This is a genomic window from Serratia microhaemolytica (assembly GCF_004011885.1).
GTDB classification, from domain to species: domain Bacteria; phylum Pseudomonadota; class Gammaproteobacteria; order Enterobacterales; family Enterobacteriaceae; genus Serratia_G; species Serratia_G microhaemolytica.
The window spans coordinates 1-57,671 of sequence record NZ_SBEF01000002.1; the positions used below are offsets into that span (position 1 = coordinate 1).

Sequence of the window (57,671 nt, forward strand, 5' to 3'; positions counted from 1 at the left end):
CGCTACGAAGCTCATACCACCGAGATGACAGAAGTTCCGCCATTCACATGGTCAGTGCTTACGCTGCCGCCAACAAAATGGTGATAGGGCAAGTAAAAACGGCTGATAAGTCTAATGAAATCACAGCCATCCCTGAATTAATTAAGTTGCTTGACCTAAAAGGCGCGCTTGTCTCGATTGATGCGATGGGATGCCAGACAGAGATTGCCTCATTAATTCTGAAACAAGGTGGCGACTATCTTCTCAGCGTTAAAGGAAATCAAGGCAATTTATATAAAGCGGTTAAAAAGGCACTTGCAGAGAAAATTAGCGCCCCTGCTTTGCGGGAAGAAACACAGATAGAACAAGGGCATGGGCGAGTAGAGGCTCGACAACACTTTATCATGAATGCCGATGAACTCAGCCAACAGTTTCCTGGCTGGGAAAATCTTAGAACGGTAGGAGTTGCAATGGGTTATCGTCAGGAAAAGGATAAGCCTGCCACACTGGAATACCGTTACTACATCAGTTCTGCGGTGCTGACGGAAGCGAGTTTAGCCGAAGCAGTCCGCAGTCACTGGTCAGGGCAAGATCACGAATGTTTATTGACCAATAATTGCATGGAAAAAAGACTAATGTAGAGCATTAAACGCACAAATCTGGTTCTAGACAGGTCACCTATGACTACACACCGACTGCATTGGTTAAAGTTCATGCATTCATGCGGTTGCCCTGGGATGCAGTGGCCAGCATTAACATGGCGAGTATTAACCATGTGTCATTGATATTGGCGTAATCTATTATTGATGTTGACACCAGTCCCAACCACTTAGTCTGACAAGGGGGAGCCAACGTAATGGAACGTTCCGTGTTAATCCAGCATCTGAAAACATCATGTTATGCACTCTCAGTGTTCGTATTGACTGGATGGTTTGCCGATGCACTAAATGAAAACCTGATTTTCAGAACCATCCTGCGCTTCTTTCGTCCGCAAGACGTCGCTCGTTATGCTCATCCTTTTGCCGATTGGCCCAGTTTTTTCATCTGGTTTATTCCATTACTCTTTACTGGCTTGCTGCTGATGTTTACCTCCGTTATGGCACTGCATCACGTCAAGAAACCGCACCTCTACCAAATCATCAAGAAAAAAGCGCTACCACACTATCCACATGTCGTCGGCCTGCCCACGCTTGGCAATCTGGCCAAATTTCTAACCAGCTATGCTAAAGCAGAAAAAATCTCACTGCTGCTGCCTAAAGCGCAGCAGTCGCGCTATCAGGCCGAGTTGGCTCTCAACCAACAGTACTGTAACCTGGAGGTGCATTGGCTGAAAGAGCAGGATGACCTGCAAAAAGTCACGCTGGAACTGGAGCAGTGGGTAAAAAAAGAGTTGAAACATGCACCTGCTGGTCATGGTGATATCCTGTTTTTAGATATCACCTATGCCGCGCCACTGTACAGTAGCGCAGCGCTATTTTGCAGCCTAGAGCAAGACGTACAATTACTACAGCACAGCAGCGAGGGAAGCGTATTGCGCTATGACCTGATCTGTCAGGCGAAAACGTGAAGTCGATTTTGCTCTCCGAACTCCTGAAAACAGCACTGTGAAACCAGCAGTTATACTGCGGAGACACGATAGATCAGCTCTCAACCCATAGTGACCATTGAACCGGACAATGGCAAAATAGCATCGCTGCCCGTAGGATGGTGCATAACTGCTATTTACAACCTTTAAAGCTGGGTCGTTAACATGTGCCATCAGCGCTGCATTACCGGTCATAACTTCAACAATAAACTCGAATTATTATGCTAAGACTCTGTATCTGGCTGGTGCTTTGTTTACTCTCAGGCGGTGCGCTGATTTTCCATGCGTTGCAACAACAGCATGAACAGTTGTCGATCGATTTTCGTATCTTACATCGTGAGATAACAGTAAAACTCTCGCAGCATGAAACCATACTTGCTCTGCTTTCTATCAATAGTGATCCTGCGGCAATCCAACAGCAGTTTCCCCAGATCCTCACCTGGAAACCACTCACTCGCACTGAGGCTGAGCATGCGCTGTTGCCTGCGGGCCAAGCAACTTATTGGCTCCGTTCACAACACGTTGGATTGCTGATCGATCTCAACAAATTGTTGCTTGAGCTACCACAAATACAAAATTTTCATCACGTTAGCTTAAATTGGCAAAATACCCCACTGATTGAACTGGGCGGGGCTTGGCAGACGGACTATTGGCAATGGCATAAAAAACTAACCAATACGCTACAGCCTTTCGAGCTTGTAGCCAGTGGTATTCCTAACTGGACACGGCTCCCTTGGCTATTGCTGTTGTTATCAGCACTAACCTGGGCGGTGATCGTTTATTTTGTCAGTCAGTATCACCTGCATAAACGGCAGCGTAATATCGCGGTATTACGTGAACATTTTGCCGAACTGACTAGGCTGAATGCGATGGGCGAGATCACCACCGGTATCGTGCATGAACTGAACCAACCGTTGACGGCAATTTTGAGCTACAACCAAGCTGCACTGCGTTTGCTTGACCAGCAACAATTAGATCAGATCCCTGCGCTGCTTGATGCTGCCGTAATACAAATAAAGCGTATCAGTAGCTTATTGCTGCAATTCCGCCAAAAATTGGCACATCAACCGATTGAATGGCAAACCGTCAATCTGACCAAGATCTGGCAACGTGTCACGCTATTATTGGAAAATGAGATCCACAATGGCAAAGTTAAAATTATCAATCGGCTACCAGAAACATTACCCAATTTGCTGACAGAACCGGTGTGGATTGAGCAAATCCTGCACAACATTGTCATTAATGCGATCCAGGCTCAACAGCACCATCTGGCTGGTTATTCCTGGGTAGCGATCGATGCAACAGCCTCTGAGCAAGGCATTACCTTACGCATTACTGACGGTGGCCCCGGCCTTTCCGAGCAGGCGTTACAACAGGTGTTCATGCCGTTTTTCACCACCCGATCAGAAGGTTTAGGGCTAGGAATGGCATTGACCGAAACACTGGTTCAGCGCCTGTATGGCAGCATTAAAGTAGAGAATATTGCCGGACAAGGTGCCTGTTTCACGCTCTTTTTTCCCTTTAACGCTCAGAGGGCATGATGGAACAATTTATCTATCTGATTGATGATGATCAGGCTATCCGCTGTTCGCTCAGTTCACTGTTAGCCACCATGGGTTGGCAGGTATATAGCCATGAAAGTATTAGCGATTTTCAGCAAAAACAACCGCAGCCACAGCAGCTATCAGGCTGTTTGTTACTCGACATCCGGATGCCCGGAAAAAGTGGCCTGATGCTGCTGGAAGAGTGGCAACGGCAACAACTGAAGCTACCGATTATCATCATGACCGGCCACGGTAATATCGATTTGTGTCGCCGTGCGTTTAAAAATGGAGCGTTTGAGTTTCTGACCAAACCGATTGATGCCGATTTACTGATCGAAACGGTGGGTGCCGCGTTAGAACATCAGCGTTTATTACAACAGCAACATAGCAGGGATCGCGAATTAACACACAAGGTCAGTACACTCTCTGCGCGTGAACATGAGATAGCACGGTTAATTATTGCTGGCAAATCGACCAAAGAGATCGCCAATCATCTCGTGCTGTCACCACGTACTGTTGAGGCCCATCGTGCTAACCTGTTTGCCAAATTAGAAGTTAACTCGTTGGTTAAACTGATCACCATCTACGCCACTCTACTCACTTAACACCAACACCTGTGACTGTAATCGGTTGCGCGCTCTTGCACGCCACGCCGACCACATGCAAAACCTCAGCGGCAACAACCTGAATGCACCGTGAGTACCTCGGCGAAAAACTGGCATATCGCATCGCGCTAATCGAATCGGTGCTAAGTAAAAACACCTAGCAAGTTAGGTAGTTGACCGACTTGTTTCCTCACGTCTGGCTAGTTATTTTGCTTGCATCGATGGCGATGTCGCGCATCATTATTAACTTCCAGTAAAGAGAAAAATTATGAATATCAAACCGCTTATGCTTGTTATTTCTTTAGCCACTATTTCTGGTCACGTTTTCGGCGCTGATGATTTACAGGGTTATTACGGTTCAATCAAGTTATTGCAAGCAGAGCAATCGGCAAAAAATATGGATCTCAGCAGCCGGCCAAGTGTTGGCAGCTTTGTGCGTGGTGATGAAAACGCCAATTTTCTCAATGGTGCGATTGCGGCTGGTTATCAGTTTGCGAACGGTTGGCGCAGCGAAGGGGAATATGTCTTCAACAAGAAAAATGAATACACCAGCGGATCAACCAATTTCTCTAGCAGCTTCAATCATCATCAAATCGACGTGCAGCGTTTGATGCTGAATGTCTACCGCGACTATGCGCTGGCTCATAACTTTTCGATTTATGGCACACTGGGCTTCGGTGTAGCGAAAATAGAATCTAGCGGCTGGCAGGGTAATGTCACACGTCAATATGGTGCAAATACGCAAAATAATCTGGTTTACTCTGTCGGTGCTGGCGTCAGTTATACACCATTGCCACGTCTGAGCTTTGATCTGGGCTACCGTTACGTTGATCTGGGCAATGTTGACAGTGGTTACAACCAATTCAGCAATGTCAGAGGGCTAAAAGATGAACAAATGAGTGCGCGCATTACTGCCAGCGAAGTGGTATTTGCTACTCGCTATCTGTTCTAATTCTCGCCTCAACCGCACTTGGAGCCTAACCTGATAACTTCAAGTGCGGGTCCCACTTGAACACTCATCCCCTTACTCTGCTGCCATCAAACGGCGATACTCATCATAAGCGTAGAGATCGGTCATTCCACTAATGTAATCCTGCAACAGTCGGGCGCGGAAATAATACTCACGGATCACCACTTGCTGTTCGGAAAGATGCTTGAGTGCTTCGATCGCTTCAATGTAGGCCAAACGATGCTTGGTAGGGAGTTTATGATACAGACGCGTCTCAATCGGGAAAGCGTGGTGGCTATCGTTCTGGACTAACTGATGAAAATCTGCCAGCGGCATCGCCAGCAATGGGCTGTAGATATCGAGTAATCCACTGATCACCCGGTAGCCCTGTAACTCTAACTGCTCCACTTCTGGATGGTTGAAAACGTACTTTACTGCCACGTTTTTAAAGACTTTTAACAACCGATAAGCAGAACTACTGCCCTCTAACAGTGCCCCATTAAAATTGCCGTGATATATCGCGGGTAAGTTGTCGATAAAACGCTGGGCGGTATCGGGCACCAAACGCGCTACCGTGAACACCCGCAGATACATAAAGAACTGATCTTCACAACTGCGGCGGTTACCACTGCGATCAATCTGGGCAAATGCTTTATCCACCGTTTTGGCAAACAGATCCTCTGAGTTGCCCTCACCCCATTCTTCAGACAAATATTGATATAACTGTTCAAAACTGAAGATTTTTTTCTCTACCGCATCCTCAAGATCGGCAATACAGTAAGAGATATCGTCAGCAGCCTCCATGATGTAGGTAAGCGGGAAACGCGCAAACTCGCCCATCTTCAACTCTCGCCGCAAACGATCAACAAATGCCTCTTCCGCCAGATAGAAACCCGGTTTTTTCATCAAATAGTTATGACTAGCAGGGATCTCATCCACCCAGTAGGCAGGTCGGGTATATTTCAGGATACAGGCGACTTGGGCGAAGGTTAAGTTGAGTTTCTGTAGCGTGTAGACCAGGCGGATCGCCTGTGCGTTGCCCTCAAACTGGCAGAGATCTTGCCGAATACGACTACGCAGTGCGTTAAGTTCTGGCTGATCGGGTTGCAAACATAATAGCGCCACCCGACAGCGATCGCTGCCAATTTCCCGACACTCTGGCGTCAACTGTTTGCGAAACCAGTTGTTAATCGCCGATTCGCCAAAATGACCAAACGGCGGATTGCCGATATCGTGCATCAGGCACGCCATTTCAACAATGCTCTCAAACGGTACCAGCAAATTATTCAGGCCTAATGCCTCAATCTCTGCTTTTTGTTTCAAGCGATTGAGGATCTCCTTAGCAATATGTCGTCCAACCTGCTGTACTTCCATCGAATGGGTCAAACGGCTACGCACCGCAGCATTACGCTCCAACGGAAACACCTGTGTTTTCTGCTGCAAACGGCGGATCGCCGCTGAATTGATGATACGCCCGCGATCGCTTTCAAATTGGCGCACAATCTCATACTCATCTTCGGCCTCTAAACGTTTGCTGAATGGCCGCTGAAAACTGATTTTTTGCTTAAAGTCGATCCCGGACATCGCTGTACCTCTTATGGCTAAGGCAAGATCATGAATGCTTTTCAACCCGTTGATTAGCTGGTCAATAGATTTAACATATTCACCGAGAGAGTTCGATATCCGTTAACATTTTTCTGCATATCAGCATCAACAATGCCAATCACTACTGTGGTGCTATTGCGGATCCGCTCTGGGAACGCCATCATAGCGCCAAATATCATTTTCTGATCTGTAAGTGAGCGAATTATGAAAGTAGGCATTATTGGTGCAATGGAAGAAGAAGTCACCTTGTTACGTGAACAAATGGTCAACCGCCAAACCTATCAGCAGGCTGGCTGTGCCATTTATAGTGGACAAATCAATGGAGTAGAGGTTGCGCTATTGCGTTCAGGCATTGGTAAAGTCGCAGCAGCCTTGGGCGCTACCTTGCTGTTACAGCAGTGTCAGCCTGATTGGGTGATCAATACCGGTTCTGCCGGTGGGTTAGATGCCAGCCTGAAGGTGGGCGATATCGTTCTGTCACAAGAGGTGCGTTACCATGATGTCGATGTGACCGCATTTGGTTATCAACCAGGGCAAATGGCCGGTTGCCCTGCTGCATTCGCCGCTGATAATAGCCTGATTAGCCTCGCTGAACAGGCGGTTACACAGCACCACCTGCACGCAGTACGTGGGCTGATTTGTAGCGGTGATGCGTTCATCAATGGTGCTGAGCCACTGGCACGTATCCGTGCCACCTTTCCAAAGGTGGCGGCGGTTGAGATGGAAGCAGCAGCGATTGCCCATGTTTGCCATCAGTTCAATACGCCCTTTGTCGTGGTGCGTGCTATTTCCGATGTGGCTGATCAGCAATCACATATCAGTTTCGATGAATTCTTAACTATTGCTGCTAAGCAATCTTCACTGATCGTCACTACGATGCTGCAAACGCTAGCTACTCGCGCGTAATGTGTAATATGCGCGTTACTGCGCTACTGCTTGCCCTATTGTACCCGGTGCTGGTTATCCCGCTGTCAGCCTGCCATGCCGCTCAGCGGGTGATTAGCCTAGCGCCACACATTACCGAGCTGGCTTATGCCGCTGGTCTCGGTGAGCGTCTGATTGCGGTGAGCGCTCACTCAGATTATCCGCCAGCGGCGCAACAACTGGAGGTTGTCGCCTCTTGGCAAGGGATAAAACTGGAACGCATCGTTGCACTTAAACCAGATTTAATCCTGGCATGGCGCGGTGGAAACCCTCAGAAAACATTAGATCAACTAGCCTCTCTCGGAATAACCATTTTTTATCTTGATATAAAAAATATTGACGATATTGCGCAATCCCTCGACAGGCTGGCACAATACAGCCCGCATCCTGAGCAGGCTCAGCAAGCCGCCCAGCAGTTTCGCCAGCAAATTGATGAGTTAACCCGTCGTTATGCCAATAGTGCTCTACGCCGTGTGTTTCTACAATTTGGCACCCAGCCGCTGTTGACCAGTTCAGCAGGCAGTGTGCAAAACCAGGTGCTTGCGCTATGCGGTGCTGCAAATATTTTTGCCGATAGCCGTGTGCCGTGGCCACAGGTGAGCCGTGAGCAGGTGCTACTGCGTCACCCGGAAGCGATTGTGATCGCTGGCGGAGAACAACAAATTGCCAATGTGCGCGCTTTTTGGGCACCACAGTTGACGGTGCCGGTGATCGCGCTGCATGAAGATTGGTTTAACCGCGCAGGGCCGCGCATCATATTGGCGGCACAATCACTGTGCCGTCAATTGGCGGAGATTGATTGATGTTATTGTTTTTATTAGATGTGCTTGGTACAGCGGTATTTGCCATCTCCGGGGTGTTGTTGGCGGGGAAGTTGCGTATGGATCCATTTGGTGTGCTGGTACTCGGGGTGGTGACGGCGGTTGGTGGCGGTACCATGCGTGATATGGCGCTAGACAATGGCCCGGTGTTCTGGGTGCAAGATCCCACTGCGTTGATAGTGGCCATGATCACTTGTCTGTTAACGCTGCTGTTGGTACGTAAACCGCGTCGGTTACCAAAATGGATCTTACCGGTGCTTGATGCGATCGGGCTGGCGGTATTTGTCGGTATTGGTGTCAATAAAGCCTTTGCTGCCGGTAGCGGGGTGTTAGTCGCGGTCTGTATGGGAGTGATCACCGGGGTAGGTGGCGGTATTATCCGTGATGTATTAGCACGAGAGATCCCGATGATCCTGCGTACCGAGGTTTATGCCACTGCTTGTATTGTTGGTGCTACCGTCCATGCGGTTGCCTTTTCGCTATTCAAGCTGCCATTACCGCAGGCGATGATTCTGGGTATGGTGATCACCTTGGCGATCCGTCTGGCTGCAATACGCTGGCGTCTTAAACTGCCCGCTTTTATTCTTGAGTAAGCGCTGGTTAACCGGCGGGTATCGCACCCGCCAGTCACTAGATGCTGAATGAGGAACCACAACCACAGGTGGTTTTCGCATTCGGGTTAGTGACAACAAAACGTGAACCTTCTAACCCTTCGGTGTAATCGACCGTGCCGCCCAGCAGATATTGCAGACTCATGGGATCGACCACCAAGGCCACGCCCTGTTTTTCAATCGTCATGTCCCCTTCATTCACCTGCTCGTCAAAAGTGAAACCATACTGAAATCCACTGCAACCGCCGCCGGTAATGTAAACCCTTAATTTAAGGTTTGGATTTTCTTCATCAGCAATCAACAGTTTTACTTTGTTGGCTGCGGCCTCGGTAAATTGCAAAGGCAGTGCTACTTCATCGCTCATCCTATTGACTCCCAATTATCTTCTGGCACAGTTGATGCTCATCACCAACTGAATGCGCCCGATTATCTAATACCTGACTAGCGCGTTCAAGTATTCAACGCACTTGACGCTAAATCAGCCAGCATAGCCCACGCCAAGCTACTGATTAGCGCGATTATCATCCATCGACAAATTCAGGCCAGCAACTGTTGTTGCCGGCATTGGCTCCAGCACACCATGCAACAGCATGCTGACAAAGCAGCGATTTGCTAAGTTGACACACTGCTTTAGAATAGCAGTGTCCGATTAGTTAACAGCCAAGCCAATCTATCTATAACCCAGGAGCCGGTTAATGAGCCTACACAGTAAGTCCGAAAGTCTGTACGCCCAAGCACAACAGTTTATCCCAGGTGGCGTGAACTCTCCCGTGCGCGCATTTACCGGTGTCGGTGGCACACCGCTGTTTATTGAACGCGCCAATGGGGCCTATCTGTTCGATGCCGATGGTAAGCGTTATATCGATTATGTCGGTTCTTGGGGGCCTATGGTGCTTGGCCATAATCACCCAGCAATCCGCAATGCGGTGATTGAGGCTGTGCAGCGTGGGCTAAGTTTCGGTGCACCAACCGAAATGGAAGTAAAAATGGCCGAATTGGTGACTACGCTGGTGCCATCAATGGATATGGTCCGTATGGTTAATTCCGGTACCGAAGCCACCATGAGCGCGATTCGTCTAGCGCGCGGTTATACGCAGCGCGACAAAATTATCAAATTTGAAGGCTGCTATCATGGTCATGCCGATTGTCTGCTGGTGAAGGCGGGTTCAGGAGCACTGACCCTGGGTCAACCAAACTCGCCCGGTGTACCGGCTGATTTTGCCAAACATACATTAACCTGCAGTTATAACGACCTCGACTCAGTACGCAGTGCATTTGAGCAATACCCTGGCGAAATCGCCTGTATTATTGTCGAGCCTGTGGCCGGCAATATGAACTGTATTCCACCACAACCTGAGTTTTTACCCGGTTTGCGCGCATTGTGTGATCAGTATGGTGCATTGCTGATTATCGATGAGGTGATGACCGGTTTTCGCGTCGCACTTGGCGGTGCTCAAGCCCACTATGATGTGCAGCCAGATCTCACCTGCTTGGGGAAAATCATTGGCGGTGGGATGCCTGTTGGCGCTTTTGGTGGCCGGCGCGATGTGATGGCGGCGTTGGCGCCGACTGGGCCAGTCTATCAGGCTGGTACGTTATCCGGTAATCCGATAGCGATGGCGGCAGGCTTTGCCTGCCTGAACGAAATTTCACAACCCGGTGTACATCAGACACTCAGTGCCCTGACGGCAACGCTTTCCGAAGGGTTACTACAAGCAGCAAAACAGCAGAACATTCCACTGGTGGTCAACTATGTCGGTGGTATGTTTGGCCTGTTCTTTACCGATGCCCGTTCAGTGACCAGCTATCAAGAGGTGATGAAGTGTGATGTCGAGCGCTTCAAACGCTTCTTCCATCTCATGCTGGCCGAGGGTGTCTATCTGGCACCTTCGGCGTTTGAGGCGGGGTTTATGTCGGTCGCGCACAGCGATGAGGATATACAGCGCACCATTCAGGCAGCCAGTAAATGCTTCGCCAAGTTGTAGCTGGATAACTCGGTGTAACTGGCTGACAGCTTGCAGATGGATCACAGAGAGTCACCGCATACACGGGTTTAACCACCTTAATCACATCGGCACCCGAGCTGGGTGCCGATAACCACTGATGTACGTCACGGTAGCCAAACGGTGTGCGTCACGCAGCCGCTGTGGTTGTTAGCTGATTTTTCAAACGGTTATTCATGCTGCTCCCAATGCTGTGCACGTGCCACCGCTTTTTTCCAGCCCTGATAACGTCTGTCACGCTCAGTTTGGTCAATCGAGGGCTGAAATTGGCGCTCAATGGTTGCCGTGCGCTGCACTTCATCCAGGTTGCTCCAATAACCGACAGCTAATCCAGCCAGATACGCCGCGCCGAGTGCGGTGACTTCACGTACCTCGGGCCGTTCCACACAGGCACCGAGAATGTCCGCTTGTGCCTGCATCAGAAAATTGTTCGCCACCGCACCACCATCAACCCGTAGTGATTGCAGGCGGGTGTTGGCATCTGCCTGCATGGCATCCAGCACATCGCGCGTTTGATAGGTGATCGACTCCAATGTTGCGCGGATAATATGATTGCTGTTTACCCCTCGGGTGAGACCAAAAATCGCTCCGCGTGCATAAGGGTCCCAATAAGGTGCTCCTAAACCAGTAAAGGCAGGCACCACATAAACACCGTTACTGTCCGGTACTTTACTGGCGAAATATTCAGAATCGGCAGCATCGCTGATCAGCTTCAACTCATCACGTAGCCACTGAACCGACGCCCCTCCCATAAATATCGCCCCTTCCAAGGCATAATTCACCTCGCCACCCGGGCCACAAGCAATGGTGGTCAGCAAGCCATGTTCAGAACGCACTGCTTTCTTGCCAGTATTCATTAACAGGAAGCAACCTGTACCGTAGGTATTTTTTGCCATTCCCGGCTGAACACAGAGCTGCCCATAGAGTGCTGCTTGCTGATCACCAGCAATACCGGCAATCGGGATCAGTGTGCCATCTTTACCGCCGATGTTGACCTGACCATAAACTTGTGATGATGAGCAAACCGAGGGAAGCATCGCACGCGGGATATTGAGCAGATCCAGCATCTTCTGATCCCACTGCAATTGATGAATATTGAACAGCATAGTACGCGAAGCATTGGTGTAATCGGTGACGTGTACTTGTCCTTGCGTCATTTTCCAAACTAGCCAGGTATCTACCGTACCAAACAGCAGTTCACCCCGCTCTGCCCTTTCACGTGCGCCTTCAACATTATCAAGGATCCATTTTACCTTAGTACCAGAAAAGTAGGGATCAACCACCAGCCCAGTGGTTTGACGAATGTATTCTGCCTGACCATCTCGCTTAAGCTGCTCGCAGATCTCGGCGGTGCGCCGGCATTGCCATACGATGGCGTTATAAATCGGTTTACCGGTTTTTTTCTCCCAGACAATGGTTGTTTCGCGTTGGTTAGTGACACCAATAGCGGCTATCTGGTCGGTGTTAATATCCGCCTTCGCCAGAACTTCTACCAAGGTGGAGCTTTGCGAAGACCAAATTTCCAGCGGATCGTGCTCAACCCATCCAGATTTTTGGTAGATTTGCGTGAATTCTCGCTGTGAAACTGCAACAATATCGGCGTTGTGATCGAAGACAATTGCGCGCGAGCTGGTGGTTCCTTGATCGAGAGCAACGATATATTTTTTTTCGGTCGTCATAAGTCTAATTCCGTCGTGATTCACTGCTGTGTTCATCGCACTTAACATTGTTGACTATTGATTGCCTCTTGCTACAGGCACCATTCAGCCATTAACAGCTTTTGAATGGCGCTTGCCAACAGCACTGTAGCCAAGTAAGGTGGGCAGCACTCCTGCAACGTTAAGTAATGAGCGGATAAAACTGTGCCCGTAGTGCGTTATGCAGAGGTTATACCTCATCAAGTCTCGCGGCTTGGTGCATTTCGTGTTTTTGTTGTCAGTTGAGTGGTTAAAATACGATAGAGTCTGTCTTAAGGCGGTAAGTTGCTAGACAGTGACAGGTCGGCTACTTACAATCATTTTATCGAAAAAAGTTTTTATCACGGCAAACGCACTGTTATCACTGCGCCTGCCATTTGGCGAGATTCGCCGCTGCTATAACCAAGATCGTGGCTTCACTCACGCTCCGGGTGCTTGGCGTTGCAGCGTGGTAATTACGGCGCTCCTTTTAGCTGAAATTATCAGCTAAAAGGGGCACAAATAGCCCAGATTCCTGCAATCTCAGGTAACAGGGGAATAGGCACAGGCCCAACGATCATTAAGGGGAGTAAAGAATGTCATTCGAAATATTTGAGAAATTTGAAGCAAAAGTTCAACAAGCCATCGATACCATCACACTGTTGCAGATGGAAATTGAAGAGCTGAAAGCCCAGAATAGCGCCTTGTCGCAAGAAGTGCAGAGCAACGCCGCACATCGTGAATTGCTGGCACGTGAAAATCAGCAACTGAAAGAAGAGCAGCACGCATGGCAAGATCGTCTGCGCGGTTTACTGGGCAAAATGGACGAAGTCTAATTGCAGCAACCATAAAAGGGTACCATCGGTACCCTTTAATCTATTAGGCTATGATTACTCAATATCAAGAGGCATTTCCGACAAGATGATGCCGGTATCATCGGCGTATAAATGGTCACCAGAGAAGAAAGTAACGCCACCGAAGTTAATACGCACATCGCTTTCGCCAATGCCTTCGCTGGTTGCCCCAACGGGAATCGCTGCCATCGCCTGAATGCCGATATCCAACTCCTCTAGCACATCTACCTGACGTACTGCACCATAGACAACAATCCCTTCCCATTCATTTTGAACCGCAAGACGAGCCAGTTCTGCATTGATCAAAGCACGGCGTACCGAACCGCCACCATCGATCAGCAGCACCCGACCACGACCATTTTCTTCTAACAATTCAAACAGCAGGCCGTTATCTTCGAAGCACTTTACTGTAGTAATTTGCCCACCAAATGAAGTACGCCCACCAAAATTAGAGAACAGAGGCTCAACAACGTTAACCTCTTCCTGATAAATGTCACAAAGTTCGGAAGTATCGTATTTCATAGGATCCTAGGTCCTTTTGCCGCGAGAGAAGTCAGTATATCGCTTTATTTAGCCGATAAGCAAAGTGATCAGCGTTGCCAATCGCCCAGACAATGAATATTTTTCAACCAGCCAATCTGAGTAAGCGTTGTGATTATCTCACGGTCACAGACTATCGATTAACCGTTGTAATATCTGTTACCCGCACTCACCGCGCCGCAAAACTAAGCAAGCTTCTTTTAGCTTAGCATCACACCAATAGAGAATAGCAGATTAATCACCAAAGCACTTTTTACCATCTGTTCCAACAGTGGCCGCATACCGATTGCTGTTTGATCACGCAATACACGTCGCCCATGTAACAGCAGCAATGGCGTAGCCAGCAGAAATAACCATCCGGATAAGCTGGCGAGATAATAGAACGCAAATAACGCAAAGCAGAGCAGCGCTCCGAGCAGTAGCAATAGATGATAATAGCGCCCGTTACGTGCTCCCAGTCGAACAGCAAGCGTGTTCTTATGGTTGGCGCGGTCTGTTTCAATATCGCGCAGATTATTAATATTGAGCACCGCAGTGGCCAGTAGACCGCACGCCGTTGCAGGCAGTATCACCGACATTTCGAACCGGTGAGTTTGCAAGTAATAACTCCCCACGACACTGAGCCAACCAAAGAATATTAATACCGAAATATCACCCAATCCCAGATAACCGTAGGGTTTTTTGCCAACGGTATAGGTGATAGCAGCAATAATTGCCACTGCGCCGAGCAGTAAAAAGCCAAGTACATCGCTAGGTTGCTGACAGGAGATGGCAATTAAAGCACTACCGGAGAGCATAATCAGCACCACGGTGATAACCAGTGCCCTCTTCATCTGCGCCTGAGTGATCAGCCCTTTTTGCATCCCGCGCATCGGCCCAATTCGATCGGCCGTATCACTGCCTTTGATCGCATCACCATAATCATTGGCCAAATTGGAGAGGATCTGCAACAGACCGGCAGTTAACAACGCCAACAGCATCACCCCAAGCTGAAAATGCCCCTGCCAAGCAGCAACCGCAGAACCGACGATAATAGAAGAGAAGGCCAACGGTAAGGTGCGCGGCCGCAAACTTTCCAGCCAAGCCTTAGCTGGGGTAATGGCAGTTGATGATTGCATATCCGATGTTAATCTTCCGTTCTCATGCTAGCTAACACATTGTGTTAAAAAATAAATTGATGATGTCAGTTAGCCTGTTGTCACCGCTCTGCCGCACAGCACTAACTGACTGTTATTTTGCCGTCGATTAGAGAATAAAACGGCTCAAATCTTCGTTGCTCACCAACTCATCGAGATGATTACGGACATAATCAGCATCAATGGTGATCGACTGACCGCCACTTTCACTGGCGCTATAGGAGATCTCTTCCATCAAACGTTCCAATACGGTATGCAGACGACGGGCACCGATATTTTCGGTATTCTCGTTCACCTGCCAAGCCGCTTCAGCAATACGCCGGATACCGTCGGCACTGAAGTTAACTTCCACGCCTTCCGTTGCCATCAGCGCTTTGTACTGCTCGGTGAGTGATGCGTTCGGTTCAGTTAAAATACGTTCAAAATCTTCCGTTGTCAGTGCCTGCAGTTCGACACGAATAGGCAAACGCCCTTGCAATTCAGGGATCAAATCTGCCGGGCTGCTAGTCTGGAACGCGCCTGAAGCGATAAACAGGATGTGATCTGTCTTCACCATGCCATGTTTGGTTGAAACGGTGCATCCTTCAACCAGTGGTAGCAGATCGCGCTGCACGCCTTCACGCGAAACATCCGGGCCAGCACTTTGGCCACTGCGCTTACAGATTTTGTCCACTTCATCGATAAATACGATGCCGTGCTGCTCAACCGCTTCTATCGCCTGCTCTTTTAGCTCTTCAAAAGAAACCAGCTTAGCCGCTTCCTCTTCCACCAGTAACTTAAATGCCTCTTTGATCTTGAGTTTGCGCGCCTTCTGTTTCTGATTACCCAAATTCTGGAACATCGATTGCAGTTGGCTGGTCATTTCTTCCATGCCAGGAGGAGCCATAATCTCAACACCCAGAGGAGCACCCGCCAGATCGATTTCGATCTCTTTATCGTCTAACTGCCCTTCACGCAGTTTCTTGCGGAATACCTGGCGCGCGGTTGAAGGCTCCTGCTGTTCTTCTGGCTGCCCCCAATTGTTCTTGGCTGGTGGAATCAACACATCAAGAATGCGCTCTTCCGCCAACTCTTCTGCTCGGGTGCGATTTTTCTCTATCGACTGCAAGCGCACCATTTTTACTGCCACATCAGTCAAATCACGAATAATCGAATCAACTTCTTTGCCAACATAGCCGACTTCAGTAAATTTGGTTGCTTCTACTTTGATGAAAGGCGCGTTAGCCAATTTGGCCAAGCGGCGAGCAATTTCAGTTTTACCAACGCCGGTTGGGCCGATCATCAAAATATTTTTCGGTGTAACTTCATGACGCAACTCTTCGTTAAGTTGCATTCGACGCCAACGGTTACGCAACGCGATAGCCACAGCTCGCTTCGCTTTGTTCTGACCAATAATATGGTTATCGAGCTCACTGACAATCTCGCGCGGGGTCATTTCAGACATGGGATCCGATCCTTACACTTTGGAAGGTAATTCTTCGATAGTATGGAAATTATTGGTGTAAATACAGATATCACCAGCGATAGTGAGAGACTTCTCAACAATTTCTCGCGCATTTAACGAGCTGTTTTCCAATAATGCACGTGCTGCAGCTTGGGCATAAGGGCCGCCAGAACCAATGGCAATCAAGTCATTTTCTGGCTGCACCACATCACCATTACCGGTGATAATCAGTGAGGCATTTTCATCAGCAACTGCCAGCAATGCTTCTAATTTTCGCAACATACGATCAGTCCGCCAATCTTTAGCTAACTCAACCGCTGCTTTAACCAGATGCCCTTGATGCAGTTCAAGTTTACGTTCAAATAATTCAAACAGTGTGAAAGCATCCGCTGTGCCACCGGCAAAGCCGGCTATCACTTTATCGTTATACAGCCGACGCACTTTTTTAACGTTGCCCTTCATCACAGTGTTACCTAGTGTGGCTTGACCATCACCACCAATTACCACCTGACCATTGCGGCGCACACTTACAATTGTTGTCACGAGCAGCCCCTTATCGCAAAAAGAAAAAACCCACACAGCAACCTGTAGCAACAGATGCCATAGAGGCAATAAACGTTATACAACCAAACCGCTGGCAGTGGCCGAGGTGATCGTTAGCCTCGTGACAACAGGCGGTCTGTGGGTGATAACAACCACCCGGTTATAAATGGGGGAGAATTGCTATTTTTCAACCCCTAACCGGTACAGTGATACACTCCGGCATACCTGCGGCCTTCAAACGTGCCAATGATTGATCAACTTGGGTGCGGTTGTGGTACGGGCCAAGCACCACTCGATTCCAGCCACCAGAAACCGTGACTCGGCTTTCAATGCCAGCAAATGCCAATTTAACACGCACTGACTCCGCCTGATCGGCAACACGAAATGATCCACACTGCACGATCCACTGCGACTTCTGCTCAGGCTTGCTATTGGCCTGGGTTTTGCCGCTGACCGAACTGTTGCTATTTGCCGAGGCTGCGCGTGTCGGTGGATTGACCACTGTTGGTTGCGGCGAGGGCGAGCGAGTACGGTTATTGCCGCTCACGCCGGGTAGCGGTGTCGGCGGCTGACGCATATCGGCTTCTATCTGCTCTAGCAACTGCCGCTGCTCGGCGGTGAGCGTGGTATTTGCCCCCACTTCACCACTCGATTTCGGTTCTGTCGGTTGCCGTACACCAATCGGCCGATTTTCCAGCTCTTTGATGTAACGCCAGCGCTCTTGCGGCTTAGGCGGCAATCCGCCTGCTGGCTGACTATGTTGTGGCTGTGTTGATTTTTGTGCGGGTGTGTCTGGTTTATGCTGCTTAACAAAGTAGAGCGCCAGGATGAAAACAGCCACCACAGCAGCCACCAGCAGCAGTGTCATTTTGGATAGCTTATTTGCTTTTTTCGCTTTTGCTGAACGTTTACTGCCGCCAGCCGCCTTACGCCGTGTCGTTTTGTTCTGCCCACGACCAATATAATCTTTTTGTGCCACTCTAATTCCAGTCTGTTTTACTTGGCACCTACCCCAGTAAGCACCATTGGCACCACCAGTTTAGACCCGCAGAACGTGTAGAAACCACAGCGTACGCGCAGTCAGTGAGGATTTCGGCTCTGCCAAGAAACAACATGGCAAACGAGCAATACGACAACGAAAATTCCTCTAATAGGATAGGCGGTTAAACGTTAACGCCAATGCCGATCAGCGCTCAGTCTACTGAAACACCCAATCGTTGACTAGCGTTTAGCTACCGCAGTGCTACCTCTGATAATCAGTTCACTCTCCAACAAACGTGAACCACTATAAACCGGTAACCCATTTAACTGCTCTAGCAGCAATTTCACTGCCTGTTGGCCAATCTGAAAACGCGGCTGTGCCACAGTAGTCAGCGGAGGATCACAATGCCTAGCCTGCTCGATATCATCAAAACCAACAATCGAGAGATCCTGTGGAATGCGCAAACCGAGCTTTTTCGCTTGTGACAGAGCACCAATTGCCATCACGTCGCTATGACAAAATAGCGCAGTTGGTGGTTTAGCTTGTGTCATCAGCGCGCTAATCGCACGCGCACCGGCCTCATAACTAAAATCGCCGCGCAGAATATATCGGCTTTCGACGTGGATGTCATGACGCCGTAATGCCTGCAGATAACCTTGCAAACGGTATTGACTCAATAGTAGCCGTTCATCACCGGTTAGACAGGCAATCTGTCGGTGCCCAAGCGAATGAAGGTAACTCACCGCTTCAAACGCCGCCGTCAGATTATCGATATGCACCGCAGGAAGTTCCAGCTCCGGCAGCAACTGATTGGCTAGCACCATAGGTGGCAGACTACGCCGCTCTTCCTCACTCAAAGCAAACGGCAACCCGCCACTGAGTAGCAGAATGCCATCAATCTGTTTAGTGATAATCAGATTGATAAAACTCTGTTGCCCCAGCCGTTTGCTCAGTTGACTCACCAATAGCAAATAACCGTGCTGGCTAGCAATCTGCTCGACACCCGCTATCAGATCAGCAATGCCTGGATCACAAAGATCCGAGACGATCGCCAGCAAGGTATGTGAGTGATAGCGCCTATTGTTGCCAAGGCTGGCATTGCGCGAGTAACCAACCGCCAACATCGCCCGATCCACCTTTTGGCGTGTCAATCTGGAGACCTTATCAGGTTTCATTAACGCACGTGAGACAGTGGCCGTTGAAACACCCGCCATTTCTGCAACGTCCTTCATCGTGGCGGTCAATGACGCTTTTCTCTGTTCCATCACGCGGCTCCTTCGGTTTCACCTGGGTCAAATAGGGAGACTTTTTCGCCTGCGGCAAGCGCCTGTCATTAGATATGAGATGAATTGAATAACATTGGGTTACGCAGACATTGTGCTGCTATCTAAGCAGACTATTGGCTACTTTTGTTAGGGAATTTTGCTAACAGCGCAGAGTTTATGCATTTTTCTCGTGCCAGATCGCAAATTCGCCAGCCAACCACCGACAGGACAACGATAAACACGCCAACCTCACAAGGCTAATTCTCAAGCGGATCAACATCGATTGCCCACTTCAACTGATGTGTTTTCGGCAATGCTTCGATCGCAGGTAAGCTGGTTTTTAACAATTGCTGTAGTTGTCGGCGCGAGCTGTGCTGCAATACCAACTGCCAGCGAAAACGGCCGCTACGCTTTGACTGTAATGCTGGCACCGGCCCCATCAACCAGAGCGCCTGATCCGATAATGGATTGCTCTCCAATTGCTGGCGACAGTGGCGCAAAAAGTCTGCTGCCTGCTGATTGTCACGATCTTCGGCGCGCAGAATAATGTGGCTGGTATAAGGCGGTAGCAGGGTGCTACGGCGTTCAAGCAGAGCCTGCTGTGCAAAAGCATGATAGCCCTGCTGCAATAGTATCTGTAGCAATGGATGCTCGGGGTGGTGTGTTTGTAGTAACACCTCACCTGGCTTGCCTGCTCGGCCAGCACGACCAGAAACCTGGGTGTACAACTGTGCGAAGCGTTCCGCCGTGCGAAAATCCGCCGAAAACAGCGCAGCATCTACATCCAGCAGAGCTACCAGTGTGACATTCGGGAAATGGTGTCCCTTAGCCAACATCTGGGTACCAATCAGTATTCGGGCGCCATCACGACCGATCTCTGCCAAATGCTGCTCTAGTTGCCCTTTACGGCTGGTGGTATCACGGTCTATACGAGTGATTGCGATCGTTGGAAACTGTTCTGGTAGCACATCTGCCAACTGTTCAGTGCCAACACCCACGGCGACCAGATGTGTGGAACCACACTGCTGGCACTGCTGTGGTACCGGGCGTTGATTGTCACAGTGGTGGCAACGTAGCTGTCGCTGCTGCTGATGTAGGGTAAAGTAGTGATCGCAATGGCGACATTCGGCGATCCAGCCACACTCATGACATAACAGCGCTGGGGCGTAACCACGACGGTTTAAGAACAACAACACCTGATTTCCCTGTTCGAGATGATGTCGCATCCGGCTTAGTAACGCGGCGGATAACCCCGCTTTCAGCGGCTGGCCTTTTAAATCGATCAGTGATTGCTGTGGAGGTTTAGCATTCCCAGCACGTTGGGTTAAGTTGAGTTGACGATATTTTCCCAATGCAACATTGTGTAGCGTCTCCAGCGCTGGTGTTGCTGAACCCAGCACAATTGGAACCGCCTCTTCACGTGCGCGCATCACCGCCAAGTCACGCGCGTGGTAGCGCCAACCTTCTTGCTGTTTATAGGAACTGTCGTGCTCCTCATCAACGATGATCACCCCCAAGCGCGCAAATGGCGTGAACAGCGCCGAGCGGGTACCAATCACAATTGCGGTTTCACCACTACGCGCTCGGCACCAGACTGCCAAGCGCTCGCTATCGTTCAGTGCCGAGTGCAATACATCAACCGGTGCGCTAAAACGTTGCCGGAAGCGGGCGATCGTCTGTGGTGTCAAACCAATTTCCGGCACTAACACCAGCGCCTGCTTGCCGCAGGATAAAATATTTTCTAATACTGTGAGATAGACTTCGGTTTTGCCAGAACCGGTGATGCCTGCTAATACCCAGGCAGCAAAACGATCATCTTCACTGCGGATCGCTCCTACGGCTGTCGCCTGTTCACTGTTGAGGCGCAAACGCTCGCCCTGTACTGCGAAACAGGGTCGCCAATCGACAGCCGTTACTGTCTGTGGCTGTAATTCAACCAGCCCTTTCGCCCGTAATGCCTGTAGCGCTTGGCCGGATATCTGAAGTGAATCCATTTTTTCGCGAGACAGAGTTTGCTGCTGCAGTGCCGCAAGTGCCTGCTGCTGTTTAGGCGCACGCTTAAGCTCGTGCAATTGCGTCGCCTGCCCTTGCTCAGTCGCTACCCACAGCCACTTCTGGCTGATCTCTGGTAATTTGCCCTGCCGCAATACTACCGGCAGAGCATGAAATAGCACTTCGCCCAAGGGATGGTGATAATAGTCGCTCGCCCAGCGCAGAATACGCCACAATGCGTCGGAAAACAGGGAGTTTTGGTCGATAAAATGGTGGATCGGTTTTAACTTTTCAAGCGGTAACTCACTCTGTTGGCTGTGGCCAATCACCATCCCTATCGCCTGCCGTTTGCCCCACGGAACACTGACGCGGGCACCAATAATCGGTGATACCCCCTCAGGCAACAGGTAATCAAAAGTCCGCGCAAGGTGGATCGGTAAAGCGACGTGTACAACAGCCATGTAGCATTCCAAGCAGAAGAGATGTCGCTTAGTTTACACGGCAAATTGGCAAATGTACGGTTCCGATTGCACCGACGATTATATTCGGTATAATTTGCCGCCTTTGGTATGTTCCCATATCAAAATCGATTATTAACTGCGTGTGGTGTCTGGCGAAACAGGGCTGGATAGCGACACGGCCTTAACTGAGGTTTTCCATGAAAAAAGATATCCACCCGAAATATGAAGAAGTTACCGCTACTTGTTCTTGCGGTAATGTAATGAAAATCCGCTCGACTGTCGGTCACAACTTGAACCTTGACGTTTGCGGTGCCTGCCACCCGTTCTACACTGGCAAACAACGTGATGTGGCAACTGGCGGCCGTGTTGACCGCTTTAACAAGCGTTTCAGTGTACCAGGCATCAAGAAGTAATTTTCTCGCGCAAGATAAAAAAGGCACCTCAGGTGCCTTTTTTGTTGGTGAAGCTTGTGTTTGTTGCTAAACACGCTTTACCTGTAACACGGCTTTCCATCGCACTGCCTCAGTTCAATACTCCCAGGTATCAGGATCCACGCCCAACTCACGCATCAGCGCTTTCGCCACTTCCGGGATTTCATCATGACGCTCTTTGCGCAAATCTTCATCATCCGGTAGCGGCTGCCCAGTAAACGCATGGAGAAATGCTTCACAGAGCAGTTCGCTATTCGTGGCATGACGCAGATTATTGACCTGGCGACGGGTGCGCTCATCTGTCAAAATTTTTAATACCTTCAGCGGGATGGATACCGTGATCTTTTTGACCTGTTCACTTTTTTTACCGTGTTCAGCATAAGGGCTGACATATTCACCGTTCCACTCCGCCATGGGACACCTTAACATTAAATCTTAAACCCGAGAAACCTGCCAATTATGCCTGAATACCACACTAAATGTGCGACAAATATCGTGCCAAACAAGCGCGGGGCATACCGATTATGCCCCAACACTCACCTGCTACGGCAAAAGAATATCGCCCAAACTAGCGCGTTCTGTCACCTCAAAACTGACAAAAATTCGTGCCAAGTGCAAAGCGATTGAGACACAACGTCCAATTTTAGCGGTGATTGCTTTTTTGCTCAATCGTCGCACCAGTTATTTGGATGTCTAGATGTATTGACGTCTATTTATGGCGGGTGTAACCTTATCTCCCTCTTTCCCCCGCTATTTTGAGAGCCAAGCCAGCCATGAGACGTAAACCAGCCACTATCGCCGTGCGCAGCGGCCTGAATAATGATGAGCAATTTGGTTGTGTTGTACCACCGATTCATCTCTCCAGCACCTACAATTTCAAAGGATTTAATCAACCACGTACACACGACTACTCGCGCCGGGGCAATCCGTCGCGCGATGTGGTACAACGCACATTAGCGGAATTGGAAGGTGGTGCAGATGCGATTATGACCAACAGCGGTATGGCGGCGATCCATCTGCTGACCACTGCATTACTCAAACCCGGCGATCTGTTGGTCGCTCCACACGATTGCTACGGTGGTACTTACCGCCTGTTCAACAGCCTGGCTGAGCGTGGAGCCTATCGAGTCCTGTTTGTCGATCAGGGTGACTCACAGGCGGTGCAACAGGCGCTGTCACAACAGCCAAAACTGATGTTGATCGAAAGCCCCAGCAACCCCCTATTGCGAGTCGTTGATATTGCAGCACTCTGTGACGCTGCACATGCGGCAGGCGCCCTGACGGTAGTTGATAACACCTTCCTCAGTCCAGCGCTGCAACAACCTCTCGCATTGGGTGCTGATCTGGTGGTGCATTCTTGCACTAAGTACCTGAATGGCCACTCAGATGTGGTTGCTGGCACAGTGATCGCCAAAGATCAGCCGTTGGCGGAACAACTCGCTTGGTGGGCCAATAATATTGGCGTAACGGGTGCCGCCTTTGACAGCTATCTGCTCTTGCGTGGTATCCGTACCCTGTCACCACGAATCAAAGCAGCACAACAAAATGCCACTGCGATTGTCGATTATTTACAGCACCATCCACTGGTCAATAAACTCTACTATCCCTCACTCCCTACCCACCCAGGGCATCAGATTGCCTGCCGTCAACAATTCGGCTTTGGTGCGATGCTGAGCTTTGAATTAGCAGGTGATGAAGCGCTACTATGTCGTTTTCTGGCCGGATTGCAGCTGTTTACCCTGGCGGAGTCACTGGGCGGGGTTGAGAGCCTGATCTCTCACGCAGCCACCATGACGCACGCTGGAATGTCCGCAGAAGCTCGAGCCGCAGCAGGGATCTCTGACAATCTGTTACGCATTTCAGTCGGCATAGAAGATAGCGAAGATTTAATCGCCGATTTAGAACAGGCGTTCCAGTTAGCTGGCAAAAACTAATTCATTAAGCCAATCAGGGGGAGGAAATTCAGTGAACGGGCGTCAACTGCACAAATTTGGTGGCAGCAGCCTAGCAGATGCTCAGTGCTATCTGCGCGTTGCTGCCATTATGGCCGAATATAGTCAACCCAACGATATCATGGTCGTTTCCGCTGCCGGCAACACCACTAACCAGTTAATTCGCTGGCTGCAACTTAATCAAACTGATCGACTGGCAGCACACCAGGAACAGCAGTCTCTGCGTCGTTACCACAGCGATCTGATTAGCCATTTACTGCCCACAGAGATCGCACAGCCGTTAGTGAGCCGTTTTATTGCTGATCTGGAGCGTTTAGCCCACTTGCTGGATCGTCAACCCACTGAAGCGGTCTATGCCGAGGTCGTCGGTCATGGCGAGATCTGGTCTGCGCGTCTGATGGCAGCATTACTGAACCAACAAGCTATGCCTGCAGTAGCGCTGGATGCGCGTGATTTTCTGTGCGCCGAGCGCGCCGCGCAACCCAAGGTGGATGAACAACGCTCTTTCCCGCTGTTACAACAACTGTTGGTACAACACAGCAACAAGCGACTCGTCGTGACCGGCTTTATTTCACGCAATCAGCAAGGCGAGACGGTACTGCTCGGGCGCAATGGCAGCGACTACTCAGCAACACAGATTGGTGCGCTGGCGGGTGTCGCACAGGTCACTATCTGGAGTGATGTGGCTGGCGTCTACAGTGCCGATCCTCGCAAAGTAAAAGATGCCTGCCTGCTGCCACTGCTACGGCTTGATGAAGCCAGTGAACTGGCACGTCTGGCGGCACCTGTGCTGCATACACGCACGTTACAACCGGTTTCCGCCAGCGATGTTGATCTTCAGCTACGGTGCAGTTACCAACCGGAACAGGGGGCGACACGTATCGAACGCGTGTTGGCCTCCGGTAATGGAGCCAAGATTGTCACCAGCCACGATGATGTCTGTCTAATCGAATGGCAACTGCCCGCCGAGCAAGACATCAAGCAGTGGCAAAAAGAGCTGGATCTGCTGCTCAGCCGGATGCAGGTGCGACCGTTAGCACTGGGTGCCCACCCTGACCGTAACCTGCTGCAACTCTGCTACACCGCCGAGGTGGCCGATTTTGCTTATCAGGCCCTGCAACAAATCAATCTGCCTGGCGAGTTACAGCTACGCAATGGGCTAGCGCTGGTGGCTCTGGTCGGGGCTGGCGTATGTAATAACCCACTGCATAGTCACCGTTTCTACCAGCAGCTTAAAGATCAGCCAGTCGAGTTTATCTGGCAGCCAGAAGAGGGGATCAGTCTGGTGGCGGTATTACGCCAGGGGCCAACCGAATCGTTGATCCAGGGGTTGCACCATTCTCTGTTTCGTGCGGAAAAACGTATTGGCTTAGTGCTGTTTGGCAAAGGAAATATTGGCTCGCGCTGGTTAGAGTTGTTTGCACGTGAACAGAAAAATCTTTCCGCACGTAGCGGTTTTGAATTTATTCTGGCCGGTGTGGTGGGCCAACAGGGCTGTCTGCTCGACTATCACGGTCTTGATGCTAGCCAAGTGGTGAATATTTTTGAAAAACAGTCACAACCTCTGGATCAACTATCACTGCTAAGTTGGATGCGTGCCCATCCATTTGATGATCTTGTGGTGCTCGATATCACCGCCAGCGAGCAGTTAGCACAACGCTATCTTGATTTTGCCAGCTACGGTTTTCATGTCATTACAGCTAATAAGCTAGCCGGTGCGGCAGGCAGCGATCACTACCGTCAAATCCGTGATGCATTCGCTAAAACCGGACGACACTGGCTCTATAACGCCACCGTCGGTGCCGGTTTACCGGTTAACCACACCGTGCGTGATCTGCGAGACAGTGGCGACACTATCTTAGCAATCAGCGGTATCTTTTCCGGTACGCTCTCTTGGCTATTTCTGCAGTTTGATGGTTCGGTGCCGTTTAGTGAGCTGCTTGATCAGGCCTGGCAGCAAGGGCTAACGGAACCAGATCCACGTATCGATCTTTCAGGACAAGATGTGATGCGCAAGCTGGTGATCCTCGCTCGTGAGGCGGGCTATGACATCGAACCTGATCAAGTGCGCGTCGAGTCGCTCGTGCCACCCCTCGCTGAAGCCGGTTCGATCGACCACTTTTTCGAAAATAGCGAACTGCTCGATCAGCAGATGCTGCAACGTTTGAAGGATGCCAAGCGAGAGGATCTATTACTGCGCCACGTCGCCCGTTTTGATGCGAACGGTAAAGCACGCGTTGGCATAGAGGCCGTGCCCGCCAATCATCCACTGGCATCATTGCACCCATGCGATAACGTTTTTGCCATTGAAAGCCGCTGGTATCGTGATACACCGTTGGTGATCCGTGGGCCTGGTGCCGGGCGTGATGTCAGTGCCGGAGCGATCCAGTCTGATCTTAACCGCTTGGCACAACTGCTTTGAGTGTGCAGAACTGCGATTAACACCGCTCCAGTTATTATCTGCAAGGGATTTCCCTTGCAGATATACAGGTTAGCAAAGATTACTTGTGGTAGATGATCTCGACACCCTCGTCATCATCTTCGTCCCAATCATCATCCCAATCATCTTCTGCTTCCTCTTCAACCGCAGCCAGTTGCTCACGGTGATAGTCATCCCACATAAATTCGACTTTTTCTACGCTCTCCTCTGCTGGGAGTGCTTTCGGTTGTGTATTGATGAAATTCATCACTTCCCAACACAACAAATCCACACCGGCGCGGGTCGCGGCAGAGATCAAATAGTAGTTATCATGCCATCCGATCCCTTCGGCGATCACTTTCGCGCGCTCAACCGCTTCTTGCTGATCAAGCGTATCAATTTTATTAAATACCAACCAACGTGGCTTCTGGGCCAGTTTTTCGCTGTACTGATTTAACTCATTGATAATGATCTTGGCATTCTCGGTTGGATCGGAACCATCGATCGGCGCGATATCGACCAGATGCAGCAACACGCGGCAACGCTCCAGATGCTTAAGAAAACGGATCCCCAGCCCCGCACCTTCATGAGCACCTTCAATCAAACCTGGAATATCGGCCACCACAAAGCTCTGCTCGCTATCCATCCGCACAACCCCTAAACTCGGTACCAGTGTGGTGAATGGATAGTCGGCTACTTTGGGTTTGGCTGCTGAAACTGCTCGGATAAAGGTCGATTTACCCGCATTTGGCAACCCCAACATGCCAACATCAGCCAACAGCAGCAACTCTAGCAGCAGCTCGCGTATCTCGCCTTTAGTGCCCATCGTCTTTTGCCGTGGTGCGCGGTTGACTGACGATTTAAACCTGGTGTTGCCCAGACCATGCCAACCGCCTTTAGCCACCATTAAGCGCTGTTGATGCTGCGTCATATCACCGATGATCTCACCCGTACCCTGATCTTTCACCCGGGTACCGACTGGGACTTTAATCACCACATCTTTACCACGCTTACCGGTACAATCGCGCCCCTGGCCATTTTGGCCCCGTTCAGCACGGAAAGATTTTTCAAAACGGTAGTCAATCAGTGTGTTTAAATTTTCATCTGCCTGTAGATAGACATCACCGCCATCACCACCGTCACCGCCATCCGGCCCACCGTTTGGGATGTATTTTTCACGGCGGAAACTGACGCAGCCATTACCACCATCACCTGCCACGACCTGGATCATCGCTTCATCTACAAACTTCATTTTCCATCTCCGTAAATCATTCACCCAGTTGCTTTTAGTTGGCAAACTGGCGGGTCTCTGCCGATAACAGAACGCTGCACCAAGCATAGCAGCAATATCCACCTCAGACAGATGAAAAAAGCCCCGCAACAAGTTGCAGGGCTTATTTATACTGGTCTGGCAACGAACAGTTATTCAGCTTCGATACTGATAAACTTACGACCGTTCGGGCCTTTAACTTCAAACTTGACTTTGCCATCTTTCAGCGCAAACAGAGTGTGATCTTTACCACAACCTACGTTAGTGCCTGCATGGAACTTGGTACCGCGTTGACGAACAATGATGCTACCTGCCAACACTGCTTCGCCACCAAAACGCTTCACGCCGAGACGTTTAGCCTGTGAGTCGCGACCATTACGCGTTGAGCCGCCAGCTTTTTTGTGTGCCATTAATCTGCTCTCCTAACTTAAGCGCTGATGCCGGTGATTTTAACGTCTGTGAACCACTGGCGGTGGCCCTGCTGCTTACGATAGTGCTTACGGCGACGAAACTTAACAATCTTGATTTTTTCGCCACGACCGTGAGCAACTACTTCAGCCTTGATCTTTCCACCAGCAACAAAAGGTGCGCCGATAGAGATCTGTTCGCCATTGGCGATCATCAAAACTTGGTCAAACTCAACTGCTTCACCAGTTGCGATGTCCAGCTTTTCCAAGCGAACGGTCTGCCCTTCGCTTACTCGGTGTTGTTTACCACCACTTTGGAAAACCGCGTACATATAAAACTCCGCTTTCCGCGTGCCTAACCGCTCAATGGCGACGCACGCTATAAATATTCAACAATAGGGCGCGAATTCTACGCAATAATTCTGCTTATGACAAGCGCATAATCTGGCAAAAGAGAGAAAAGCGCGAGCACGTGAACCGTTTTCTTACCTTTATCTATACGATTTTTTTAGTACAATCAGAGCAACCGCTACTGTCGAAAGTTGCATGAAGCGGCCTTTCACCATCGGACGGTGCGCCAAACTCGATAAGCTTTATCGTCGTACTCCAGGAACGGCAACCGGATTGAGCGGTGTGACATCACGCATCGGCGTTATCGAGAATTTGTTTTGTTTAACAAAACATTGGTGTGGAAAAATGCGATATTGGCTTTCAATAGCAAAACGTTAGCTTTCAACGGTACAATGCTGGGTCTAGGCCGTGTCTAAATCCTGCCTTGGCATGGCTTCACTTGAGCAATGCAACCACAGCGGACAAAGTTATCAACAAATCGCATCAAACATAATAAATGTGTTAGAACGACTGCCTAAACAACATCCGTCGTTTGATCCGGATCGCAATCACAAGAGACATAGCTGAAAATACCATGAACCTAGAGCAAATAACTGAGTTAACTTCGCAAGACATGGCGATCGTGAATGCAACGATTCTGCAACAACTCGATTCCGACGTGATGTTGATCAAGCAACTGGGCTATTACATCATCAGTGGCGGTGGTAAACGCATTCGCCCAATGATTGCTGTTCTGGCAGCGCGTGCACTCAATTACCAAGGTGAGCAACACACCACCGTCGCCGCACTGATCGAATTTCTGCACACCGCGACCCTACTACACGACGATGTGGTTGATGAATCATCGATGCGGCGTGGTAAAGCAACCGCTAACGCCGAATTCGGCAATGCAGCCAGCGTACTGGTAGGTGATTTTATCTATACCCGCGCTTTTCAGATGATGACCAAACTCGCCTCTCTGCGGATCCTGGAGGTCATGTCAGATGCTGTGAATGTGATTGCCGAAGGTGAAGTGTTGCAGCTAATGAATATCCACGATGCTGACACTAGCGAAGAGAACTACCTGCGCGTGATTTACAGCAAAACAGCGCGCCTGTTTGAAGCTGCTGCACAATCTTCCGCAATACTCGCCGCTGCCTCTGAAGCCGAGGAGTGCGCACTACGTGACTATGGACGCTATCTGGGTACCGCATTTCAGTTGATTGATGATCTTTTGGATTACAGCTCAAAGGGTGAAACGCTAGGTAAAAATATCGGCGATGACCTTAACGAAGGTAAGCCAACACTCCCGCTATTACATGCTATGTGGCATGGAAATACAGAGCAGGCGGCAATGATCCGACAAGCAATTGAGCAGGGGAACGGTCGCCATCTGCTGGAACCGGTATTGGCCACCATGCAGCAGTGTGGCTCACTGAACTACACCCGCGAAAGAGCAGAACTAGAAGCAGATAAAGCAATTGCAGCGCTACAGGTGCTGCCTGCATCACCCTATCGCGCAGCATTAGAGGGGTTAGCACACCTAGCAGTTCAGCGCCAATTTTAAGAAAAACTGATTGCCAGAAAATGCATACTGGTTGCCTAAAAATAGATTATTTGTTTTCCAAAAATCCGGTGTGCGAGTCACCAGGGCAGGTAGCCTTTACTGCCCCATTGGTTGCTTGGGTGATGATTTATATCAACGATTGTTTGTTTGAGCCATTCCTTGCCAAGATTAAATGTTATTTATATCAATGCATTATTGACCATCACTTATTCACCAAAGCACATTTACTTGGTTCTCTCTGCAATCCAGTCAAACAAACTCATAATTCCTTCACGCATCAGAAAAGTCATGACCTCACGTCGCTCGCTCAATGAGAGCTGGTAATAGCACTCAACCCAAATTTTTAATGGCTCCTGCCGTTCCAGTTGGCAAAAATCGGGATTTTCCCGCAACATCAACACAACCTGAGTATCACTCGGCAAGCTGTTAATATGATATTCAACACCTCTACCCTGAACACCTTTACGGCGGCGACTCACCCACCCTTCACGCCTTGCCATCTGGTTGACGCCTTGTGGTGAAGAGGGCATTCCTTTAAGACCAATCAGCTCCTTGGCCGCAAACCACTCGTTTTTCATAGCCATTATCTCAAGATTTAGTGTGTTAACGCTTATTTTTAAGAAATCAATAAGCCGTTTTTAGAAAAACCTATGTATAATAATTTCCTAAAATCGTTTCTTATTGATGAAACGCTTAATTTTAAGCTGTTAGTTGAATCAGTAACAGCACTTTCTCGAATAGATAAAGGAATGTAAATATGAACTCACGGGATCCTGATTGGCACCCAGCAGACGTTATCGCGGCTTTAAAGAAAAGAGGAAAAACACTGGCGGCAGTCTCGCGCGAGGCTGGACTCAGCTCATCAACACTCGCTAACGCACTGGCTCGTCCGTGGCCGAAAGGTGAGTGGTTAATTGCCAATGCGCTGGATATGCACCCTGCAGAAATCTGGCCCAGTCGCTATTTTGATCCACAAACACAACGCTTACTAGATAGAAAAAGCAGGACGAAACGATAAAAAAAACCGCCGGGCTCACTGCCGGCGGTTTTTGTCTGATCATCAAACGTTGATAATCTTTTTAATCAATGCATTGAGTTAATTGACGAACTTTTCACCCAATTCGATATCGCTGCGCAACACCGTCAACATCTCATTCAATGCTTTTTGCTCAAATGCGCTTAATGTGCCGATATCTTTGCGCTCTTCCACGCCATTTTTACCGAGCAACACCGGCTGTGCAAAGAAGCGTGCATACTTGCCATCGCCTTCAACATAGGCGCATTCGGTCACCCCTTGCTCACCGCTCAGCGCTCGTACCAACGACAGACCAAAGCGTGCGGCTGCTTCACCCATCGACAGCGTCGCAGAACCACCACCGGCCTTCGCTTCCACCACCTCAGTACCGGCGTTCTGGATACGCTTGGTTAAGTCAGCAACTTCCTGATCGCTGAAACTAACGCCCGGAATTTGCGATAACAGCGGTAGAATAGTGACACCAGAGTGACCCCCGATCACCGGAACATTGAGCGCTTCAGGCTGTTTGCCTTTCAACTCGGCGACAAAGGTATTCGAACGGATGATATCGAGCGACGTAATACCAAAAAGCTTATTCTTGTCGTAAACGCCGGCTTTCTTCAGCACTTCAGCGGCAATCGCTACGGTGGTATTGACGGGGTTAGTGATGATGCCGACACACGCCTTTGGACAGGCTTTCGCCACCTGTTGAATCAAATTACGCACAATACCTGCATTCACATTGAACAGATCAGAACGATCCATACCCGGTTTACGTGCCACCCCGGCAGAGATCAGCACGACATCGGCACCATGTAACGCAGGTGTGGCATCTTCACCGGTAAACCCTTTGATTTTAACGGCAGTCGGGATGTGGCTGAGATCAACAGCAACACCAGGAGTTACTGGGGCAATGTCATACAGGGAGAGTTCAGAACCTGAGGGAAGCTGAGTCTTTAGCAGAAGGGCGAGCGCCTGACCAATACCACCGGCAGCACCGAGAACTGCAACTTTCATCCTATATTCCTTCTATTATTTTTAACGGATATACCCAAAAAACTTTGGGCGCGAGAGAACGCGAAGGGACTGTGTACCTCACACCTTCACAACGATGAACCTTCACGGTTAAGGCAGTCAATTTTCTGACAGAATATATAGAGTTTTCTCTTAAAATCTAGTCTGCGGAACTCCACTAATCAGCAAGAGTGCGATGAGGTTCACAATTATGCTAAATAATAGTTACATTTTGTGCGCTTTGTCATCACTTGGCTATTACCTCGTTAACAGCCAAAACATCTCTCTTTTTTGCCAGCAAAGCGGGGATTATTGGCGATTAATTGCATAAAAATGCATTTGTACGCATAATCATAACGCAGGCTGTCAACCCGTAGTTCACCTGCACATGAATAGATGCAACACATCGGGCAGCAGCCCTCAGACTCTTGATATTTTACGGTGAGAAATGCGTACCCCTGCCAAGCAAGAAGATTTAATCAAAGCATTTAAAGCATTGCTGAAAGAGGAGAAGTTCAGTTCTCAAGGCGAGATCGTATCCGCATTGCAAGAAGAGGGCTTTGAAAACGTCAACCAATCCAAAGTATCACGGCTACTGACCAAGTTTGGCGCAGTGCGGACACGCAATGCCAAAATGGAGATGGTCTACTGCCTGCCGGCTGAACTCGGCGTGCCTACTACCAGCAGCCCACTGAAAAATCTGGTGCTTGATGTTGATTATAACGCCGCAATTGTGGTCATTCACACCAGCCCAGGCGCAGCACAGTTGATCGCACGCCTGCTTGACTCACTCGGCAAAGCGGAAGGCATCTTAGGCACCATTGCCGGTGACGATACCATCTTTGTTACGCCGGCGCGCACCTTCAGTGCAGCACAGCTCTATGATGTGATCCTGATGTTGTTTGAACAGGAACTCTGAGCTGCCACTTGAAGTACCCTCTGCACTAGCTGTAATGCCATCAGTTACTAATGCAGGTAGTGACTAATGTAGGTAATTACAATGCGGATAGTTGCAATGCGGACAGTTGCAATGCGGACAGTTACAATGTGGATAGTTACAGTGCAGATAAGTGCAATACTGCCAGACAAGAGCATTGAAGGTGGTATAACACCCTACCCAGCAACGTATTGCTGACAGCCTGTTTGAGTGCGAGTTTCGCCCTTTGTGGCGTGATAAACTGGTAGCTATCAGTGTTAAGTGGTATAACAAGTTTCCTGATTTTCACCCTCTTCTGCACAGAGCATTTATTTATGGCATCAACCGATACCCGCCGCCTTTACCAGCAACTGGCGGCCGAACTGAAACAGCGCATTGAGCGTGGAACCTACACCATCGGTGATAAGTTGCCCGCAGAGCGCTGCATCGCTGAGGAGATGGATGTCAGCCGCACAGTGGTACGTGAGGCGATTATCATGCTGGAAGTTGAGGGCTATGTTGATGTCCGCAAAGGTTCAGGCATTCATGTCATTGCCACACAACAAAAGAATCTGGTGCTGCCAGCAGACAGTTTTGAATTTGCTACTGCTGGGCCGTTTGAACTATTACAGGCCCGGCAATTGATTGAGAGCAACATTGCCGAATTTGCCGCCACCCAAGTGACCAAACAGGATATTGTCCAGTTAATGGAGATCCAGCAGCAGGCTCGCAAAGAGGAGAGCTTTCGTGATTCAGAATGGGACCTGAAGTTTCACTGCCAGGTAGCACAAGCGACCCAAAACAGCGCATTGGCAACCATTGTAGAAAAAATGTGGGTACAGCGTGTTAACAATCCTTACTGGATTAAACTGCATGAGCACATTGATGAACGCTCAATCGCCAATTGGTGTGATGATCATGACGAAATACTCAATGCTTTGATCTGCAAAGATCCACATGCGGCTAAACTGGCGATGTGGCAACACTTGGAAAATACCAAACAGATGCTGTTTAACGCCACCAGTGATGATTTTGAATATAAAGCAGATCGCTATCTATTTGCAGAAAACCCGGTCGTCCATCTGGATAAGCTGACACAATCAAAATAGCCGCCATGTCAGAGCAAACGGTGTCATTGGTGTAAACCCCTTAACGGCTTCGATAGCTTGCTGGATCAGCTTATGTCAGAGGGCTGCTAGTGCGATCTCTGCCTTCACTACATTCGCAACGGATGAAAGATCTAAGCCGACACCGTGAGTTTTAGCCAAATTGACTGAGCCATCCCCACTGTTCTGTTCTGCTATCTAGCTGCGGTTGAAAACACCCACGTTAAACTGCTGCCGATATCATATTTTTCTTATCGTAATGCAGATTTTTCTGTTGACGATAGCACTACCCTGCTAGAATCTGTTCACTTTTTACTTGTTGATTTTAGGAGTAGAACACAAGTATATGCGCTGGTTGCTTGCTACACTTATCGCTTTTTTTTGCTGGGGTGAACTGTTCTCTGGTCAGAAGTGTTACGCAACCATCATTCCCTGGCTAAATATCTCGCACCATGCGGCAGAAAACTTAACTTCCCCGCTTGACACACCGGTTTCCACTCCTGAACTGCGTCGTAAGCCATTAACCCATATATTAGTGTTGTTACCAAGAGAACAGTCTGACTATCGGCTACGGCTCAAATCACTCCAATCTGCATCCAGTGATGGCACAGATTGTTGCATCCGTTTTCTCTCTGAGACTGACAAACAGTCAGTGTTGAAATGTAGCAGTGAACCTCAACAGATTGGTTGGATGTTGCACTCAACGGCACAACATAACCGGCTAGGTGGCTGGAAAGAGAGCAATATGCTTTACCGTGCCTCACTGCTCTATCTGCTACCCCCTGTTGTTATATCATGACACTTTGCAGTAAAAACAAAATGATTGGATTATCAGTTGCCAGTTAGTTATTAGCCTTCTGCGGGTTATCACTAGCTAAACACGAGATCCAGATAAACCTGGCGCCACGTAAACAATGACGTTTTTAGGAACACCGGATGGATATCATTAAGCAGTTGCTTGATGCCTTATGGCAACAAGACTTTGAAACCTTAGCTAACTCTTCGCTGGTTTGGGTGCTGTATGGATTGTTATTTGTCATTCTACTGCTAGAAAATGGCCTGTTACCCGCAGCTTTTTTACCTGGCGATAGCCTGTTGATTTTGGTTGGTGTGTTGATTTCAAAAGGTACCATGAACTTTCCATTAACCATCGTCATTCTTACCGTCGGTGCCAGTCTGGGTTGTTGGCTCAGTTATTTGCAGGGACGATGGTTAGGCAATACACGCATGGTACAGAGCTGGCTGGCACATCTGCCCGCTCACTATCATCAACGTGCTCATCAACTGTTCTATCGCCACGGACTATCAGCGCTGCTGATTGCCCGTTTTTTGGCCTTTATCCGTACTCTGCTGCCTACTATTGCAGGCCTCTCTGGGCTAAGTAGTTCACGCTTTCAACTATTTAACTGGATCAGTGGGTTGCTGTGGGTTCTGATCCTGGTTTCTATCGGCTTCTTCTTGGGGAAAACGGCCATCTTCAATAAGTATGAAGATCAATTGATGTACTGCCTTATGCTGCTTCCCGTGGTGCTATTAGTGATTGGTCTGTTCGGTTCGCTACTGATGGTTTGGCGTAAGCGGCAAAGCCGCCAGCGCCGCTAGGCATCTCATCCCAACGACAGACAATAATCCGAACTACAGACAATAATCCGAACTACAGACAATAAAAAACGGAGTGCGCAACAACGCCCTCCGTTTTTTTAACCCTCGGTTCGCTGTACCAAACCGAGGACGACTTTACCGCATGTTACCGAAGTTCTGGTGTTACTGGCCTTTCACTTCTTTCAGACCGTTGAACGGAGCACGCTCACCCAGCGCTTCTTCAATACGGATCAATTGGTTGTACTTGGCAACACGATCTGAACGGCTCATTGAGCCAGTCTTGATCTGCCCAGCAGCAGTACCGACAGCCAGATCGGCGATGGTTGCATCTTCAGTTTCACCTGAACGATGCGAAATCACTGCGGTATAACCCGCATCTTTTGCCATCTTAATCGCTGCCAGCGTTTCAGTCAGTGAACCGATCTGGTTGAACTTGATCAGGATCGAGTTAGCGATACCCTTGGCAATCCCCTCTTTCAGGATCTTGGTGTTAGTCACGAACAGATCATCACCGACCAGTTGGATCTTGTCACCCAGTACTTTAGTCTGGTAAGCAAAGCCAGCCCAATCTGACTCATCCAAACCATCTTCAATTGAAACAATTGGATATTGTTTAGTCAAATCTTCCAGGAAGTGGGTGAACTCTTCAGAAGTAAACGCTTTGTTACCTTCGCCTGCCAGCACATATTTACCATCTTTGTAGAACTCAGAAGCTGCACAGTCCATCGCTAAGGTCACGTCTTTACCTAACACATAACCTGCGGCACTTACCGCTTCGGCGATCACTGCCAATGCTTCAGCATTAGAACCGAGGTTAGGTGCATACCCACCCTCATCACCTACTGCCGTATTCATTCCTTTCGCCTTCAATACCTTCGCCAAGTGATGGAACACTTCAGAACCGATACGTACCGCTTCTTTCAGGGTTTTTGCCCCTACTGGCTGGATCATGAACTCTTGAATATCAACATTGTTATCAGCGTGTTCACCACCATTGATGATATTCATCATTGGTAATGGCATCGAGAATTTACCTGGGGTACCGTTCAGCTCAGCAATGTGTTCGTACAGTGGCATCCCTTTGGATGCTGCTGCCGCTTTCGCGGTAGCCAGTGAGACCGCCAAGATCGCATTAGCGCCAAACTGCGACTTGTTTTCGGTGCCATCTAACTCAATCATGATCCGGTCGATGGTCGATTGATCACGTGCATCTTTACCCTGTACTGCTTGAGCAATTGGTCCATTAACTGCCGCGACCGCTTTCAGTACGCCTTTGCCGAGAAAACGCGCTTTGTCACCATCACGCAGTTCCAGCGCTTCACGAGAACCGGTTGAGGCTCCTGATGGCGCAGCCGCCAGCCCGACAAAACCACCTTCCAGATGAACTTCTGCTTCAACGGTTGGGTTACCGCGTGAGTCGATGATTTCACGGCCAATGACTTTCACAATTTTGGACATAGTAGGTCTTCCTCAAATCAAAAGTTAAACTAAAATTCGATGTCAACAACAACTCAATGCCAGCCACTCTGGGCAAATTAATCTAGCAAAGAAACAGGGCTCGCGGTTAGCACGCTCTGTGGATGAAAACAGTTACTCTACCTGACGCTTCTGGTACTCACGTGCCGCATGGACAAAACCGGCAAACAGCGGATGGCCATCACGCGGTGTTGACGTAAATTCCGGATGGAACTGACAAGCGACAAACCAAGGGTGATCTGGCAGCTCAATAATTTCTACCAGTTTATTATCTGCCGAGCGACCTGCAATACGTAATCCGGCAGCCTCTATCGGTTTTAGCAGCATATTGTTCACTTCGTAGCGATGACGGTGACGCTCAGTAATAGTTGCTTTGCCATACAACTTACGCACCAGACTATTTTCAACCAGATGACAAGGCTGAGCGCCAACCCGCATGGTGCCGCCGAGATCGCTCTCTTCGCTACGTACTTCAAGATTGCCCTCTTCATCACGCCACTCGGTGATCAACGCAATGACCGGATATTTGCAATCAGCGACAAACTCGGTTGAATTAGCCGCTTCCATGCCAACTACATGGCGAGCAAATTCCATCAATGCCACTTGCATCCCAAGGCAGATCCCGAGATAAGGAATGTTATTTTCACGTGCATAACGTGCTGTCATCACTTTCCCTTCGACACCACGATAGCCGAAACCACCCGGGATCAAAATCGCATCAAGCCCCTTGAGCAACTCGACACCACGCGTCTCAATGTCTTGGGAATCGATCAGTTTAATATTGACGGTCACACGATTTTTCAGCCCAGCATGTTTCAGGGCTTCAATCACCGATTTATAGGCGTCGGGCAGTTCAACATACTTACCAACCATACCGATGGTCACCTCACCATTCGGGTTGGCCTCTTCATAAATCACCTGCTCCCATTCAGCCAAATTGGCTTCTGGCGCATTGATCTGGAAACGTTTGCAGATGTAGTCATCTAGCCCCTGCGCTTTTAGCAAACCTGGTATTTTATATATTGAATCAACATCTTTTAGAGATATTACCGCTTTCTCTGGCACATTACAGAACAGCGCGATCTTGGCCCGTTCATTGGCCGGAACTGCCCGTTCCGAACGGCAGATCAATACATCTGGCTGGATACCAATAGAAAGAAGCTCTTTGACTGAGTGCTGAGTCGGCTTAGTTTTAACTTCACCGGCAGCAGCAAGATAGGGCACCAGCGTTAGGTGCATAAATAGGGTATGCTCACGGCCGACCTCTACCGCCATTTGACGAATCGCTTCCAGGAATGGCAATGATTCGATATCCCCCACGGTACCACCGATTTCTACCAGCACCACATCATGACCTGCTGCACCATCAATGATCCGCTGTTTGATCGCATTAGTGATATGCGGGATCACCTGTATGGTGGCACCAAGGTAGTCGCCCCGACGCTCTTTACGCAGTACATCCGAGTAGACACGGCCAGTGGTGAAGTTATTGCGACGGGTCATTTTGGTGCGGATGAAGCGCTCATAGTGACCAAGATCGAGATCGGTTTCAGCACCATCTTCGGTCACAAACACTTCACCGTGTTGAGTCGGGCTCATCGTACCAGGATCAACATTAATGTACGGATCCAGCTTCATGATGGTAACGTTGAGACCGCGAGCTTCGAGAATCGCTGCCAGAGAAGCAGCTGCAATGCCTTTACCCAGAGAGGAGACTACCCCGCCGGTCACAAAAATGTAGTTAGTTGTCATGCTGAACCCGAGATTTTAGGTTTAAAGATGATGGAGAAACCAAGACGGGAAAACAGTATACCCGAAGCACCACCCGGCGACAAATACTATTGCCGAGATCATCACTGACATCATCTTATTAGCCACGTTCTAGTACCACAAAAAAAAGCGGACAACTGGTGTCCGCAAAAATTGTTGCAGTGGCTAAAGTTGTTACTAACTCTCTAATTATCCCTAATGTCAGACCCAATCACACAACCCAAAACTTATGGATGCATCGCATCATATGTCGCCTGGAACGAAGGCGGTAAACGCTCACGATCATAATTGGCGAAATAGAGCGCGCTGCCGGTGGCATTCATCAGCACCCCAGTTGCCGTTACTGCCGCTTCACCAAAATGCCCTGCACGCAGCGCACTGATGGTATCGCGTGTAAACACCGCACTCTCACGTAACGAGGCGCTAGCTTCAGTTCTTTCCCCAGAATTAACTTTTTGAATATTGTCTGAAATACTTGCTAGCGCGCGCGAACTTAATGAAACGCCTGAGGCTTTCAGAAACTGGTTTATCGCGCCAACAGCAGGAATATACACCGATCCTGGCGTGTAGTTATTGCTAACAATAGCTGCCAGTTCATCACGGCGAGCCATGCCAACACGATCATTTGATTCAGGCATCCATTACTCCTTTACTCGGTTATCGATTAAGGCCGAAGCAATTCGGCCCAGGAACTATTGCGCTAAACCAGCGTTACATGCTACCGGCAGCATTATCACGCTCAAGCCAAGAGTCAGAGTGTGAAATATTGCCATCTTTGTAGCACCAAGTGACTTTTTCATAACGGAGTTGGATACTCTCCATATGATTGAACTTCTCTGTCGCCGGATTTTTAATGTTATGCATTACCGGCGACACTGCGACGATAATCACATTTTCCATCAACATGTTGAAGTATTCTTCTTCCGTACCGGCATCATTAATTCGATACCACTTCAACTCTGCAGATTTGAGCTTCTGGCCGGTGGTAACTGCACGGTAAAGATAGGGTGAAGAGGCATCAAACTCTTTCACCATCACCATCGGTGCATGGATACGAGTACCGGTCAATTTGCCGGTATTATTGTCGGTTGGGATACTGACGTTGTGAACAAACTCAATAACTTCAATGCTGCCTTTCCGTCCGGTAATATCAACAGAACCGGAAATATCAACACCACCATCATCTTTCAGCCATAAGTAAGCTGGAATTGCCATCTGATTTACTCCATCCTGGTTTAACAAAGTTAATGATGTTGTAACTACACAGCGTGATAGCGCCTACTGACAACAAGCGCACCACAACTAAAAATTACAACTTGGTTTTTTGCTACTACACTGCCAGCTTCTCTGCCAAACAGCCTCACCCGAGAGGCAATTTGACAGATCCACATCTGGTTGCTATACCCAAATCAGCCGTCTAATTCGCTCTGCCTCAGCGCTGGTGGATCACCACACAGCATCTCCTGAGGCTGTATCAGCGCATTACGATACCGACCGACCTGCTAACTTTTCTTATATTATCAGCCACACTTCACTGACGCAGCAGGCCATTCACAAACAATTAACTTGTTTATCATTTGGATACAAACACGACCTTTGCAACATGCCCTGTCAGTATTCGCAATATTCATTCACATCAATTATCTGTGTACTCTCCCCCCTCTCCTGATGCGCCAGTACTGGCTTCGAGCCTGTGACAAATAGGCCAATCACAGCAAATTAGCTCATACTTTTGATGCGGACACGTCGAGCACCGACGTTATATACTTGCGCGGTTTGTCAGCCGATCGACAGCCAACGACAGCATCAGATTAAAAAGCAGTGATAAAAGAGGTTAATTATGGAGACATTACGTATTGGGTTGGTATCGATCTCTGATCGTGCCTCACAAGGGATATACCAAGATAAAGGGATCCCGGCACTAGAGAGCTGGCTCACCAGCGCACTGGTCACTCCCTTCAAACTGGAGACCAGACTTATACCTGATGAACAACGACTCATTGAACACACATTGTGTGAACTGGTGGATGAGATGGGATGTCATCTGGTGTTGACTACAGGTGGTACCGGGCCTGCACGACGCGACATTACCCCAGATGCTACCTTGGCTATCGCCGATCGACTGATGCCTGGTTTCGGTGAACAGATGCGCCAAGTCAGCCTGCATTATGTGCCCACAGCGATCCTGTCACGCCAAGTGGCGGTGATCCGTAAACAAGCTCTCATTATCAATCTGCCGGGGCAACCTAAATCAATCAAAGAGACACTTGAAGGTGTCAAAGATCAGCAAGGTAACGTGATGGTACATGGTATCTTTGCCAGTGTTCCATATTGTATTCAATTACTTGAAGGACCATATATCGAAACAGATGCCAATGTAGTAGCGGCATTTCGCCCAAAGGATGCACGTCGCGAGATAAATCACTAAATGGAGATCACGCAAAAAATAGTATTCAGTGATACTGGTGTGCAAAGAATTTGCCGTTATAGTAAGGAACTTTTTACAGCACCGCATACTAGGGCAATTCAATTGGCGAGCATTTTTTAACCAACACAACATGGCTCAAGGTGATCTTTTCCGTTGTTGTCTCTGCCACGCGCAGGGGCCTGCCGTCAGTTGTTAGCCAGGTTGGCTATAGAGAGACAGTGTGCTACCAGTTAGCACTGATAATGAGTCAACGCCTTGGTTAAAAAATACTCACAACATCCCATTAAACGTATGCTTTTTCTATTTCCTTGAATCAATAACGGTACATTATGCCTCACGATAATAATCGCCGATTGAACCGGCAGGACTACAAAACGCTCACGCTGGCTGCCCTCGGTGGCGCACTAGAGTTCTATGATTTTATTATTTTTATCTTCTTCACACTCACCATAGGGCAACTGTTCTTCCCTGCCGACACTCCGGAATGGCTACGGCAACTACAGACTTTCGGCATCTTTGCTGCCGGTTATCTAGTGCGGCCGCTGGGCGGCATCATCATGGCACACTTTGGTGACCTTATCGGCCGCAAAAAAATGTTTACACTTAGCATTTTATTAATGGCTGTACCGACCCTAGCAATAGGGATGTTGCCTACCTATGCCAGCATCGGCATCGCAGCACCGCTGCTGCTGCTACTGATGCGCATCCTGCAAGGTGCTGCAATTGGTGGTGAAGTACCGGGGGCATGGGTATTTGTCTCTGAGCACGTCCCAACACGGCGCATTGGCCTGGCCTGTGGCATCCTCACTGCCGGCCTCACTGCCGGTATTCTGCTCGGTTCATTAGTCGCCGGGCTGATCAACACCTCATTCAGCCAACAGGAAATTCTCGACGGTGGCTGGCGTATCCCATTCTTCCTGGGCGGTATTTTTGGGCTATTTGCCATGTACCTGCGCCGTTGGCTACAAGAGACTCCGGTGTTCATCGAAATGCAACAGCGCAAAGCATTGGCAGCAGAGCTACCGCTGAAATCGGTGGTGATGAAGCATAAGAAAGGGATCGCGATCTCGATGCTGCTCACTTGGCTACTCTCCGCCTGCATTTTAGTGGTGATCTTGATGACACCCGCTTATCTGCAAAAACAGTTTGCGATTGCACCAGCGCTATCACTACAGGCAAACAGCCTCGCCACCATAATGTTAATCATCGGCTGCATGACCTTTGGTATTGCGATTGATCGCTTCGGGGCGGGTAAAACCTTTATTGCCGGTAGTCTGCTGCTCGCTATCGGCAGTTCGCTGTTCTATCACTCGATGACAACACATCCAGAGTTGCTGTTTGTCAGCTACGCATTCGCAGGTTTCAGTGTCGGTATCGTTGGCGCTGTGCCCTATGTAATGGTGCGGCTGTTTCCTGCCGAAGTGCGCTTTAGTGGCATCTCATTCTCGTACAATGTGGCCTATGCCATCTTCGGCGGTTTAACACCGATCTTTGTCACCTTGATCATGCCACTCACTCCGCTGGCACCCGCCTATTATGTCTTGGCGCTGGCGATCATCGGTCTGATGCTCGGTGGCTATCTCTATCAGCAAGATCAGCAGCGACGCAGACCTAACATCTCCTGGGGTTAAACCACCAACCCGCGCGACAACGTGGGGTGCCGACTTACTGCTAACAGGCTAAAGCAAAGCTCAAAGCAGTAAAAAAATACAAGTTAGTACAATGCGATAGCACAATAAAACAGTAGGGCACCTTATCGGTGCCCTACTCAATCAAACTTCACTACTGTGTGTGCTTATGCTGAACGCGCACCAATCGGTAACACAGTGCGACCAAACTGCTCATTCAACACCTCTGCCATCGCCAAATAAATCGCGCTGGCACCACAAATCACCCCTTCATAACCTGCCAGCGTTAAGATCGCGTGGTTACCGGTGATGTTGCCAATTGCTAGCAGCGCAAATAACAGCGTCAAGCTGGCGAACACAAACTGCAATACACGGTTGCCAGGCAAAGTGCCAAAGAACATAAACAGGGTAAATACCCCCCAGAGTGCTAAATAAATTCCCAACACACTGGCTTCTGTCGGTTCAGCCAACTCCATACGCGGCAGCAACCAGATGCCAACTAAAGTCAGCCAGAAACTGCCATATGCGGTAAAGGCGGTCAAACCGAAGGTATTACCCTTTTTATATTCCAAAATACCGGCAAAAATCTGTGCGATACCGCCGAAAAAAATCCCCATACTGACAATCGCGGAGTTAACCGGGAAAAAGCCCGCATTGTGCAGATTCAACAAAATGGTTGTCATACCAAAGCCCATCAGCCCTAATGGCCCAGGATTCGCCAGCTTATTCGTGTGCATATATCCTCTGTCATCATAAAATGTTAACAAAATGAATCAGTAGCGTTGAAACGCTACCGCTACATTGCGCGATCAAAGCGCAGAGCTTGGCACAATGCAGTAGACTGAATTGGCAGAAACTACATAATTTACATTGAAATAGTGTTAGTTAATGATGCCAGGCCTGAACCTGGATGAATGAACGATCCCCACCTGAACAGCGCGCGTGATCATAGAGATCCGAACTTCACTAAACAATAATCTGAGCATGATAACAACAAATTTTTTCCCGCTTCCCCCTTGATGCTGATGGTACAGCCCCCATGTTAGTCAACAGCCGTAGTTACTCATGTGGTTACTCAGGTAGTTACTCACACAGTTACTCAACAACTACAGTTGCTCGACTGCGCCCTGACCTAGCGATTGCAATGGTGTCAGGATAACGCTGAAACGCTGTGATGAAGGGCACTTGAAATAAAAAACACTCGCCCACATATCAGCAAGCAACGTGACCGATTATGAATTTATTTAGTGGAGATGTTTAGATGGGCAAAATTATTGGTATCGACTTGGGGACAACCAACTCTTGTGTGGCAATTATGGATGGGGGCAAAGCGCGAGTGCTGGAGAACGCAGAAGGCGATCGCACCACTCCTTCGATCATCGCCTATACCCAAGATGGTGAAATTCTCGTTGGCCAACCTGCTAAGCGTCAGGCAGTCACTAACCCGAAAAACACCCTTTTTGCAATCAAGCGTTTGATTGGCCGCCGTTTCAATGATGAAGAAGCACAACGCGATAAAGCGATCATGCCTTACAGCATCGTTGCTGCCGACAATGGCGACGCCTGGCTGGAAGTAAAAGGCCAGAAAATGGCACCACCACAGATTTCTGCTGAAGTGCTGAAAAAAATGAAAAAAACTGCCGAAGATTACTTGGGTGAACCAGTGACTGAAGCAGTGATCACCGTGCCTGCCTACTTTAACGACGCACAGCGTCAAGCGACCAAAGATGCTGGGCGCATTGCTGGGCTGGAAGTGAAACGTATCATCAACGAACCGACTGCTGCTGCGCTGGCTTATGGTCTGGACAAAGAAGTCGGCAACCGCACGATTGCGGTTTACGACCTTGGCGGTGGTACCTTCGATATCTCGATCATTGAAATCGATGATGTTGATGGTGAAAAAACGTTTGAAGTATTGGCAACCAACGGTGATACCCACCTCGGTGGTGAAGACTTTGATAGCCGTCTGATCAACTACCTGGTAGAAGAGTTCAAAAAAGATCAGGGCATTGACTTACGTAACGATCCGCTCGCAATGCAGCGTCTGAAAGAAGCGGCAGAGAAAGCGAAAATTGAGCTCTCTTCTGCACAACAGACTGATGTTAATCTGCCTTACATCACTGCCGATGGGAGTGGTCCTAAGCATATGAACATCAAAGTCACACGAGCCAAACTCGAGTCTTTGGTAGAAGATCTGGTCAATCGCTCGATCGAGCCGCTGAAAGTTGCCCTAAAAGATGCTGGGCTGTCAGTTTCCGACATCCAGGACGTGATCCTGGTTGGTGGTCAGACACGTATGCCAATGGTACAGAAGAAAGTTGCTGATTTCTTTGGTAAAGAGCCACGCAAAGACGTTAACCCGGATGAAGCTGTAGCGGTAGGTGCTGCGGTACAGGGTGGCGTGCTGGCAGGCGACGTTAAAGATGTCTTACTGCTCGACGTAACCCCGTTGTCACTCGGTATTGAAACAATGGGTAGCGTGATGACACCGCTGATCAGCAAAAACACCACCATCCCAACCAAACACAGCCAGGTGTTCTCTACCGCCGAAGATAACCAATCGGCAGTGACCATCCATGTGCTGCAAGGGGAACGTAAACGCGCCAGCGATAACAAATCGCTCGGTCAGTTCAACCTGGATGGCATTCAAGCTGCACCACGCGGTATGCCGCAGATCGAAGTCACCTTTGATATCGATGCTGATGGTATCCTGCACGTTTCGGCTAAAGACAAAAACACCGGTCGTGAACAGCAAATCACCATCAAAGCCTCTTCAGGTCTGAACGAGGAAGAGATCCAGAAAATGGTACGTGATGCTGAAGTGAATGCCGAAGCTGACCGCAAGTTTGAAGAGTTGGTGCAAACCCGTAACCAAGCTGATCACCTGCTCCACAGCACAGAAAAACAGCTACAAGAAGTGGGTGAGAAACTGCCAGCGGAAGACAAGAGCGCCATTGAAAGCGCACTGAAAGATCTGCAACAGGCAGTGAAAGGCGAAGACAAAGCAGAAATTGAGGCGAAAACTCAAGCATTGATGCAAGCGTCTGCCAAGTTGCTCGAAGCGGCGCAAGCGCAAGCCACCGACGCAGGTGCGGCTCAGGCTGCACAAGGTGATGACAACGTTGTTGACGCCGAGTTTGAAGAAGTCAAGGACAAAAAATAATCGCCCTTGAGCGGGGCATGAGCACAGCCAACAGACTCTGCTCATCAATCAGCACGGGCGTTGGGGTAACCCTACGCCCGTGCACGTATATTAAGGGTTAGTGAAATAATGGCGAAAAAAGATTATTACGAGGTTCTCGGCGTCGCCAAAACGGCAGATGAGCGTGAGATCAAAAAAGCATACAAACGTCTGGCGATGAAATACCACCCTGACCGCAATCAGGAGCAGGATGCCGAAAGCAAATTTAAAGAGATCAAAGAAGCCTACGAGATCTTATCAGACGATCAAAAGCGAGCCGCCTACGATCAATACGGCCACGCTGCATTTGAACAAGGCGGCATGGGTGGCGGCGGTGCAGGTGCCGACTTCAGCGATATTTTCGGTGATGTGTTTGGTGACATCTTTGGTGGTGGACGCCGCCAGCGCGCCAGCCGAGGTGCCGACTTGCGCTATAACATGGAACTGACACTGGAAGAAGCCGTCCGTGGTGTCACCAAAGAGATCCGTATTCCGACTCAGGAAGAGTGCGATAGCTGCCACGGCAGTGGCGCCAAACCCGGCACCTCTGCCACCACTTGCCCGACCTGTAATGGTCACGGCCAAGTACAGATGCGCCAAGGTTTCTTCGCGGTACAACAGACCTGTCCGCACTGCCATGGCCGTGGTCAGATCATCAAAGATCCGTGCAACAAATGCCACGGCAGTGGTCGGGTAGAGAAATCGAAAACCCTGTCCGTCAAGATCCCTGCCGGGGTAGACACCGGTGATCGTGTACGTCTGGCTGGTGAAGGTGAAGCCGGTGAGCGCGGGGCACCCGCCGGTGATCTGTATGTCCAGGTACAAGTGAAAGCGCACCCGATCTTCGAGCGTGAAGGCAACAACCTCTACTGCGAAGTACCGATCAATTTTGCCATGGCTGCACTAGGCGGTGAGATCGAAGTACCGACCCTAGATGGCCGGGTCAAACTAAAAATTCCTACTGAAACGCAAACCGGCAAACTGTTCCGTATGCGCAGTAAAGGAGTGAAATCGGTGCGTGGCGGCAGTGTAGGTGATCTACTATGCCGCGTAGTGGTGGAAACACCGGTCAACCTAAATGACAAACAGAAGCAACTGTTGAAAGAGCTGGAAGAGAGCCTGAACGGCTCTTCCGGTGATGAAAACAGCCCTCGCTCAAAAAGCTTCTTCGATGGCGTGAAAAAGTTTTTTGATGATCTAACCCGCTAACCTTCCGGCTAGCGCATCAACCGCGCCCGCAGTGATCAACACTGGGGCGCGGCAAATCGATACCCGCCCTCTGTTTTGCCGTAACAGCATCCGCGCTTAACGACTGAAATGCACTCCCCTGCTTGACCTGGCTGGAGTATTAAAGTGCCAGCGTGCCGCGCAAAAAGAGCTGTGCATACCCGCCCAATAGCACCCGATCGCGCAACAACTGGCAGAACAGCTCACCACCGCGTGCGGATAACTGCTTAGCATGTAATGTGTTACGCCCCAATCGCTCAGCCCAATAAGGCAACAACGTACAGTGTGCTGAACCAGTCACCGGATCTTCGCTGCCATCTAGCGAAAAATAGCGCGAAACAAAGTCGACCTGCTCACCTGGTGCCGTCACTATCACCCCGCAACCGAATTGTGCAATCAGATGGCGGATATCAGGCTGCAACTGCCGCACTTCCGCCTCCGTTGCCAACACCACCATCATCGCTTTCGCCTGCCACACCTCCAACACCTTGGCACCCAATAACGCGCTCAGTTGTGCCGGTTCACTGATGCGCTCGGCAGGACGTGCAGGAAAATCGAGCTGCAAGCGCTGCGCATCCGCCTGATCACGCGTTACCAGTAACTCACCGCTGGCTGAGAGAAAATGGCACTGTTGCAACTGCATTGGCTGCAACACATTAAGCAGCACATGAGCGGTTGCCAACGTAGCATGCCCACACAAATCGACCTCACGATTGGGAGTAAACCAGCGAATACCGTATTTGCCCTGCTCCGGCCAGACAAAGCTGGTCTCTGGCAGTGACAACTCATTGGCAATCTGCTGCATCCGCGTGCTGCTTAATGGCTGACTCAGTAGGCAAACACCGGCTGGGTTACCGAGTAAACCCTCGCCAGTGAAAGCATCAACATGAAAATAGTTCTCACCCATTACATTCTCCTTAGTGCCAAATTAGTAATACGCTGACCGCCGTTAACAGCCCCATAGTCAGATTGAACACCCGCCAAGCACGCCGACTGGCTAATAAACGACCAATCAAACTCCCAAATGCCAGCCAAATCATGCCGGCAACCAAATTCACCAACAGCATGGCAACAGCAATTGCCACGATAGAAGAGAGATATGCTTCGCCAGGCAGCGTGAAACTACTGACCGCGCCTAACGCCATTAACCACGCTTTAGGGTTCAAAAATTGCAGTAACCAACCTTGATAGCAGCGCATCGGCTGGCGTGGTGTGTTGCCCGCCTGCAAGGTCTGATAACTTGCCGTCGCCACCTTCCACGCTAACCACAACAGATAGAGACTCCCTGCGATCTTCAAAAACAGATGCAACATCGGATAAAGCAACAACAAGCCACCAATCCCCAACGCCACCAACAGCAAAATTGACTGCATTCCTAACATAATGCCAATCATCAACCAACCAGAGCGGATAAAACCAAAATGAGCCGCTGAAGTGGTCAACAACATATTATTTGGCCCTGGTGTAATCGCGGCGACCCACAAGAACCCTAACAACGAAATAAACAAACTCAGTTCCATACTGGGATGCCCTTTGATAGCCCTGTAACCCCTTAGCAAGATACCTTTAGCCTGCAACGCTAGCAACTTGAGTTATAATGCCGAGTAATACGCCTTTGTCTGGAGCCAACCGATTGTGATCATTCCCTGGCAGCAACTTGAAACCACAACTCTCAACAACCTGATTGAATCTTTTGTCTTACGGGAAGGTACCGACTACGGTCAAGATGAGTGTTCGCTACAACAAAAAGTTGATGATGTACGCCGACAGTTGGCTAATGGGGAAGTGGTGTTGGTGTGGTCTGAACTACACCAGACAGTCAATATCATGCCGCGTACTCAGATAATCAACAGCTAAAAATCACCTTCCATTTCAGTTTTTTACAAAATTTCATTTGTCACAGGTACATCTGCTCACAAAAAAATGTGATCTTGGTAACGGTAACATTTCCATCTTAGTGACTAGAGACCCTATAATGCCAATCCGGTCAGCCGTAGCCAACGCGGTCGTTGCGTTAAGACGGTTATTGCGTTAAGTCACCAAAGCACACCGGGCAACACCAATGTTAATCATAGCCAGTGTGGCTACTACTTTGATAAAAAATGAAAATGAGCACTCGCACATTACTGACACTTGTTACCCTTCTGGCAACATTCAGCCAGGCAGCCTTTGCTATTGTCTACCCTCTTCCGGCAGCCAACAGCCGCCTGATTGGTGAAAACATCCAGATCACCATTCCTGCAGACAATAAATTACCGCTGGAAAGCTTTGCTGCTGAATACCAAATGGGGCTAAGCAACCTGATGGAAGCGAATCCGGGGGTTGATCCCTTCCTGCCGAAACCGGGCAGCACCTTAACCATCCCGCGCCAGTTGATCCTGCCAGACACGCCGCGTGAAGGTATCATCATCAACAGCGCCGAGATGCGACTGTACTACTACCCGAAAGGCGGCAAGTCGGTGATTGTGCTGCCAATCGGCATTGGTCAGCTAGGCAAAGATACCCCGACTGACTGGGTCACCACGGTTCAACGCAAAAAAGCCGGGCCAACCTGGACACCGACAGCCAAAATGCGTGAAGAGTATGCGGCTGATGGCGTAATACTGCCGCCGGTGGTTCCTGCTGGCCCTGACAACCCGATGGGACTGTATGCGCTCTATGTTGGCAGACTGTATGCGATCCACGGCACCAACGTAAACTTCGGTGTCGGCCTGCGCGTCAGCCACGGTTGTGTGCGGCTACGCGACGATGACATTAAATATCTGTTCGACAGTGTGCCAGTTGGCACTCGGGTGCAGTTTATCAACGAGCCGGTAAAAGTCACCATTGAACCGAATGGCGCACGCTATCTGGAAGTACACCAACCACTTTCAACCAACAAGCAAGAACAGCAATCGAGCAAACCACTGCCGATTAAACTCTCTGCTGGGTTAAGTGCGGTGATCAACGATTTAAGCGTCAATCCGCGTGAAGTAGAAGCGGCGATCAACGCGCGCTCAGGTATGCCGGTGAAAGTGAGTTACTAAAACCCAACCTATTGTGCCAGCAGCCGTTTGTGGCGACTGGCACAACATGCCAACCAGAGCCGACTGCAATAGGCTGCCCACGGCAAATGATGTTGCCAACAAACACCCCCTAGCCAACCGCTATCACACGCTCAACAACCGTCGCTACAGGCCGAGGCTACTGCGTTGCAGTTTGCACAGACACCACGTGCCTCCACCACACTTTGCGTTAGAACAAACCCCTCCTCTTGCGCTAACTGCTGCAAATTGTGCGCGATCCCTTCACTGGTTCGCTCCATCACCTGTCCACAACGGTCACAGATAAACAGTGCCGAGATATGTGATGGCTGCTCAAAATGGTGACACAGCACATAGCTGTTGGTGGATTCGACACGATGAATAAAGCCCTGCTCAAGCAGAAAATCAAGCGCACGGTAGACTGTCGGTGGCTTTGCCTGTGGTTCAGACACACGCAGCAGATCCAACAGATCATAAGCACTGATCGCCCCAGACTGGTTAATCATGAGACGTAATACTTGCAGCCGTTGCGGGGTTAGCCGCACATTGCGCTGCTGACAAAGCTGTTCAGCCTGCGCGAGTAGCTGTTCCGGTTTTGTTCGCTCCACACTCACTACCCACTTTGTGCCCAATAGACGAAGAGCGCAATGTTAGCACGGTTGACGGCGTTCGCCGAGTGTGAAGCTGGTTTCTTCAGCACAACACCAAGGATAAAACCTCGCTGGCAGCGATGATCAACCTATCGAACGCCCGATTTGGTATTCTCTGCTACCTCAAGTTACGGCATCATGGCCAAGTTACTGAAGCATTAACTGATAAGCTTACCCAGCAAAGCGGTGTTAAGGATGATCGAATGGATTACTTACCGATTTTTTGCCAACTGAAACAGAAAGCCTGTCTACTGGTCGGTGGTGGTGAAGTTGCAGAGCGCAAGGCGCGGCTATTACTGGCAGCCGGTGCGCAATTGACAGTCAATGCACTTGAATTCAGTACGCAATTTCATCACTGGGCCGAACAACAGCAACTGACTCTCGTCAAAGCACCATTCAGCAGCAACCTACTGGCCGGGAAATGGTTAGTGATTGCCTGCACCGACAGCAGCAGCATCAACAATCAGGTTTACCATGCCGCCAATCAGCAGCAGATCTTCTGCAACGTGGTTGATGATGCGCAACACACCAGCTTTATCATGCCCGCCGTGATTGATCGCTCGCCACTGGTGATCGCGCTCTCCTCCGGCGGTCGCGCCCCGGTATTGATCCGCCAACTGCGTGAAAAACTGGAAGCACAACTGCCACAACACCTTGGGCAACTGGCAGAACTGGCCGGCACACTGCGCCAACGAGTGAAACAACAGTTCAGCAAACTGACCGCGCGACGCCGTTTCTGGGAACGCTTCTTCACCCATCAGCACCTAGCACAATCACTGGCAAACCGCGACCAGCAACAAGCTAACCAGCAGATTGAAAAAATGTTTTCGCAACATTGTGTCGATCATGGCGAAGTAGCATTGGTAGGCGCTGGCCCTGGCGATGCAGGCTTGCTGACATTGAAAGCACTGCAACAGATCCAGCAGGCCGATGTAGTGGTCTACGATCGCTTAGTCTCAGCAGAGGTCATGGCGCTGGTGCGGCGCGATGCAACGCGTGTTTTTGTCGGCAAGCAGCCCGGCCAACACTGCATCACCCAAGAGAAAATTAACCAGACGCTGTTAACACTCGCACAGCAAGGATTACGCGTCGTGCGTCTGAAAGGCGGAGACCCATTCATTTTTGGTCGTGGTGGTGAAGAGTTGCAGGCGTTAGCCCAAGCGGGTATCCCGTTTAGCGTTGTTCCCGGTATTACTGCCGCATCCGGCTGCTCCGCCTACAGTGGTATCCCCTTAACGCATCGTGACCACGCGCAGAGCCTCTGCCTGATCACTGGCCACACCAAGCAAGATCGCCAGCTCAACTGGTCACAACTGGCCAACACACAGCAGACACTGGTGTTCTACATGGGGTTGGCTCAAGCGGCAGAAATTCAGCAACAGCTACTTGATCACCGCATGCCGGCATCAACCGCCGTCGCGCTGATCGAGAATGGCACGACACGCCAGCAACGGGTGGTAGTAGGCAGACTGGACCAATTGACTCTATTAGCCAATCAGGTAGTAAGCCCTAGCTTGATTATTATTGGCAATGTGGTTCAGTTACGACAACAACTCAACTGGTTTCATGGTGAACAAGATGATAGCGCAGTGACGCCGATGGTCAGTTTGTTGCGATAACGCTTCTCCGGTAAATGCGCCGGTTCTGTCACAAATCTATTTGCTGTAATAATCCTGCCGCCTCGGGCAACAGCCTTGTCCACCTGGCGGCAATCACATTGATTACTGAACCAAAGCTAGGCGAGATCCACTCTGTCATTCACAACTTCGCTAGGCTAACAACAGGCTAACTCCAAATCCAGCCGTTCAGGTACCAGACCATTCTCATTATCCAGCGGCAGAAAACGAATGGCATAACGTGTCTTATGACCGGAAATCTGTGGATAGAGCTGATGGACAAGGCTAATACGCAGCCGCAACAGATCCGCCCCCTCTGCATTATCCTGGAAGAATCCGTTCATACTGGTTTGATTACGAAAAGCTCCCGCCTGACGCACTAAACTTAATACCAGTGTCAACGCCCTATTCAGCGGTTCCAAAGTACGCAGCCAGCCTACCACTTCAGCATCACGTTCATGCTGGGCAACGTGCATCCAGATATGTAACGCCGGAAGATCAAAACAGCAACAACCACCAGGAATACTGAGCCGCTGGCGCACCAGACTGATCAGGCGATCTTCACGTAACGCTTGCCCCATTCGCGGCGCTGACATTAATGAGGTTGCGCTGTCCTTCAATTGTTGACGTAATTGATCCAGCAATTGCATATCCACACCCGGCACCTGCGACCACTGCTGCAACTTCTGTTGCTGACGTTCGAGTTCTTTTAATAGCTCGGTGCGCACATCTCCACGTTCCAACACATCCAATAAATCTGCAATGGTACGGAAGAATGACAATACTACGGTGGTTTCATTTAGGCATTTTTGGCCATAAAGCTGCTTCAGTAAAAACTCAAGCCGCAGCCAAGTGCGCATTTTTTCATTAAGCGGATGTTCAAAGAGAACGGTTGGTGATGTATCACTCATTAAATTTTCTCCTTGTCGTGCTGCAATGCGGCCAAATCACAATAGCGACGGTGCAATGCCGCCACCGAACTATTGAGCGCCTGCACGGTACTGCTATTCTGGATAATATCATCCGCAACAGCGAGGCGTTGTTCACGTGTTGCCTGAGCAGACAAAATCGCCATCGCCTGTTGCTGACTAATGCCATCCCGCGCCATCGTTCGTGCTAATTGTGTCTGCTGGTCGACATCCACCAGCAACACGCGGTCGGCCTTGGTTTGTAATCTATTTTCCACCAGCAACGGCACTACCCATAGTGCATAAGCGCTACTGGCTGCTTGCAACTGGCTCTCTGTCTGTTGTGCAATCAACGGATGCAGCAGTTGTTCCAGCCACACTCGCTGTGCCGGTGCACTAAAAATACGTTGTCGTAATTCTAGTCGATTTAGAGAACCATCGTTCAATAATATTTGCTCGCCAAAATGTGCGGCAATAGCAGCTAATGCAGGTGTGCCCGGTGCAACTAATTCACGGGCAATCACATCAGCATCAACTACAGTGACACCCAAATGCGCAAACGCCTCGGCGACAGTCGATTTACCACTACCGATCCCGCCTGTCAGCGCAACAATATAGACCATAATAGGAGCACACCCGATATTCAGAAAAAAGCATATCCACACGTCATACTTCAAGTTGTCTGAATGTTAGCGGCATCAATGCACCGTCGCCACACAGTGGCAATCATGATGACTGGAGTGACAGCGTGGTTATACTGCCAACAACTTCCAGGGTTACCGCTTACGGACCACTCGAATTATTTAACATATGAAGATCATAAGACGTCGCTGAAAAAGTGCAAGCTAAGGAGTATTTCGATATTTTAAATAACGCAGACGATTAGGCTGCAAACTTTTAATTCAATACATTACCCAACTGAAATATCGGCAGATACATGGCAATCACCAACGCACCGACAATTGTGCCAATCACCACCATTAACACCGGTTCTAACGTTTGTGCCAATGTATCGGCTAACTCTTGTGTCTGTTGCTGATGCCACGCTGCCAGTTTAGCTAATAAGCTATCCAGGCTTCCCGACTCTTCACCAACACGCACCAATTGCTGACACAATGGCGGAAACAGCTTCTGCTGTGCCAGCGCATGGTGAAACGGCTGCCCCTGGCGCAGTTGCTGTTCAATCGTCGCCAGCGCTTGTCGGTAAAATAGGTGGCTGACCGAGAGTTGTGCTGCGGTAAGACCGGCCACCAGGGTTAAGCCGGCTTGTTGCGTCATCGCAAGAATGCCAAATATCTGGCTCAAGCAATTGCCTTTTATCAGTGAGGACAACAGCGGCAAGCGCAACAGTAACGCCTGCTCACGCTGCTGCCAGGCGCTAATCGGATGTAAACGTCGTAGATAGAGCAGAGCCAAGCCAACTGACAGCAGCAGCAAATAGGGGCCAAATGTTATCAATGTCTCCGAGAGTGACAGTAGTGCTTGGGTAAACCACGGTAACGGTGCAGAGAACGACTGGTACACCTTGGCAAATTCCGGTAACACCATTACCAGCATCAGAATGGTGACTACCAGGGCAACCAGGCAGATAAATAGCGGATAGCGCAGCGCTTTCACCACTTTTTTATGCAACTTGTGCTGTGCTTCCTGCTGTTGTGCCAACTGTAGGCAACAGCGATCCAAGTTACCGGTCAACTCACCGACAGCGATCAACTGGCGATAAATCAGTGGAAAGACCCGGGGATACTCAGCGATCACGGTTGAAAAAGGTTGCCCAGTGGCAACACGCTGACTCACTTCGCGCAACAAACAGCGCCAGGCCGCTGATTGATGCTGTTGTGCCAACAGTTGCAACCCATTGACCAGCGGCAGTCCAGCCTGCAATAGGGTCGCTAACTGGCGGCTAAACTGGATCATCGCATCACCACGCCACTGACGACTGCTAATCCGCTTACCGGCGCTGACCTGATAGGGCTGCAACCCCTGCTGAAGTAACTGCTGATAGAGTTGATGTTTCTCTGTCGCCATCAACTCACCCTGCTGCAAAGCGCCCTGACTATCGATAGCCTGCCAGCTATAGAGGCGTTGAGGCTTCACGTTGCTAGCCCCGCTTCAGCATGGCTACCCACCACTCGGTATACCTCTTCCAGTGAGGTGATCCCCTGAGCGGCCAATGCCAACCCCGACTGCAACAAGCTCACTTGCCCTTGCTGCTGTGCCACTTCCGCTAGCGTTAACAGCGTGGCATTCTCGATCAGTGCAGTTTGCACCGTGGGCGTGATGGTAAGAAATTCATAGATCCCTGTGCGTCCATAGTAGCCAGCAAAGCACTGTTCACAGCCGACCGCTTGCCAGGCCAGTAACGGGGTTGGCCAAATCGCTGCGGGAAAATGGTTCGCCTGCGGGTGTTGACGTCGGCAGTGAGGGCACAGACGCCGTACCAATCGCTGGGCGATAACCAGTTTCAGGCAAGCTGCCAACTGATAGCCTGGAATCCCCATCTGGGTTAGGCGGGTCAATGTTTCACAACTGGAGTTGGTATGCAGCGTTGATAGCACCAGGTGCCCAGTCTGTGCCGCTTTAACGGCGATTTCCGCCGTTTCTGTATCACGGATTTCGCCGATCATAATCACATCGGGATCCTGACGCAGCAGCGCACGCAGTACTCGGGCGAAATCAAGATCGGTTTTGCTGTTGATCTGAGTCTGATTGATACCAAATACGGGGATCTCGATCGGATCTTCAACACTGCACAAATTACGCTGCGCATTATTTAATTGGCGTAGTCCACTGTAGAGCGTTACCGTCTTGCCACTACCGGTTGGACCAGTCACCAAGATCATCCCCTGTGGGCTGGCCAGGATGCGGGTAAAACAGGCCAGTTCTGCTTCGCGCATGCCCAGTTGCTCCAGCGGTAATTCCTGATTGCTGGTTTGCAAAATACGCAATACCACTTTCTCACCATGCAGTGTTGGCAGCGTAGAGATACGCATCGAAAAATGGGTGTTATCAAGTTGTACGCTCAATTGACCATCTTGCGGCAAGCGGCGCTCCGCAATATCAAGTTGTGCCATGATTTTCAGCCGAGCGGTGATCGGTGCCGCCAACGATAAACTTGGGGAACTGATGGTTTGTAGCACACCATCAATGCGCAACCTAACCCGCAATGTCTGCGGGTAAGGCTCGAAATGTACATCGGAAGCCCGCCGCTGGATTGCGCTGCGCAACGTCTGATTAATAAACTGTACTACCGGTGTGTCACTCTGATCATTCAATGATGCCTCGCGATCACTGTAACTCTCGCTGATCACCGGCTCCGCTGCCGGCATACCCCCTGTGTGCTCTGGATTGCGCCTCAATTCACTGTGACGACTCAGTTGTTGCTCCAGACGTGCCTGCGACCACTGCTGCACCACAATATTTTTTCCGGTCGCGAAACGTAGCGCATTGAGTAGACTGGTTGGCACCTCTCCTTGTAACGCGATGGTCAACTGTTGTTCATCCTGGCTAATCGCCAATGCTTGATAGCGTTGACATAGCATATGAATTTCGCTGTTAATTTCCTGCATCGCTACGCTCACTTCCCGGCTTCATCAAAGCGAAACACTTCTTGGCAGGCTTCCTGCTGCTGGCTGTTACTGCTGCTGCACTCACGGTGCCAGCGTAGATAGCCGTTCGCATCGACTGTTGGCGTCACGGTCACCGTTAACCCTTGCAGGTTTTGCGCCCCAAGCAGGCGGATCACCCCCTGTTTCACCTCGGTACTGCCGGTATAGCGTGATGCTGCTCCGGCAGGGATCCCGTTACTGCCGGCATCGCAACCTGTTACAGCACCACTTTCCAACGCACAAAGCGCTACGGCCATTTTGTAGGGCACCATCGCCTGCAACATATCGGTCAATGCTGCCTTTTGCAGGTAGCGTTGATAGGCTGGAATGCCGATCGCGCTCAGCATGGCAATAATCGCGATCACTACCATCAGTTCGATCAGGGTAAAACCACGTTGTGTTGTCATCTGCTCTCTCCTGTGACTTTAGAGAGAGCAGATTAAAACCGGCACAACGCCCCGGCGAGTGTAAGATCAACAAACTGCGTAGCGCCTCCCGCACAACTTACACCCGTTGCCAATTCACAGCAGAGTCTGCGTGCGGCATCACAACTGCGCGCAAAACGGACGAGTAATGCGACACGGTTGATTAATCTGCGCGTAAGCGTT

At 49.7% G+C, this 57,671-nt stretch carries 55 protein-coding genes and 1 pseudogene; 26 read left to right on the forward strand and 30 right to left on the reverse strand.

From position 1 onward, the window contains the following. From EOJ37_RS01985 to EOJ37_RS02005, 5 genes and pseudogenes are all read left to right on the forward strand, one after another. Nucleotides 1–563 (forward strand): annotated as a pseudogene (locus EOJ37_RS01985) (ISAs1 family transposase); the annotation flags it as partial. A 272-nt stretch (nt 564–835) separates the two neighbouring features. Further along, entirely contained in the window at nt 836–1,546 is a 711-nt protein-coding gene (locus EOJ37_RS01990; protein ID WP_127957127.1) for a hypothetical protein, read from the forward strand. A 239-nt stretch (nt 1,547–1,785) separates the two neighbouring features. Continuing rightward, nucleotides 1,786–3,105 (forward strand): sensor histidine kinase, encoded by a 1,320-nt coding sequence (locus tag EOJ37_RS01995; protein WP_127957130.1) that lies wholly within the window; start codon nt 1,786–1,788, stop codon nt 3,103–3,105. Next, on the forward strand, nt 3,105–3,713 hold the full coding sequence (locus tag EOJ37_RS02000; RefSeq protein WP_127957573.1) for a response regulator transcription factor: 609 nt from the start codon (nt 3,105–3,107) through the stop codon (nt 3,711–3,713). Before EOJ37_RS01995 ends, EOJ37_RS02000 begins: the two co-directional genes overlap by 1 nt. 268 nt (nt 3,714–3,981) lie before the next feature. Continuing rightward, nucleotides 3,982–4,665, forward strand: coding sequence for an outer membrane protein (locus tag EOJ37_RS02005; RefSeq protein WP_127957133.1), 684 nt, complete (start codon nt 3,982–3,984; stop codon nt 4,663–4,665). Nucleotides 4,666–4,737: 72 nt separating this feature from the next. Here the strand turns inward: EOJ37_RS02005 and dgt are convergent, their stop codons facing one another. Beyond that, a complete protein-coding gene (gene dgt / locus EOJ37_RS02010) occupies nt 4,738–6,246 on the reverse strand; it encodes a dGTPase (protein ID WP_127957136.1) in 1,509 nt (502 codons plus the stop codon). A 53-nt stretch (nt 6,247–6,299) separates the two neighbouring features. After that, the gene (locus EOJ37_RS14375) at nt 6,300–6,446 is read right to left on the reverse strand and encodes a hypothetical protein (protein ID WP_155522471.1); all 147 of its coding nucleotides are present in this window, start codon (nt 6,444–6,446) and stop codon (nt 6,300–6,302) included. A gap of 25 nt (nt 6,447–6,471) precedes the next feature. Here EOJ37_RS14375 and mtnN point away from each other — a divergent pair, with 25 nt between their 5' ends. From mtnN to EOJ37_RS02025, 3 genes are read left to right on the forward strand one after another with little or no spacing between them, the layout of a single operon-like run. After that, entirely contained in the window at nt 6,472–7,173 is a 702-nt protein-coding gene (gene mtnN / locus EOJ37_RS02015) for a 5'-methylthioadenosine/S-adenosylhomocysteine nucleosidase (protein WP_127957139.1), read from the forward strand. A gap of 8 nt (nt 7,174–7,181) precedes the next feature. Next, on the forward strand, nt 7,182–7,994 hold the full coding sequence (btuF, locus tag EOJ37_RS02020) for a vitamin B12 ABC transporter substrate-binding protein BtuF (protein ID WP_127957142.1): 813 nt from the start codon (nt 7,182–7,184) through the stop codon (nt 7,992–7,994). Continuing rightward, entirely contained in the window at nt 7,994–8,605 is a 612-nt protein-coding gene (locus tag EOJ37_RS02025; protein ID WP_127957145.1) for a TRIC cation channel family protein, read from the forward strand. The genes btuF and EOJ37_RS02025 overlap by 1 nt, the downstream gene beginning before the upstream one ends. Nucleotides 8,606–8,642: 37 nt before the next feature. Here the strand turns inward: EOJ37_RS02025 and erpA are convergent, their stop codons facing one another. Further along, complete coding sequence (gene erpA, locus EOJ37_RS02030; protein ID WP_127957148.1) at nt 8,643–8,987, reverse strand: iron-sulfur cluster insertion protein ErpA; 345 nt, start codon at nt 8,985–8,987, stop codon at nt 8,643–8,645. A gap of 331 nt (nt 8,988–9,318) precedes the next feature. Between erpA and hemL the strand changes: the two genes are divergently transcribed. Next, nucleotides 9,319–10,608: a glutamate-1-semialdehyde 2,1-aminomutase gene (gene hemL, locus EOJ37_RS02035; protein WP_127957151.1), complete on the forward strand. Its 1,290-nt coding sequence runs from the start codon at nt 9,319–9,321 to the stop codon at nt 10,606–10,608. A 188-nt stretch (nt 10,609–10,796) separates the two neighbouring features. On the opposite strand, the gene glpK is transcribed toward hemL, so the two are convergent. Beyond that, nucleotides 10,797–12,305: a glycerol kinase GlpK gene (gene glpK / locus EOJ37_RS02040; protein WP_127957154.1), complete on the reverse strand. Its 1,509-nt coding sequence runs from the start codon at nt 12,303–12,305 to the stop codon at nt 10,797–10,799. A gap of 593 nt (nt 12,306–12,898) precedes the next feature. Between glpK and zapB the strand changes: the two genes are divergently transcribed. Then, a complete protein-coding gene (gene zapB, locus EOJ37_RS02045; protein ID WP_127957158.1) occupies nt 12,899–13,138 on the forward strand; it encodes a cell division protein ZapB in 240 nt (79 codons plus the stop codon). A 54-nt stretch (nt 13,139–13,192) separates the two neighbouring features. On the opposite strand, the gene rraA is transcribed toward zapB, so the two are convergent. From rraA to priA, 7 genes are all read right to left on the reverse strand, one after another. Further along, on the reverse strand, nt 13,193–13,678 hold the full coding sequence (gene rraA / locus EOJ37_RS02050; protein ID WP_127957162.1) for a ribonuclease E activity regulator RraA: 486 nt from the start codon (nt 13,676–13,678) through the stop codon (nt 13,193–13,195). Between the two features lie 218 nt (nt 13,679–13,896). Further along, nucleotides 13,897–14,814, reverse strand: a complete 918-nt coding sequence (locus EOJ37_RS02055; protein WP_127957165.1) for a 1,4-dihydroxy-2-naphthoate polyprenyltransferase — start codon at nt 14,812–14,814, stop codon at nt 13,897–13,899. Nucleotides 14,815–14,941: 127 nt separating this feature from the next. Next, the gene (hslU, locus tag EOJ37_RS02060) at nt 14,942–16,276 is read right to left on the reverse strand and encodes an HslU--HslV peptidase ATPase subunit (RefSeq protein ID WP_127957168.1); all 1,335 of its coding nucleotides are present in this window, start codon (nt 16,274–16,276) and stop codon (nt 14,942–14,944) included. Between the two features lie 12 nt (nt 16,277–16,288). After that, complete coding sequence (gene hslV / locus EOJ37_RS02065; RefSeq protein ID WP_127957171.1) at nt 16,289–16,819, reverse strand: ATP-dependent protease subunit HslV; 531 nt, start codon at nt 16,817–16,819, stop codon at nt 16,289–16,291. A gap of 187 nt (nt 16,820–17,006) precedes the next feature. Beyond that, entirely contained in the window at nt 17,007–17,798 is a 792-nt protein-coding gene (locus tag EOJ37_RS02070) for an SPOR domain-containing protein (RefSeq protein ID WP_127957174.1), read from the reverse strand. A gap of 242 nt (nt 17,799–18,040) precedes the next feature. Continuing rightward, the gene (gene cytR, locus EOJ37_RS02075; RefSeq protein ID WP_127957177.1) at nt 18,041–19,066 is read right to left on the reverse strand and encodes a DNA-binding transcriptional regulator CytR; all 1,026 of its coding nucleotides are present in this window, start codon (nt 19,064–19,066) and stop codon (nt 18,041–18,043) included. Between the two features lie 257 nt (nt 19,067–19,323). Beyond that, a complete protein-coding gene (gene priA, locus EOJ37_RS02080) occupies nt 19,324–21,519 on the reverse strand; it encodes a primosomal protein N' (RefSeq protein ID WP_127957180.1) in 2,196 nt (731 codons plus the stop codon). 197 nt (nt 21,520–21,716) lie between these two features. On the opposite strand from priA, the gene rpmE reads away from it, so the two are divergent. After that, nucleotides 21,717–21,932 (forward strand): 50S ribosomal protein L31, encoded by a 216-nt coding sequence (gene rpmE, locus EOJ37_RS02085; RefSeq protein WP_127957182.1) that lies wholly within the window; start codon nt 21,717–21,719, stop codon nt 21,930–21,932. Between the two features lie 114 nt (nt 21,933–22,046). Here the strand turns inward: rpmE and metJ are convergent, their stop codons facing one another. Then, entirely contained in the window at nt 22,047–22,364 is a 318-nt protein-coding gene (gene metJ / locus EOJ37_RS02090; RefSeq protein ID WP_127957185.1) for a met regulon transcriptional regulator MetJ, read from the reverse strand. A gap of 359 nt (nt 22,365–22,723) precedes the next feature. Between metJ and metB the strand changes: the two genes are divergently transcribed. Then, a complete protein-coding gene (metB, locus tag EOJ37_RS02095; protein WP_127957188.1) occupies nt 22,724–23,884 on the forward strand; it encodes a cystathionine gamma-synthase in 1,161 nt (386 codons plus the stop codon). Nucleotides 23,885–23,915: 31 nt separating this feature from the next. Then, nucleotides 23,916–26,324, forward strand: a complete 2,409-nt coding sequence (locus tag EOJ37_RS02100) for a bifunctional aspartate kinase/homoserine dehydrogenase II (RefSeq protein WP_162473641.1) — start codon at nt 23,916–23,918, stop codon at nt 26,322–26,324. 79 nt (nt 26,325–26,403) lie between these two features. Here the strand turns inward: EOJ37_RS02100 and cgtA are convergent, their stop codons facing one another. From cgtA to rplU, 3 genes are all read right to left on the reverse strand, one after another. Next, a complete protein-coding gene (cgtA, locus tag EOJ37_RS02105) occupies nt 26,404–27,573 on the reverse strand; it encodes an Obg family GTPase CgtA (RefSeq protein WP_127957193.1) in 1,170 nt (389 codons plus the stop codon). Between the two features lie 170 nt (nt 27,574–27,743). Continuing rightward, nucleotides 27,744–28,001 carry a 50S ribosomal protein L27 gene (rpmA, locus tag EOJ37_RS02110; protein ID WP_127957196.1) on the reverse strand — a complete coding sequence of 86 codons (258 nt, stop codon included), beginning with the start codon at nt 27,999–28,001 and terminating at the stop codon, nt 27,744–27,746. Between the two features lie 17 nt (nt 28,002–28,018). Then, complete coding sequence (gene rplU, locus EOJ37_RS02115; RefSeq protein ID WP_127957200.1) at nt 28,019–28,330, reverse strand: 50S ribosomal protein L21; 312 nt, start codon at nt 28,328–28,330, stop codon at nt 28,019–28,021. Nucleotides 28,331–28,923: 593 nt separating this feature from the next. On the opposite strand from rplU, the gene ispB reads away from it, so the two are divergent. Further along, nucleotides 28,924–29,895, forward strand: a complete 972-nt coding sequence (gene ispB / locus EOJ37_RS02120) for an octaprenyl diphosphate synthase (RefSeq protein ID WP_127957203.1) — start codon at nt 28,924–28,926, stop codon at nt 29,893–29,895. Nucleotides 29,896–30,119: 224 nt separating this feature from the next. Here the strand turns inward: ispB and EOJ37_RS02125 are convergent, their stop codons facing one another. Then, nucleotides 30,120–30,473: a DNA-binding protein gene (locus tag EOJ37_RS02125; RefSeq protein WP_127957575.1), complete on the reverse strand. Its 354-nt coding sequence runs from the start codon at nt 30,471–30,473 to the stop codon at nt 30,120–30,122. Nucleotides 30,474–30,652: 179 nt separating this feature from the next. On the opposite strand from EOJ37_RS02125, the gene EOJ37_RS02130 reads away from it, so the two are divergent. After that, nucleotides 30,653–30,913: a helix-turn-helix domain-containing protein gene (locus tag EOJ37_RS02130; protein WP_127957206.1), complete on the forward strand. Its 261-nt coding sequence runs from the start codon at nt 30,653–30,655 to the stop codon at nt 30,911–30,913. Between the two features lie 78 nt (nt 30,914–30,991). Here the strand turns inward: EOJ37_RS02130 and mdh are convergent, their stop codons facing one another. After that, nucleotides 30,992–31,927, reverse strand: coding sequence for a malate dehydrogenase (gene mdh, locus EOJ37_RS02135; RefSeq protein WP_127957209.1), 936 nt, complete (start codon nt 31,925–31,927; stop codon nt 30,992–30,994). A 445-nt stretch (nt 31,928–32,372) separates the two neighbouring features. Here mdh and argR point away from each other — a divergent pair, with 445 nt between their 5' ends. The 4 genes from argR to EOJ37_RS02155 all read left to right on the forward strand — a co-directional run bounded on the left by argR (nt 32,373) and on the right by EOJ37_RS02155 (nt 35,548). Further along, nucleotides 32,373–32,843 (forward strand): transcriptional regulator ArgR, encoded by a 471-nt coding sequence (gene argR / locus EOJ37_RS02140; RefSeq protein ID WP_127957212.1) that lies wholly within the window; start codon nt 32,373–32,375, stop codon nt 32,841–32,843. A 332-nt stretch (nt 32,844–33,175) separates the two neighbouring features. Then, complete coding sequence (gene exuR, locus EOJ37_RS02145; protein ID WP_127957216.1) at nt 33,176–33,949, forward strand: transcriptional regulator ExuR; 774 nt, start codon at nt 33,176–33,178, stop codon at nt 33,947–33,949. A 343-nt stretch (nt 33,950–34,292) separates the two neighbouring features. Further along, nucleotides 34,293–34,745, forward strand: a complete 453-nt coding sequence (locus EOJ37_RS02150; RefSeq protein ID WP_127957219.1) for a hypothetical protein — start codon at nt 34,293–34,295, stop codon at nt 34,743–34,745. Between the two features lie 137 nt (nt 34,746–34,882). Next, nucleotides 34,883–35,548 carry a DedA family protein gene (locus EOJ37_RS02155; RefSeq protein ID WP_127957222.1) on the forward strand — a complete coding sequence of 222 codons (666 nt, stop codon included), beginning with the start codon at nt 34,883–34,885 and terminating at the stop codon, nt 35,546–35,548. A gap of 162 nt (nt 35,549–35,710) precedes the next feature. Here EOJ37_RS02155 and eno read toward each other — a convergent pair whose 3' ends face one another. The 4 genes from eno to EOJ37_RS02175 all read right to left on the reverse strand — a co-directional run bounded on the left by eno (nt 35,711) and on the right by EOJ37_RS02175 (nt 40,009). Next, nucleotides 35,711–37,006, reverse strand: coding sequence for a phosphopyruvate hydratase (gene eno / locus EOJ37_RS02160; protein WP_127957225.1), 1,296 nt, complete (start codon nt 37,004–37,006; stop codon nt 35,711–35,713). A 132-nt stretch (nt 37,007–37,138) separates the two neighbouring features. Continuing rightward, nucleotides 37,139–38,776: a glutamine hydrolyzing CTP synthase gene (gene pyrG / locus EOJ37_RS02165; protein WP_127957228.1), complete on the reverse strand. Its 1,638-nt coding sequence runs from the start codon at nt 38,774–38,776 to the stop codon at nt 37,139–37,141. A gap of 245 nt (nt 38,777–39,021) precedes the next feature. Continuing rightward, complete coding sequence (locus EOJ37_RS02170; protein WP_127957231.1) at nt 39,022–39,432, reverse strand: hypothetical protein; 411 nt, start codon at nt 39,430–39,432, stop codon at nt 39,022–39,024. A 73-nt stretch (nt 39,433–39,505) separates the two neighbouring features. Then, nucleotides 39,506–40,009, reverse strand: a complete 504-nt coding sequence (locus tag EOJ37_RS02175) for an Hcp family type VI secretion system effector (RefSeq protein WP_127957234.1) — start codon at nt 40,007–40,009, stop codon at nt 39,506–39,508. A gap of 625 nt (nt 40,010–40,634) precedes the next feature. Here EOJ37_RS02175 and mog point away from each other — a divergent pair. Continuing rightward, a complete protein-coding gene (mog, locus tag EOJ37_RS02180; RefSeq protein WP_127957237.1) occupies nt 40,635–41,222 on the forward strand; it encodes a molybdopterin adenylyltransferase in 588 nt (195 codons plus the stop codon). 329 nt (nt 41,223–41,551) lie between these two features. After that, nucleotides 41,552–42,853 (forward strand): MFS transporter, encoded by a 1,302-nt coding sequence (locus EOJ37_RS02185; RefSeq protein ID WP_127957240.1) that lies wholly within the window; start codon nt 41,552–41,554, stop codon nt 42,851–42,853. A 164-nt stretch (nt 42,854–43,017) separates the two neighbouring features. On the opposite strand, the gene satP is transcribed toward EOJ37_RS02185, so the two are convergent. Continuing rightward, on the reverse strand, nt 43,018–43,587 hold the full coding sequence (satP, locus tag EOJ37_RS02190; RefSeq protein ID WP_127957244.1) for an acetate uptake transporter: 570 nt from the start codon (nt 43,585–43,587) through the stop codon (nt 43,018–43,020). Between the two features lie 524 nt (nt 43,588–44,111). On the opposite strand from satP, the gene dnaK reads away from it, so the two are divergent. Beyond that, nucleotides 44,112–46,013 (forward strand): molecular chaperone DnaK, encoded by a 1,902-nt coding sequence (dnaK, locus tag EOJ37_RS02195; RefSeq protein ID WP_127957247.1) that lies wholly within the window; start codon nt 44,112–44,114, stop codon nt 46,011–46,013. Nucleotides 46,014–46,121: 108 nt separating this feature from the next. Next, the gene (gene dnaJ, locus EOJ37_RS02200; RefSeq protein WP_127957250.1) at nt 46,122–47,240 is read left to right on the forward strand and encodes a molecular chaperone DnaJ; all 1,119 of its coding nucleotides are present in this window, start codon (nt 46,122–46,124) and stop codon (nt 47,238–47,240) included. A 139-nt stretch (nt 47,241–47,379) separates the two neighbouring features. Here the strand turns inward: dnaJ and EOJ37_RS02205 are convergent, their stop codons facing one another. Together EOJ37_RS02205 and EOJ37_RS02210 are read right to left on the reverse strand one after the other, a co-directional pair. Then, the gene (locus tag EOJ37_RS02205; RefSeq protein WP_127957253.1) at nt 47,380–48,165 is read right to left on the reverse strand and encodes a PhzF family phenazine biosynthesis protein; all 786 of its coding nucleotides are present in this window, start codon (nt 48,163–48,165) and stop codon (nt 47,380–47,382) included. A 10-nt stretch (nt 48,166–48,175) separates the two neighbouring features. Continuing rightward, entirely contained in the window at nt 48,176–48,778 is a 603-nt protein-coding gene (locus tag EOJ37_RS02210; protein ID WP_127957256.1) for a LysE family translocator, read from the reverse strand. 115 nt (nt 48,779–48,893) lie between these two features. On the opposite strand from EOJ37_RS02210, the gene EOJ37_RS02215 reads away from it, so the two are divergent. Continuing rightward, nucleotides 48,894–49,115, forward strand: a complete 222-nt coding sequence (locus EOJ37_RS02215; protein ID WP_127957259.1) for a YheU family protein — start codon at nt 48,894–48,896, stop codon at nt 49,113–49,115. Between the two features lie 245 nt (nt 49,116–49,360). After that, a complete protein-coding gene (locus tag EOJ37_RS02220) occupies nt 49,361–50,284 on the forward strand; it encodes a L,D-transpeptidase family protein (RefSeq protein ID WP_127957262.1) in 924 nt (307 codons plus the stop codon). A gap of 131 nt (nt 50,285–50,415) precedes the next feature. Here EOJ37_RS02220 and zur read toward each other — a convergent pair whose 3' ends face one another. Continuing rightward, nucleotides 50,416–50,889, reverse strand: a complete 474-nt coding sequence (gene zur / locus EOJ37_RS02225; protein WP_127957265.1) for a zinc uptake transcriptional repressor Zur — start codon at nt 50,887–50,889, stop codon at nt 50,416–50,418. 245 nt (nt 50,890–51,134) lie between these two features. Between zur and cysG the strand changes: the two genes are divergently transcribed. Continuing rightward, nucleotides 51,135–52,550, forward strand: a complete 1,416-nt coding sequence (cysG, locus tag EOJ37_RS02230; protein ID WP_127957577.1) for a siroheme synthase CysG — start codon at nt 51,135–51,137, stop codon at nt 52,548–52,550. Between the two features lie 155 nt (nt 52,551–52,705). On the opposite strand, the gene zapD is transcribed toward cysG, so the two are convergent. The 5 genes from zapD to ppdD all read right to left on the reverse strand — a co-directional run bounded on the left by zapD (nt 52,706) and on the right by ppdD (nt 57,470). Then, the gene (zapD, locus tag EOJ37_RS02235) at nt 52,706–53,458 is read right to left on the reverse strand and encodes a cell division protein ZapD (protein ID WP_127957268.1); all 753 of its coding nucleotides are present in this window, start codon (nt 53,456–53,458) and stop codon (nt 52,706–52,708) included. After that, complete coding sequence (gene coaE, locus EOJ37_RS02240) at nt 53,458–54,078, reverse strand: dephospho-CoA kinase (protein WP_127957271.1); 621 nt, start codon at nt 54,076–54,078, stop codon at nt 53,458–53,460. Before coaE ends, zapD begins: the two co-directional genes overlap by 1 nt. 274 nt (nt 54,079–54,352) lie before the next feature. Then, a complete protein-coding gene (gene hofC, locus EOJ37_RS02245; protein WP_127957274.1) occupies nt 54,353–55,552 on the reverse strand; it encodes a protein transport protein HofC in 1,200 nt (399 codons plus the stop codon). Continuing rightward, nucleotides 55,549–57,024, reverse strand: a complete 1,476-nt coding sequence (gene gspE / locus EOJ37_RS02250; protein WP_127957277.1) for a type II secretion system protein GspE — start codon at nt 57,022–57,024, stop codon at nt 55,549–55,551. Before gspE ends, hofC begins: the two co-directional genes overlap by 4 nt. Before the next feature lie 8 nt (nt 57,025–57,032). Next, the gene (ppdD, locus tag EOJ37_RS02255) at nt 57,033–57,470 is read right to left on the reverse strand and encodes a prepilin peptidase-dependent pilin (protein ID WP_127957280.1); all 438 of its coding nucleotides are present in this window, start codon (nt 57,468–57,470) and stop codon (nt 57,033–57,035) included. Between the last annotated feature and the right edge of the window lie 201 nt (nt 57,471–57,671).

Coding starts and splice junctions, on each gene's coding strand:
- EOJ37_RS02175 (WP_127957234.1), bottom strand. CDS start 40,009: ATGGCAATTCCAGCTTACTTATGGCTGAAAGATGATGGTGGTGTTGAT.
- argR (WP_127957212.1), top strand. CDS start 32,373: ATGCGTACCCCTGCCAAGCAAGAAGATTTAATCAAAGCATTTAAAGCA.
- EOJ37_RS02185 (WP_127957240.1), top strand. CDS start 41,552: ATGCCTCACGATAATAATCGCCGATTGAACCGGCAGGACTACAAAACG.
- EOJ37_RS02220 (WP_127957262.1), top strand. CDS start 49,361: ATGAAAATGAGCACTCGCACATTACTGACACTTGTTACCCTTCTGGCA.
- dnaK (WP_127957247.1), top strand. CDS start 44,112: ATGGGCAAAATTATTGGTATCGACTTGGGGACAACCAACTCTTGTGTG.
- EOJ37_RS02005 (WP_127957133.1), top strand. CDS start 3,982: ATGAATATCAAACCGCTTATGCTTGTTATTTCTTTAGCCACTATTTCT.
- ppdD (WP_127957280.1), bottom strand. CDS start 57,470: ATGACAACACAACGTGGTTTTACCCTGATCGAACTGATGGTAGTGATC.
- EOJ37_RS02170 (WP_127957231.1), bottom strand. CDS start 39,432: ATGCCTGAATCAAATGATCGTGTTGGCATGGCTCGCCGTGATGAACTG.
- btuF (WP_127957142.1), top strand. CDS start 7,182: ATGCGCGTTACTGCGCTACTGCTTGCCCTATTGTACCCGGTGCTGGTT.
- dgt (WP_127957136.1), bottom strand. CDS start 6,246: ATGTCCGGGATCGACTTTAAGCAAAAAATCAGTTTTCAGCGGCCATTC.
- hslU (WP_127957168.1), bottom strand. CDS start 16,276: ATGTCTGAAATGACCCCGCGCGAGATTGTCAGTGAGCTCGATAACCAT.
- rplU (WP_127957200.1), bottom strand. CDS start 28,330: ATGTACGCGGTTTTCCAAAGTGGTGGTAAACAACACCGAGTAAGCGAA.
- dnaJ (WP_127957250.1), top strand. CDS start 46,122: ATGGCGAAAAAAGATTATTACGAGGTTCTCGGCGTCGCCAAAACGGCA.
- EOJ37_RS01995 (WP_127957130.1), top strand. CDS start 1,786: ATGCTAAGACTCTGTATCTGGCTGGTGCTTTGTTTACTCTCAGGCGGT.
- EOJ37_RS02055 (WP_127957165.1), bottom strand. CDS start 14,814: ATGCAATCATCAACTGCCATTACCCCAGCTAAGGCTTGGCTGGAAAGT.
- EOJ37_RS02150 (WP_127957219.1), top strand. CDS start 34,293: ATGCGCTGGTTGCTTGCTACACTTATCGCTTTTTTTTGCTGGGGTGAA.
- satP (WP_127957244.1), bottom strand. CDS start 43,587: ATGCACACGAATAAGCTGGCGAATCCTGGGCCATTAGGGCTGATGGGC.
- coaE (WP_127957271.1), bottom strand. CDS start 54,078: ATGGTCTATATTGTTGCGCTGACAGGCGGGATCGGTAGTGGTAAATCG.
- zapB (WP_127957158.1), top strand. CDS start 12,899: ATGTCATTCGAAATATTTGAGAAATTTGAAGCAAAAGTTCAACAAGCC.
- gspE (WP_127957277.1), bottom strand. CDS start 57,024: ATGCAGGAAATTAACAGCGAAATTCATATGCTATGTCAACGCTATCAA.
- metJ (WP_127957185.1), bottom strand. CDS start 22,364: ATGGCGGAGTGGAACGGTGAATATGTCAGCCCTTATGCTGAACACGGT.
- cysG (WP_127957577.1), top strand. CDS start 51,135: ATGGATTACTTACCGATTTTTTGCCAACTGAAACAGAAAGCCTGTCTA.
- EOJ37_RS02210 (WP_127957256.1), bottom strand. CDS start 48,778: ATGGAACTGAGTTTGTTTATTTCGTTGTTAGGGTTCTTGTGGGTCGCC.
- EOJ37_RS14375 (WP_155522471.1), bottom strand. CDS start 6,446: ATGATATTTGGCGCTATGATGGCGTTCCCAGAGCGGATCCGCAATAGC.
- EOJ37_RS02000 (WP_127957573.1), top strand. CDS start 3,105: ATGGAACAATTTATCTATCTGATTGATGATGATCAGGCTATCCGCTGT.
- EOJ37_RS02205 (WP_127957253.1), bottom strand. CDS start 48,165: ATGGGTGAGAACTATTTTCATGTTGATGCTTTCACTGGCGAGGGTTTA.
- hemL (WP_127957151.1), top strand. CDS start 9,319: ATGAGCCTACACAGTAAGTCCGAAAGTCTGTACGCCCAAGCACAACAG.
- priA (WP_127957180.1), bottom strand. CDS start 21,519: ATGGCTGTTGTACACGTCGCTTTACCGATCCACCTTGCGCGGACTTTT.
- mog (WP_127957237.1), top strand. CDS start 40,635: ATGGAGACATTACGTATTGGGTTGGTATCGATCTCTGATCGTGCCTCA.
- pyrG (WP_127957228.1), bottom strand. CDS start 38,776: ATGACAACTAACTACATTTTTGTGACCGGCGGGGTAGTCTCCTCTCTG.
- erpA (WP_127957148.1), bottom strand. CDS start 8,987: ATGAGCGATGAAGTAGCACTGCCTTTGCAATTTACCGAGGCCGCAGCC.
- EOJ37_RS02025 (WP_127957145.1), top strand. CDS start 7,994: ATGTTATTGTTTTTATTAGATGTGCTTGGTACAGCGGTATTTGCCATC.
- rpmE (WP_127957182.1), top strand. CDS start 21,717: ATGAAAAAAGATATCCACCCGAAATATGAAGAAGTTACCGCTACTTGT.
- glpK (WP_127957154.1), bottom strand. CDS start 12,305: ATGACGACCGAAAAAAAATATATCGTTGCTCTCGATCAAGGAACCACC.
- exuR (WP_127957216.1), top strand. CDS start 33,176: ATGGCATCAACCGATACCCGCCGCCTTTACCAGCAACTGGCGGCCGAA.
- eno (WP_127957225.1), bottom strand. CDS start 37,006: ATGTCCAAAATTGTGAAAGTCATTGGCCGTGAAATCATCGACTCACGC.
- zapD (WP_127957268.1), bottom strand. CDS start 53,458: ATGAGTGATACATCACCAACCGTTCTCTTTGAACATCCGCTTAATGAA.
- EOJ37_RS01990 (WP_127957127.1), top strand. CDS start 836: ATGGAACGTTCCGTGTTAATCCAGCATCTGAAAACATCATGTTATGCA.
- ispB (WP_127957203.1), top strand. CDS start 28,924: ATGAACCTAGAGCAAATAACTGAGTTAACTTCGCAAGACATGGCGATC.
- cytR (WP_127957177.1), bottom strand. CDS start 19,066: ATGGAACAGAGAAAAGCGTCATTGACCGCCACGATGAAGGACGTTGCA.
- mtnN (WP_127957139.1), top strand. CDS start 6,472: ATGAAAGTAGGCATTATTGGTGCAATGGAAGAAGAAGTCACCTTGTTA.
- EOJ37_RS02130 (WP_127957206.1), top strand. CDS start 30,653: ATGAACTCACGGGATCCTGATTGGCACCCAGCAGACGTTATCGCGGCT.
- mdh (WP_127957209.1), bottom strand. CDS start 31,927: ATGAAAGTTGCAGTTCTCGGTGCTGCCGGTGGTATTGGTCAGGCGCTC.
- rpmA (WP_127957196.1), bottom strand. CDS start 28,001: ATGGCACACAAAAAAGCTGGCGGCTCAACGCGTAATGGTCGCGACTCA.
- rraA (WP_127957162.1), bottom strand. CDS start 13,678: ATGAAATACGATACTTCCGAACTTTGTGACATTTATCAGGAAGAGGTT.
- cgtA (WP_127957193.1), bottom strand. CDS start 27,573: ATGAAGTTTGTAGATGAAGCGATGATCCAGGTCGTGGCAGGTGATGGT.
- EOJ37_RS02125 (WP_127957575.1), bottom strand. CDS start 30,473: ATGAAAAACGAGTGGTTTGCGGCCAAGGAGCTGATTGGTCTTAAAGGA.
- EOJ37_RS02155 (WP_127957222.1), top strand. CDS start 34,883: ATGGATATCATTAAGCAGTTGCTTGATGCCTTATGGCAACAAGACTTT.
- metB (WP_127957188.1), top strand. CDS start 22,724: ATGAGACGTAAACCAGCCACTATCGCCGTGCGCAGCGGCCTGAATAAT.